The organism is Piscinibacter defluvii (genome assembly GCF_004011805.1).
GTDB lineage: Bacteria > Pseudomonadota > Gammaproteobacteria > Burkholderiales > Burkholderiaceae_C > Piscinibacter > Piscinibacter defluvii.
This window is the reverse complement of sequence record NZ_ML137198.1, coordinates 111413-165045: the sequence shown is the minus strand read 5'-3', so window position 1 is coordinate 165045 and position 53633 is coordinate 111413. Positions and strand designations below refer to the sequence as shown.

59 protein-coding genes (2 of these 59 running past the window's edge) are annotated in these 53633 nt (G+C 72.2%); 36 read left to right on the top strand and 23 right to left on the bottom strand.

The window, feature by feature from the left end; all coding sequences use genetic code 11:
* Positions 1–839: the 3' portion of a triphosphoribosyl-dephospho-CoA synthase gene (locus D9C15_RS06275; protein ID WP_127996581.1), read on the top strand. Its footprint begins 19 nt before the window's first position; 839 of the gene's 858 nt are visible here — the last part of the coding sequence; its start codon lies beyond the left edge, outside the window; the stop codon is at positions 837–839.
* Positions 840–945: 106 nt separating this feature from the next.
* Positions 946–1455: a formaldehyde-activating enzyme gene (gene fae, locus D9C15_RS06270; RefSeq protein WP_127996580.1), complete on the top strand. Its 510-nt coding sequence runs from the start codon at positions 946–948 to the stop codon at positions 1453–1455.
* A 119-nt stretch (positions 1456–1574) separates the two neighbouring features.
* On the opposite strand, the gene D9C15_RS06265 is transcribed toward fae (D9C15_RS06270), so the two are convergent.
* Entirely contained in the window at positions 1575–2051 is a 477-nt protein-coding gene (locus D9C15_RS06265; RefSeq protein ID WP_205854736.1) for a dihydroneopterin aldolase, read from the bottom strand.
* Positions 2052–2220: 169 nt separating this feature from the next.
* Between D9C15_RS06265 and D9C15_RS06260 the strand changes: the two genes are divergently transcribed.
* The 5 genes from D9C15_RS06260 to D9C15_RS06240 are packed head-to-tail and all read left to right on the top strand — an operon-like array spanning position 2221 to position 7537.
* A complete protein-coding gene (locus D9C15_RS06260; RefSeq protein WP_127996579.1) occupies positions 2221–4263 on the top strand; it encodes a sigma-54-dependent Fis family transcriptional regulator in 2043 nt (680 codons plus the stop codon).
* A complete protein-coding gene (locus D9C15_RS06255; RefSeq protein ID WP_127996578.1) occupies positions 4196–4864 on the top strand; it encodes a flavoprotein in 669 nt (222 codons plus the stop codon). The genes D9C15_RS06260 and D9C15_RS06255 overlap by 68 nt, the downstream gene beginning before the upstream one ends.
* Positions 4843–6219, top strand: coding sequence for a DUF6513 domain-containing protein (locus D9C15_RS06250; RefSeq protein ID WP_127996577.1), 1377 nt, complete (start codon positions 4843–4845; stop codon positions 6217–6219). The genes D9C15_RS06255 and D9C15_RS06250 overlap by 22 nt, the downstream gene beginning before the upstream one ends.
* On the top strand, positions 6216–6797 hold the full coding sequence (locus D9C15_RS06245; protein WP_127996576.1) for a DUF447 domain-containing protein: 582 nt from the start codon (positions 6216–6218) through the stop codon (positions 6795–6797). Before D9C15_RS06250 ends, D9C15_RS06245 begins: the two co-directional genes overlap by 4 nt.
* Positions 6794–7537 (top strand): (5-formylfuran-3-yl)methyl phosphate synthase, encoded by a 744-nt coding sequence (locus tag D9C15_RS06240; protein WP_127996575.1) that lies wholly within the window; start codon positions 6794–6796, stop codon positions 7535–7537. Before D9C15_RS06245 ends, D9C15_RS06240 begins: the two co-directional genes overlap by 4 nt.
* Here D9C15_RS06240 and D9C15_RS06235 read toward each other — a convergent pair.
* Genes D9C15_RS06235 through D9C15_RS06225 form a run of 3 tightly spaced genes read right to left on the bottom strand, consistent with a single transcriptional unit; the run spans position 7471 to position 10113 of the window.
* Positions 7471–8070: an amino acid kinase family protein gene (locus tag D9C15_RS06235; protein ID WP_127996574.1), complete on the bottom strand. Its 600-nt coding sequence runs from the start codon at positions 8068–8070 to the stop codon at positions 7471–7473. The two genes, D9C15_RS06240 and D9C15_RS06235, sit on opposite strands and share 67 nt — an antisense overlap.
* On the bottom strand, positions 8070–9128 hold the full coding sequence (locus D9C15_RS06230; RefSeq protein ID WP_127996573.1) for a hydantoinase/oxoprolinase family protein: 1059 nt from the start codon (positions 9126–9128) through the stop codon (positions 8070–8072). The genes D9C15_RS06235 and D9C15_RS06230 overlap by 1 nt, the downstream gene beginning before the upstream one ends.
* Entirely contained in the window at positions 9121–10113 is a 993-nt protein-coding gene (locus D9C15_RS06225; RefSeq protein ID WP_240668303.1) for an ATP-grasp domain-containing protein, read from the bottom strand. The genes D9C15_RS06230 and D9C15_RS06225 overlap by 8 nt, the downstream gene beginning before the upstream one ends.
* Before the next feature lie 12 nt (positions 10114–10125).
* On the opposite strand from D9C15_RS06225, the gene D9C15_RS06220 reads away from it, so the two are divergent.
* From D9C15_RS06220 to D9C15_RS06180, 9 genes are all read left to right on the top strand, one after another.
* Entirely contained in the window at positions 10126–10821 is a 696-nt protein-coding gene (locus D9C15_RS06220; RefSeq protein WP_127996572.1) for a HisA/HisF-related TIM barrel protein, read from the top strand.
* Between the two features lie 157 nt (positions 10822–10978).
* Entirely contained in the window at positions 10979–12184 is a 1206-nt protein-coding gene (locus tag D9C15_RS06215; protein WP_127996571.1) for a molybdopterin-binding domain-containing protein, read from the top strand.
* The gene (locus tag D9C15_RS06210) at positions 12181–13872 is read left to right on the top strand and encodes a formylmethanofuran dehydrogenase subunit A (protein ID WP_127996570.1); all 1692 of its coding nucleotides are present in this window, start codon (positions 12181–12183) and stop codon (positions 13870–13872) included. The genes D9C15_RS06215 and D9C15_RS06210 overlap by 4 nt, the downstream gene beginning before the upstream one ends.
* Complete coding sequence (gene fhcD / locus D9C15_RS06205; RefSeq protein WP_127996569.1) at positions 13869–14777, top strand: formylmethanofuran--tetrahydromethanopterin N-formyltransferase; 909 nt, start codon at positions 13869–13871, stop codon at positions 14775–14777. The genes D9C15_RS06210 and fhcD overlap by 4 nt, the downstream gene beginning before the upstream one ends.
* The gene (locus D9C15_RS06200; protein WP_127996568.1) at positions 14774–15565 is read left to right on the top strand and encodes a formylmethanofuran dehydrogenase subunit C; all 792 of its coding nucleotides are present in this window, start codon (positions 14774–14776) and stop codon (positions 15563–15565) included. Before fhcD ends, D9C15_RS06200 begins: the two co-directional genes overlap by 4 nt.
* A 41-nt stretch (positions 15566–15606) precedes the next feature.
* Entirely contained in the window at positions 15607–16137 is a 531-nt protein-coding gene (gene fae, locus D9C15_RS06195; RefSeq protein WP_127996567.1) for a formaldehyde-activating enzyme, read from the top strand.
* Positions 16138–16235: 98 nt separating this feature from the next.
* Positions 16236–18068 (top strand): aminodeoxychorismate synthase component I, encoded by a 1833-nt coding sequence (gene pabB / locus D9C15_RS06190; RefSeq protein WP_127996566.1) that lies wholly within the window; start codon positions 16236–16238, stop codon positions 18066–18068.
* Positions 18065–18727: an HAD family hydrolase gene (locus D9C15_RS06185; protein WP_127996565.1), complete on the top strand. Its 663-nt coding sequence runs from the start codon at positions 18065–18067 to the stop codon at positions 18725–18727. The genes pabB and D9C15_RS06185 overlap by 4 nt, the downstream gene beginning before the upstream one ends.
* Before the next feature lie 99 nt (positions 18728–18826).
* Positions 18827–19936 carry a methyl-accepting chemotaxis protein gene (locus tag D9C15_RS06180; RefSeq protein WP_127996564.1) on the top strand — a complete coding sequence of 370 codons (1110 nt, stop codon included), beginning with the start codon at positions 18827–18829 and terminating at the stop codon, positions 19934–19936.
* On the opposite strand, the gene D9C15_RS06175 is transcribed toward D9C15_RS06180, so the two are convergent.
* The 4 genes from D9C15_RS06175 to D9C15_RS06160 form a co-directional block, all read right to left on the bottom strand.
* The gene (locus D9C15_RS06175) at positions 19937–20569 is read right to left on the bottom strand and encodes a M48 family metalloprotease (protein ID WP_127996563.1); all 633 of its coding nucleotides are present in this window, start codon (positions 20567–20569) and stop codon (positions 19937–19939) included.
* A 115-nt stretch (positions 20570–20684) separates the two neighbouring features.
* The gene (locus D9C15_RS06170; protein ID WP_127996562.1) at positions 20685–21317 is read right to left on the bottom strand and encodes a response regulator; all 633 of its coding nucleotides are present in this window, start codon (positions 21315–21317) and stop codon (positions 20685–20687) included.
* Positions 21314–22681 (bottom strand): HAMP domain-containing protein, encoded by a 1368-nt coding sequence (locus D9C15_RS06165; protein ID WP_127996561.1) that lies wholly within the window; start codon positions 22679–22681, stop codon positions 21314–21316. The genes D9C15_RS06170 and D9C15_RS06165 overlap by 4 nt, the downstream gene beginning before the upstream one ends.
* Positions 22678–23580 (bottom strand): alpha/beta fold hydrolase, encoded by a 903-nt coding sequence (locus D9C15_RS06160; RefSeq protein ID WP_127996560.1) that lies wholly within the window; start codon positions 23578–23580, stop codon positions 22678–22680. The genes D9C15_RS06165 and D9C15_RS06160 overlap by 4 nt, the downstream gene beginning before the upstream one ends.
* 170 nt (positions 23581–23750) lie before the next feature.
* Here D9C15_RS06160 and pqqA point away from each other — a divergent pair, with 170 nt between their 5' ends.
* From pqqA to pqqE, 5 genes are all read left to right on the top strand, one after another.
* A complete protein-coding gene (gene pqqA, locus D9C15_RS06155) occupies positions 23751–23825 on the top strand; it encodes a pyrroloquinoline quinone precursor peptide PqqA (RefSeq protein WP_112187913.1) in 75 nt (24 codons plus the stop codon).
* 65 nt (positions 23826–23890) lie between these two features.
* The gene (gene pqqB, locus D9C15_RS06150) at positions 23891–24811 is read left to right on the top strand and encodes a pyrroloquinoline quinone biosynthesis protein PqqB (protein WP_127996559.1); all 921 of its coding nucleotides are present in this window, start codon (positions 23891–23893) and stop codon (positions 24809–24811) included.
* A gap of 1 nt (position 24812) precedes the next feature.
* Positions 24813–25520 carry a pyrroloquinoline-quinone synthase PqqC gene (gene pqqC, locus D9C15_RS06145; RefSeq protein ID WP_127996558.1) on the top strand — a complete coding sequence of 236 codons (708 nt, stop codon included), beginning with the start codon at positions 24813–24815 and terminating at the stop codon, positions 25518–25520.
* The gene (gene pqqD / locus D9C15_RS06140) at positions 25520–25792 is read left to right on the top strand and encodes a pyrroloquinoline quinone biosynthesis peptide chaperone PqqD (protein WP_127996557.1); all 273 of its coding nucleotides are present in this window, start codon (positions 25520–25522) and stop codon (positions 25790–25792) included. Before pqqC ends, pqqD begins: the two co-directional genes overlap by 1 nt.
* A gap of 4 nt (positions 25793–25796) precedes the next feature.
* A complete protein-coding gene (gene pqqE, locus D9C15_RS06135; protein ID WP_127996556.1) occupies positions 25797–26924 on the top strand; it encodes a pyrroloquinoline quinone biosynthesis protein PqqE in 1128 nt (375 codons plus the stop codon).
* A gap of 4 nt (positions 26925–26928) precedes the next feature.
* Here pqqE and D9C15_RS06130 read toward each other — a convergent pair whose 3' ends face one another.
* From D9C15_RS06130 to xoxF, 13 genes are all read right to left on the bottom strand, one after another.
* The gene (locus D9C15_RS06130) at positions 26929–27540 is read right to left on the bottom strand and encodes a c-type cytochrome (RefSeq protein WP_127996555.1); all 612 of its coding nucleotides are present in this window, start codon (positions 27538–27540) and stop codon (positions 26929–26931) included.
* A gap of 73 nt (positions 27541–27613) precedes the next feature.
* Positions 27614–28138: a thioredoxin fold domain-containing protein gene (locus tag D9C15_RS06125; protein WP_127996554.1), complete on the bottom strand. Its 525-nt coding sequence runs from the start codon at positions 28136–28138 to the stop codon at positions 27614–27616.
* Entirely contained in the window at positions 28135–28962 is an 828-nt protein-coding gene (locus D9C15_RS06120) for a quinoprotein dehydrogenase-associated SoxYZ-like carrier (protein WP_127996553.1), read from the bottom strand. The genes D9C15_RS06125 and D9C15_RS06120 overlap by 4 nt, the downstream gene beginning before the upstream one ends.
* Positions 28959–29930, bottom strand: a complete 972-nt coding sequence (locus tag D9C15_RS06115; RefSeq protein WP_127996552.1) for an MBL fold metallo-hydrolase — start codon at positions 29928–29930, stop codon at positions 28959–28961. Before D9C15_RS06115 ends, D9C15_RS06120 begins: the two co-directional genes overlap by 4 nt.
* A 7-nt stretch (positions 29931–29937) precedes the next feature.
* Positions 29938–30468: an SRPBCC family protein gene (locus D9C15_RS06110; protein WP_240668302.1), complete on the bottom strand. Its 531-nt coding sequence runs from the start codon at positions 30466–30468 to the stop codon at positions 29938–29940.
* Positions 30469–30496: 28 nt separating this feature from the next.
* Positions 30497–31444 carry a YVTN family beta-propeller repeat protein gene (locus D9C15_RS06105; RefSeq protein ID WP_127996551.1) on the bottom strand — a complete coding sequence of 316 codons (948 nt, stop codon included), beginning with the start codon at positions 31442–31444 and terminating at the stop codon, positions 30497–30499.
* Complete coding sequence (locus D9C15_RS06100; RefSeq protein ID WP_127996550.1) at positions 31441–32274, bottom strand: quinoprotein dehydrogenase-associated SoxYZ-like carrier; 834 nt, start codon at positions 32272–32274, stop codon at positions 31441–31443. The genes D9C15_RS06105 and D9C15_RS06100 overlap by 4 nt, the downstream gene beginning before the upstream one ends.
* An 8-nt stretch (positions 32275–32282) precedes the next feature.
* Complete coding sequence (locus D9C15_RS06095) at positions 32283–32642, bottom strand: hypothetical protein (protein WP_127996549.1); 360 nt, start codon at positions 32640–32642, stop codon at positions 32283–32285.
* A 16-nt stretch (positions 32643–32658) separates the two neighbouring features.
* Complete coding sequence (locus D9C15_RS06090) at positions 32659–33330, bottom strand: hypothetical protein (RefSeq protein ID WP_164886664.1); 672 nt, start codon at positions 33328–33330, stop codon at positions 32659–32661.
* A gap of 16 nt (positions 33331–33346) precedes the next feature.
* Positions 33347–34318, bottom strand: a complete 972-nt coding sequence (locus D9C15_RS06085) for a S1 family peptidase (RefSeq protein ID WP_164886663.1) — start codon at positions 34316–34318, stop codon at positions 33347–33349.
* A 20-nt stretch (positions 34319–34338) separates the two neighbouring features.
* The gene (locus tag D9C15_RS06080) at positions 34339–35190 is read right to left on the bottom strand and encodes a substrate-binding domain-containing protein (protein ID WP_127996546.1); all 852 of its coding nucleotides are present in this window, start codon (positions 35188–35190) and stop codon (positions 34339–34341) included.
* The gene (locus D9C15_RS06075; protein ID WP_127996545.1) at positions 35187–35570 is read right to left on the bottom strand and encodes a c-type cytochrome; all 384 of its coding nucleotides are present in this window, start codon (positions 35568–35570) and stop codon (positions 35187–35189) included. Before D9C15_RS06075 ends, D9C15_RS06080 begins: the two co-directional genes overlap by 4 nt.
* A 103-nt stretch (positions 35571–35673) precedes the next feature.
* Positions 35674–37497, bottom strand: a complete 1824-nt coding sequence (xoxF, locus tag D9C15_RS06070; RefSeq protein ID WP_127996544.1) for a PQQ-dependent ethylene glycol dehydrogenase XoxF — start codon at positions 37495–37497, stop codon at positions 35674–35676.
* Positions 37498–38076: 579 nt separating this feature from the next.
* Here xoxF and pedB point away from each other — a divergent pair.
* From pedB to D9C15_RS06000, 15 genes are all read left to right on the top strand, one after another.
* A complete protein-coding gene (gene pedB / locus D9C15_RS06065; protein WP_127996713.1) occupies positions 38077–38790 on the top strand; it encodes a lanthanide ABC transporter ATP-binding protein PedB/LutE in 714 nt (237 codons plus the stop codon).
* 23 nt (positions 38791–38813) lie between these two features.
* Positions 38814–39779, top strand: coding sequence for a PQQ-dependent catabolism-associated beta-propeller protein (locus tag D9C15_RS06060; RefSeq protein WP_205854735.1), 966 nt, complete (start codon positions 38814–38816; stop codon positions 39777–39779).
* Positions 39776–40933 (top strand): ABC transporter substrate-binding protein, encoded by a 1158-nt coding sequence (locus D9C15_RS06055; protein ID WP_127996543.1) that lies wholly within the window; start codon positions 39776–39778, stop codon positions 40931–40933. The genes D9C15_RS06060 and D9C15_RS06055 overlap by 4 nt, the downstream gene beginning before the upstream one ends.
* A complete protein-coding gene (pedC, locus tag D9C15_RS06050; RefSeq protein WP_127996542.1) occupies positions 40915–41772 on the top strand; it encodes a lanthanide ABC transporter permease protein PedC in 858 nt (285 codons plus the stop codon). The genes D9C15_RS06055 and pedC overlap by 19 nt, the downstream gene beginning before the upstream one ends.
* Before the next feature lie 4 nt (positions 41773–41776).
* Positions 41777–42745 (top strand): tripartite tricarboxylate transporter substrate binding protein, encoded by a 969-nt coding sequence (locus tag D9C15_RS06045; RefSeq protein WP_127996541.1) that lies wholly within the window; start codon positions 41777–41779, stop codon positions 42743–42745.
* Entirely contained in the window at positions 42732–43685 is a 954-nt protein-coding gene (locus D9C15_RS06040; protein ID WP_127996540.1) for an ATP-binding protein, read from the top strand. Before D9C15_RS06045 ends, D9C15_RS06040 begins: the two co-directional genes overlap by 14 nt.
* Positions 43682–44311 carry a response regulator gene (locus D9C15_RS06035; protein ID WP_127996539.1) on the top strand — a complete coding sequence of 210 codons (630 nt, stop codon included), beginning with the start codon at positions 43682–43684 and terminating at the stop codon, positions 44309–44311. The genes D9C15_RS06040 and D9C15_RS06035 overlap by 4 nt, the downstream gene beginning before the upstream one ends.
* A 99-nt stretch (positions 44312–44410) precedes the next feature.
* Positions 44411–46678: a TonB-dependent receptor gene (locus D9C15_RS06030; RefSeq protein ID WP_127996538.1), complete on the top strand. Its 2268-nt coding sequence runs from the start codon at positions 44411–44413 to the stop codon at positions 46676–46678.
* 124 nt (positions 46679–46802) lie between these two features.
* On the top strand, positions 46803–47825 hold the full coding sequence (locus D9C15_RS06025; RefSeq protein WP_127996537.1) for an AAA family ATPase: 1023 nt from the start codon (positions 46803–46805) through the stop codon (positions 47823–47825).
* A 4-nt stretch (positions 47826–47829) separates the two neighbouring features.
* Positions 47830–48681, top strand: coding sequence for a DUF58 domain-containing protein (locus tag D9C15_RS06020; RefSeq protein WP_205854734.1), 852 nt, complete (start codon positions 47830–47832; stop codon positions 48679–48681).
* Complete coding sequence (locus tag D9C15_RS33335; RefSeq protein ID WP_164886662.1) at positions 48678–49568, top strand: hypothetical protein; 891 nt, start codon at positions 48678–48680, stop codon at positions 49566–49568. Before D9C15_RS06020 ends, D9C15_RS33335 begins: the two co-directional genes overlap by 4 nt.
* The gene (locus D9C15_RS06015; RefSeq protein ID WP_240668317.1) at positions 49568–50614 is read left to right on the top strand and encodes a vWA domain-containing protein; all 1047 of its coding nucleotides are present in this window, start codon (positions 49568–49570) and stop codon (positions 50612–50614) included. The genes D9C15_RS33335 and D9C15_RS06015 overlap by 1 nt, the downstream gene beginning before the upstream one ends.
* Positions 50605–51150, top strand: coding sequence for an MxaK protein (locus D9C15_RS06010; protein WP_127996535.1), 546 nt, complete (start codon positions 50605–50607; stop codon positions 51148–51150). The genes D9C15_RS06015 and D9C15_RS06010 overlap by 10 nt, the downstream gene beginning before the upstream one ends.
* Positions 51147–52100 (top strand): vWA domain-containing protein, encoded by a 954-nt coding sequence (locus D9C15_RS06005; RefSeq protein ID WP_127996534.1) that lies wholly within the window; start codon positions 51147–51149, stop codon positions 52098–52100. Before D9C15_RS06010 ends, D9C15_RS06005 begins: the two co-directional genes overlap by 4 nt.
* A gap of 91 nt (positions 52101–52191) precedes the next feature.
* Positions 52192–53034: a hypothetical protein gene (locus tag D9C15_RS06000; RefSeq protein ID WP_127996533.1), complete on the top strand. Its 843-nt coding sequence runs from the start codon at positions 52192–52194 to the stop codon at positions 53032–53034.
* Positions 53035–53037: 3 nt separating this feature from the next.
* On the opposite strand, the gene D9C15_RS05995 is transcribed toward D9C15_RS06000, so the two are convergent.
* Together D9C15_RS05995 and D9C15_RS05990 are read right to left on the bottom strand one after the other, a co-directional pair.
* Positions 53038–53553 (bottom strand): acyl-CoA thioesterase, encoded by a 516-nt coding sequence (locus tag D9C15_RS05995; RefSeq protein WP_127996532.1) that lies wholly within the window; start codon positions 53551–53553, stop codon positions 53038–53040.
* A 46-nt stretch (positions 53554–53599) separates the two neighbouring features.
* A protein-coding gene (locus tag D9C15_RS05990) for a LysR family transcriptional regulator (protein WP_127996531.1) crosses the window boundary here: on the bottom strand, positions 53600–53633 show its 3' portion. 944 nt of this gene lie beyond the right edge of the window; the window shows 34 of its 978 coding nt (coding positions 945–978); its start codon lies off the right edge, out of view; the stop codon is at positions 53600–53602.

The following is a 53633-nucleotide window of genomic DNA, read 5'->3' as shown; positions in this document are numbered from 1 at the left end:
TCGAGCGCGCACGCGCGGCCTTCCTCGCCGCCTGCACGCTGGACGTGGCGGTGCGCAAGCCCGGCAACGTGAGCCTGGCCTCGGCCGGCCACGGCATGCAGGCGCGGCAGTTCATCGCCAGTGCCCAGGCGGCGGCGGTGCCGCTGTTCGAGCGCGGCGCCGCGGTCGGGGCGCGCATCGAGCGCGCGGTGCAGGCCAGCTGGGCGAGCGCCGGCTGCAACACCAACCTCGGCATCGTGCTGCTGTGCGCGCCGATCGCCCGGGCCGCGGAGCTACGCGCGCCGCAGACGCCCTGGGCCGAGGCCCTCGAGGCCGTGCTGGCCGGCCTGGCGCTGGACGACGCCGCGGCGGCCTACCGCGCGATCGCGCAGGCGAACCCCGGCGGCCTCGGGACGGCGCCGGCGCAGGACGTGCACGCGGCGCCCAGCGTCGGCCTGCGCGAGGCGATGGCGCTGGCAGCCGGGCGCGACCTGATCGCGCGACAGTACGCCGGCGGCTACCGCGAGCTGCTGGCGGCCGCCGAAGCGCTTGCCGCCTCCGGGTTTGTACTCATGCCGCCGATGCCGCCGGCGCCCGTCGACGCGGCTGCCGCCGCGCCGGTGCAGCAGGTGTTCCTGCATTGGCTGGCGCGTTTCCCCGATTCACACATTGTTCGAAAACACGGCGAGGCCGTGGCACAGACTGTCATGCACGCGGCGCACGGCTGGCTCGGGGTGGCGCAGCCGCAGCGCGATCCGGCCTTCGCCGCCTGGGACGAGGCGCTCAAGGCGCAGGGCATCAACCCGGGCACAAGCGCCGACCTGACCGTCGCGACGCTGCTGCTCGCCGCGCTCGCCTGACACGCGGCTGACGCGTGGCATGGATCGTGATAGGGTCTTCGTCGCGCTGGTGCATGGCCAGTGTGTCGACACCCCGCAGAACCACACCACAGGAGATTGCAAAGCCATGGCAAAGATTGATCGCATGATGGTCGGTGAGTCGCTCGTCGGCGACGGCAACGAGGTTGCCCACATCGACCTGATCATCGGGCCGCGCGGCTCGGCTGCCGAGTCCGCCTTCGCCAACGCGCTGACCAACAACAAGGACGGCTTCACCTCGCTGCTCGCGGTGGTGGCGCCGAACCTGCTGACCAAGCCGGCGACCGTGATGTTCAACAAGGTCACCATCAAGGGCGCCAAGCAGGCGGTGCAGATGTTCGGCCCGGCGCAGCGCGCCGTCGCGATGGCGGTGGCCGACAGCGTCGAGGACGGCACCATCCCGGCCGCGGAGGCCGACAACCTGTTCGTCTGCGTCGGCGTGTTCATCCACTGGCTTGCCGAAGACGACAAGAAGATCCAGGACTACAACTACCGTGCCGTCCGCGAGTCGATCCAGCGCGCCGTCGCCGGCTCGCCGACCGCGGCCGAGGTCGTCGCCAAGAAGGGCACCGTCGCCCACCCGTTCCAGGCGAAATGAGTTCGACGCGCAGCCCTCGGGCTGCGCTGCTTCGGACAGAGGGTTGAGAGGGATCACCGACCGGCTCGTCCGGTCGGTTTTTTGTTTCTACCGGCTGGTCCGGTCGGTTCTTGTTGGCCCTAGCGCCCGCCGGGCACCATGCCGCTGCCGATCAGGTGCAGCACCGCCGCGGCCGAACGCGGCTTCTCCGGCGCCCAGCGTTCGATTTGCACGCCCACCGCCTGCACGTCGTCGAACTTGCGCGGCTTGACGACCTTCACGCGCACCCAGCGCGCACCGAACTCGTCGAGCAGGATCGTCGCCACCGCCTCGGCGAAGGCCTCGAGCAGCTGCAGCCGGTGTTCGCGCAGCAGGCGCTGCAGGCGCTCGCGCACCACGCCGTAGTCGATCGTGTCGCCGATGCGGTCGGTGTCGCAGGCGCGTGGCCGAGGCACGCCGGCATGCACGTCGATCACCAGCGGCTGCGCCTGGTGCAGCTCGCTGGTGTGGATGCCGATCACCGTCGCGCCGGTGAAGCCCTCGATGAAGATCAGGTCCAGCGCGGCATCGTCGAGCGTGCGCGGGGCCGGAGCCAGGGGTTGCGGACTGATGGACATCAATGCGACTCTCGTGCGTGGGGTGGGTCCGGGCGGGTCACGCCCTGCTGCAAAATGCGCGCCCGTGCCCTTGGACCATCGGTGTTTCCCGGGGGGGTCCACCGCCCCCGGAGGCACACAATCCCCGGGCGAGCGCCGCAGCAGACGGCCGACTGTACCGGAGACCCTGATGACCCTGTCCATGCGCCACGCCGACCGCCACGCCGACCGCATCCTCGAGCTGGTGCGCAGCGGCCGGCCCGAGATCGGCAGCGACATCGTGGCGCAGTCCTGGGGCCGCTGCATCAACGAGTACCGGCTGCACCCGGCCAAGCCGCACGACCCGGTGTTCATCAGCCGCGTCGAGCTCGAGGAGCGCCGCGCCCGGCAGGCCGACATCATCGCCTGCGCGCGCTACGAGATGACCACGCTGTACCAGCAGCTGGCCGACGTCGAGAGCGCGGTCGTGCTGACCGACACCGACGGCGTGATCATCCACATGGTGTCCTCGCCCGAGTTCGCCGCCGAGGTCGGCCCGCTGGGCCTGCGCGTGGGCGGCAAGTGGAGCGAGCACGACGCCGGCACCAACGGCATGGGCACCTGCCTGGCCGCCGGCGGGCCGGTGTCGGTGCGTCGCGAGGACCATTTCTACACCCAGTTCACGCAGCTCACCTGCTCGGCCGTGCCGGTGTACGACCCGTCGGGCGAGATCGCCGCGGTGCTCGACGTCACCAGCCGTTCCAGCCTGATGCAGCAGCACCTGCTGGTGCTGCTGGGCATGACGGCGCGCATGGTCGAGAACCGCCTGATCGACGCGCGCTACCGCAACGCGCACCCGCTGCACTTCCACAGCCGGCCGGAGTTCGTCTACACGCTGCACGAGGGCAAGCTGGCGGTGGGCGATGACGGCCGCATCCTCGCGGCCAACCGCAGCGCGCTGTTCCAGCTCGGCATGCAGTCGATGGAGGACATCCGCACGCGCAAGATCGAGGACCTGTTCCAGACCTCGCTGGAAGACATGCTGCAGCGGAGCATGTCCTCCTCGTTCCACCCGGTGGTGACCTACCGCGCCAACGCCGCGCTGCGCTTCTTCGCGGTGGCGCGCCGGCCGGCCACCGATGCCAAGGGCGCCCCGCTGGCGCTCGCCGCGGGTGCCGTGGCGGCGGAAAGCGCCAGCGTCGTCGCCCCGACGCCGCAGCGCGTGCCGCCGCGGCCGGCCGTGCCGCGCCCGGCCGGTGCGCCCGGCTCGATCTTCAAGGACCCACGCCTGACCGCCCACCTCGACACCGCGCGCCGCGTGATCGCGCGCCAGACGCCGGTGCTGCTGTGCGGCGAAACCGGCTCGGGCAAGGAGGTGTTCGCACGCGCGGTGCACGAGGCCAGCCCGCATGCCGGCGGCGCCTTCGTCGCCGTCAACTGCGCCAGCCTGCCCGAGACCCTGATCGAGTCCGAGCTGTTCGGCTACCGGGCCGGCGCCTTCACCGGAGCGCAGCGCACCGGCCGGCGCGGCAAGATCCTGCAGGCCGATGGCGGCACGCTGTTCCTCGACGAGATCGCCGACATGCCGCTCGAACTGCAGGCGCGCCTGCTGCGGGTGCTCGACGAACGCCAGGTCACGCCGCTGGGCACCGAGGAGACGCACCCGGTCGACTTCCAGTTGATCAGCGCCAGCCACCAGCACCTGCCGCAGCGGGTGCGCGAGGGCCGCTTCCGCGAGGACCTGTACTACCGCCTGGCCGGCATCGAACTGCTGCTGCCGCCGCTGCGCGAGCGCAGCGATCGGCGCGACCTGATCGCCCATGTGCTGGCCACCGAGTCCGGCGGCGTCGGCGCGCTGTCGGCCGAGGCCGAGCGGCTGCTGCTCGAGCACCCCTGGCCGGGCAACCTGCGCCAGCTGCGCCATGTGTTGCGCACCGCGGCCGCGCTGGCCGACGGCCGGCCGATCACGCGCGAGCACCTGCCCTCGCTCACGCAGGCGGCTGCGCCCGCCGCGCTGCCGACGGCCGTGGCGCAGGCACGCCCCGCCGCGCCAGCGGCCGAGCCGGCGGCGGCCGACACCGCGCTGCCGGTCAAGCTCAACCCCATCCAGGCCAACGAGCGCCAGGTTCTGCTCCAATTGCTCGAACAGCACCGCTGGAACGTGAGCAATGTCGCCAAGGCGCTCGATGTCAGCCGAAACACCCTCTACCGCAAGCTCCACAAGCTCCACATCGAGGTCTCCCACCCCGACTGACCACGGCGCGCTCGACAACGCGTCGGTGCCGACGCGTTCGCGCTTCGCCTGGTGCATCACCGGCTCCGGGCATTTCCTCGACGAGGCGATGGCGCTGGCGCAGCGCCTGCCCGGGCTCGACCTGTTCCTCTCCGATGCCGGCGAGGAGGTGCTGGGCATCTACGGCATCCGGCTCGAGGACCTGCGCTCGCGCTTCGCGCCCGGCTTCCGTCTGGTGCGCGACAAGACCGCCAGCGCCGTGCCCGTGGGCATGCTGTACGAGGACATCTACCACACGGTGGTGATCGCCCCGGCCACGAGCAACACCGTGGCCAAGTGCGCCTTCGGCATCAGCGACACGCTGCCGACCAACATGTTCGCGCAGGCCGGCAAGCTGCGCATCCCGGGCATCGTGTTCGCCTGCGACACCGAGCCGGTGGTGGTGACGAAGTCGCCGCACGACTGGGTCACGCTGCGGCCGCGCCGCATCGAGCTCGACAACGTGGACCGCCTGCGCGAGATCGACTTCTGCCGCGTGGTGGCCTCGCCGGCAGAACTGGAAGCCGCTCTCGAGAAGCGCCTTCATGAGTTGTCGCTGACGTGGAACACATCCTCTTCCTGACCGGCCGCCTCGCGCAGCCGCAACTCGAGAAGGTGCTGGGCTCGATCGACGACGCGCCCTTCACCTGGGAGGTGCGCGAGATCGGCCTGCAGGTGGCCGCGCTGATGACCGCCGAGATGATCCGGCGCCGCGTCGCCGCGCCGGTGCAGGCGAACCGCATCGTCGTGCCGGGGCGCTGCCGCGGTGATCTCGATGCGCTCGCGGCGCACTACGGCATCCCGGTGCAGCGCGGCCCAGAGGAGCTGAAGGACCTGCCGCGCTTCTTCGACCGCGCCGCGCGACCGGTGGACCTGAGCGAGTACGAGGTGGCGATCTTTGCCGAGATCGTCGATGCGCCGCGGCTCACGGTCGAGCAGATCGTCGCGCGTGCCCGCGTGCTGAAGCGCGACGGCGCCGACGTGATCGACCTCGGCGGCCTGCCCGAGACGCCGTTCCCGCAGGTCGAGGACGCGGTGCGCGCGCTCAAGGCCGAGGGCCTGGCGGTCAGCATCGACTCGATGGACCCGCAGGAACTGCTGCGCGGCGGCCGCGCGGGGGCCGACTACCTGCTCAGCCTGCACGAAGGCACGCTGTGGATCGCCGACGAGGTGGCCGCCACGCCGGTGCTGATCCCGCGCGTGCCGCACGACGAGGCCTCGCTGTTCGCCGCCGTCGAGGCCCTGCAGGCCCGCGGCTGCGCCTTCCTGGCCGACCCCATCCTCGACCCCATCCCCTTCGGCCTGACCGCCTCGATCGTGCGCTACCACCGGCTGCGCGAGCGCTTCCCCGAGGCGCCGATCATGATGGGCATCGGCAACCTCACCGAGCTGACCGAGGCGGACACCTCGGGCATCAACGCGATCCTGTTCGGCCTCGCCGCCGAGCTGAACGTGGCCGCGGTGCTGACCACGCAGGTCAGCGCACATGCGCGGCGTGCGGTGCGCGAGGCCGACTGGGCGCGCCGCATCATGCATGCCGCGGCGCGCCAGCGTTCGCTGCCCAAGGGGCTGTCGGACCAGCTGATGACGGTGCACGCGAAGCATCCGTTCCCCGACTCGCCGGAGGAGATCGCGGCAACGGCCTCGCAAGTGCGCGACCCGAACTTCCGCGTGCAGGTCTCCGAGGCCGGCGTGCACGTCTACAACCGCGACGGCCTGCGCACGGGGCAGGGTGCCTTCGAGCTGTGGCCGCAGCTGCACCTGGAAAACGATGCCTCGCACGCCTTCTACATGGGCGTGGAACTTGCACATGCAGAGCTCGCCTGGCGGCTCGGCAAGCGTTACGTGCAGGACCAGCCGCTGGACTGGGGCTGCGCCGTCGAGCGCGATGCCGAGGACCTGAACGCCTGGTGTGCACCGGGCACGACGAGACGATGAACGACCAGATCTTCGAGGCGGTGGTGACCACGGTCTCCGCCGAAGGCGCGAGCCATGTCGCGCCGATGGGTGTGCGCTACCAGGCCGGGCAGGTGGTGCTGATGCCGTTCAAGCCGTCGACGACCCTGGCCAACATCCTCGCCACCGGCCACGCGGTGCTGAACATCGTGGTCGACGGGCGGGTGTTCGCCGGCTGCGTCACCGGGCGCCGCGCCTGGCCCACGCTGCCGGCCGAGACGATCCGCGGCGTGCGCCTGGCGGCGGCGCTCAGCCATGTCGAGCTGCGCCTGGCCGAGCAGGTGGACGACCCGCAGCGACCCGTGCTGCGCATGCAGCGTGTGCACGAGGTCGTGCACGCGGTCTTCCCGGGGCTGAACCGGGCGCAGGCGGCAGTGGTGGAGGGCGCGGTGCTGGTCAGTCGTCTGCACATGCTGCCGGCGCAGAAGGTCGACGCCGAGATGGCCTACCTGCAGATCGCGATCGACAAGACCGCCGGCGCGGGAGAGCACGAAGCCTGGGGCTGGCTGCGCGAGGCGGTCGCTGCGCACCGCGCGAAGGCCGCGGAGGTACCGCGATGATCCGCCTGCTGGTCAGCGTGCGCGATGCCGAGGAGGCGCTGCTCGCGGCGCGCGGCGGGGCCGACTTCATCGACCTGAAGGAGCCGGGGCAGGGCGCGCTCGGCGGCCTGCCGGTCGGTGCCATCGGCACGATCGTCGCGGCCCTGCGCGGCGCGGGCTGCCGGCTGCCGGTCAGCGCGACCATCGGCGACATCGCCCTGGGCGAGGGCGACGAGATCCTGCGCCGCGTCGCGGCCGTCGCGGCCTGCGGCGTGAACGTCGTGAAGGTGGGCATCCCGCGCGAGGACGGCGCGGCCGCGCTGCTCGAGCGCCTGGCCGCCTGCGGCCACCCGGTCATCCCGGTCTTCATCGCCGACCGCGGCCTCGACCCGGCCACGCTCGCGCATGCGCTCGGGCTGGGCTTCCCCGGCGTGATGGCCGACACGGCCGACAAGTCGGCCGGCTGCCTGTTCGACGCGGTGTCGGTGCTGGCGCTGTCGCGCTTCGTCACGCGTGCCCGCACGGCCGGCACGATGGTCGGGCTGGCCGGCGCGCTGCGCCTGAAGCACCTGCCGCGGCTGGCCGGCCTGGCGCCGGACTTCGCCGGTTTCCGCAGCGCGTTGTGCGCCGGCGCGCGCGACGGCCGGCTCGAGCCGGCCCTGCTGGCCGGCCTGGTGCAGGCGCTGCGCGAGGTTCAGGCGCCTAGCGAGCGTGCCTCGCCGAGCAGCAGCGAGCGCATGCGCGCCAGCTCCCCCTTGTGAACCACGTCGATCGGGAACGCCGCGCCGCGCGCGATGCCGGCGAAGCGCCGGTCGAGCACGCCCGCTTCCTCCAGCTCCGCCAGGCTGGCCTGCGGGTCGATGGCGCAGGACTTCACCACCACCATGTGCTCGGCATTGAGTTGGCGCGCCAGGTCGAGCGCGATGCTGTCGCCGGTGAGCTCCCAGTTGGCCTGCGGGTCCGGCCCGTCGCGCATCCAGTCGTAGGGCAGCCACAGCGCCGTGTGGCCGGCATGCAGCACCTGGCGGATCTCCTCCATGCTGCGCGCCAGGCGCAGCGCCGGGTTGATGCCATGGGCCAGGTAGGCGGTCTGCGCCATCGCGAGCACCGCCATGTTGTGGGCCGGCAGATCGTCGAACTGCCAATGCGCCTGCGCCTGGCGCACCTCGTCGGCGAATCGGCCCCCGCCGCAGACCACGGTGACGCGTCCGCCGCCCAGCCGCGCCAGCAGGTCCAGCCATTGCGGCAGGACCGGATCGCCGTTCAGGCTTCCGCCGAGCTTCACGACCCACATCAGCGCAGGTCCTCCGCCAGCAGGGCCGCCACCGCGACGGCCGGCGCGCAGACCCCGGCCCAGCGCGCCGCGCCGGGCGCGGCCGCGGGATGGAGCGGCGCGACGTCGCGCCCGTAGTCGAGCGCCGTCGCGCCGGCGCTCAGCAGCTCCGGCACCAGGAAGGCGCCGCAGCCCGCGCCCACCAGCAGCAGCGCGGCCTCGCGCGGCTGTGCCGCGAGCACGTGGTCGAGCTGGCTGCGCAGCTCGGCCAGCTGCAGGCTGCGCCAGGCGCGCGCGAAGTCGAGCCATTCGGCGTCGTCGGCGTCGCGTGCGTCGAGCCCGATCATGCGCGCCAGGCGGGCGCGCGAGCCGGCGGCGTCCTTGGCCGCATGGTCGGCGCTGGGCTGTTGGTCGTGTGCCGGGTCGAGCTCGCCCGTGAGCCGGTAGACGTCGGCCGTGGTGGCGAAGAACTCGTTCATCACGTTCAGCCGTTCGCCGCGCCAGGGCACGCGGCGCGCGACGCCGCACAGCGGGGTGCGCACCACGCCCTGGTAGACCAGCTCGCTGCGCGCCAGGCGCTGCACGTCGCTGCGGCTGGTGGTGGGCACCCGGCCGAACGCGAACGCGATCAGGTCGGTGGTCGTGCTGCCGATGTCGACCAGCACGCCGGCCGACTGCGGCATCGCACGCGCGACGTGGCGCGCGGTCGCGAGCCAGTTGGCCGAGGCGATCTGCATCCAGTGGCGCCCGGCCTGCGCGGCCTCGCACCAGCCGGCGTCGCCGGCGAAGAAGCGCGGCGCGTGCAGCGCGCCGGCCAGCAAGGCGGCGATGCGCTGCACGCCGTGCTCGCGGTGCTCGAACAGGTCGACCATTTCGCCGGTCATCGTCACTGCATGCGGCGCATGCGCCAGCCCGGGCCAGCGCGCCGCGGCCTGCGCGAGCACATGTTCCAGGTGCTCGGTGCCCTGCCACAGCGGGCAGGGCCATTGCGCCACATCGAGCACCCGCGCGCCGACCAGGCGGCAGGCTTTGACGTGCGCGCCGCCGACGTCCCAGCCGAACAGCTGCGGCTCAGCCATGGCCGGCCTCCCCGGCGCAGCCGTCGAGCAGCTCGGCGGCGATGTTGCGCCCGAGCGAGGCCGACAGGCCGACGTACGCACTCGTCACGCGCGGATTGACCTCGATGAGCACCGGGCCGCGCGGCACATGCCAGACGACGTCGATGCCGACGAAGCCGCGCAGCCCCGGCAGCGCCTGTGCGACCTGCAGCGCCAGCGCCGCCAGGGCCGGGCGGCGTGCATCGTCGGCTGGGACCACGTTGACGTCGACGCCGCGGAAATGCAGCGCGCCCTCGGCGTCCACGGCGATGTGCTGCCGGTTCACGCTCAGCAGGTCCGCGCTGCCGTCGTGGCACAGCATCGACACGCTGAGCGCCTCGCCCTCGACCCAGGGCTCCAGCCAGCCGCTGCCGGCCGGGCGTGCCGCGAGGTCGCGCTCCGCGGCGCTGCGCTCGAGGTGCACACGCGAGTCGATCGCGCCCGTGCCGTCGTCGGGCTTGACGACCCAGCGTCGCACTGCCGGATCGTCGCGCCAGCCCAGCGGCGTGGCGACGCCCCGCGCGTGCAGCTGCTCCACGGTGGCGCGCTTGCTCGAGGCCACCGCGATGGCCGCCGGCGTGCAGCCGAGCCAGCGCGCAGGCTCGACCACCGCGGCCAGCCGGCCCAGCAGCCCACCGGTCTCCGGCGCCACCAGCCAGACCGCGTCGTGCTGGCGGGCCTGCCGGCCCACGAAATCCGCCGGTGTCTCGCCCGGGCGCGCGCTGGTGCAGGCCGCGCCGGGCGGGTTCGTGCCGGCCTCGGCGCAGGTGGCCACGGTGACGGCACAATCGGGCGCGCACAGCATGTCGAGCACCATCGCATCGCGCATCGCGACGCCCATCGGCATCAGCTCCGCGGCGGCCTGCGGGTCGTCGTCGAGGCGGCCGCCGCCGCTGAGATACTCGTAGACGAACACGCGCCGCATCGCCCCGGCCCGCCCGCCGCCTCCAACGCCCTTCCGGCTCACGCCCGCCCCTTCATGCTGCTCGTTCCGGTGATCGACCTGATGCACGGCCAGGTGGTGCGTGCCGTGCGCGGCGAGCGCAGCACATACCGGCCGATCGTCTCGCGCCTGGCTGCCGGCAGCGACCCGCTGACGCTGGCGCGTGCGCTGCTCGAGCGCTGCAGCGCGAGGCAACTGTATGTGGCCGACCTCGACGCGCTGCTCGGCGGCGCCCCCCAGACCGCGGTGTTGCGCACGCTGCTGGCCGACCAGCCGGGCCTCGAGCTCTGGCTCGACGCCGGCTTCGCCACCCCGGCGCAGGCGCAGCGGCTGCGCGACGAACTGGGCGCCGACGGCGCGCGCGTGGTGCCGGTGTTCGGCAGCGAGTCGCTGCAGTCGGCGGCCGGCCTGCCGGCCGACGCCATCCTGTCGCTCGACCGCCGCGGCGCCGAACGCCTCGATCCGGCGGGCTGCTGGGATGCACCGCAGCATTGGCCGCGACGCGTGATCGTCATGACGCTGGAGCGTGTCGGCGCCGACAGCGGGCCGGACCTGGACACGCTTGCTGCAGTGCAGCGGCGCGCCGGTGACCGCTGGCTGATCGGTGCGGGCGGCATCCGCCACGCCGAGGACCTGCAACGCGCCGCGGCGGCCGGGGCGGGTGCGTGGCTGGTGGCCAGCGCGCTGCACGACGGTCGGATCGACGGCTCCATGGCCGACCACAGATCATGATTCGTGCCATCGCCCCGGGCCGTCCGCGGGCGCCTTCGCGGGCCGAAATCGCCACACTGTGTGGCACTTTTGGCCGGCGCGATGCGGCCACGCCCGGCGTCGTCGGCTCGGCGCCGACGGCGCCGCAATGGCACATGGATTGCGTCCCCCAGTCCCCATGACCGCCTCCGCCGCCTGGACCTGCCCGTTCTGCCCGCTCGCCTGCGACCACCTGCGGGTGCGCACCGGCGCCGCCACGCTCGAACTCGACGGCGGTGACTGCCCGCGTGCTTCGCGTGGCCTGGCGCAGTTCGGCGCCGAACCGGACGACGCGGCGCCGGAGATCGACGGACGCCCGGTCACGCTCGGGCAGGCGGCGGCCGGCGCCGCGGCGCTGCTTGCTGCAGCGCAGCAGCCCTTGTTCGGCGGACTCGGCACCGACGTGGCCGGCGCCCGTTCGCTCTATCCGCTCGCCTGTGCGACCGGTGCGATCAGCGATCCGGCCGGCGGCGCCGCGCTGATGCAGGGCCTGCGCGCGCTGCAGGACCGCGGTCAGTTCACCACCACGCTGGCGGAGGTGCGCACGCGCGCCGACCTGATCGTCTTCGTCGGGGCGGTGCCGCAGGACGTGGCGCCGCTGGTGCGCGAGCGCTGCGGCATCGGCGATGCGCAGGTGCCGCAGCGGCAGGTGGTCGTGCTCGGGGCCGACGTGCCGCTGCACGGCGACCTGTTCGACACGCTGGGCCTGCTGGCCGCGCTGGTGGCGGGCCGCCGCGTGGCCGCGCCGGAGCCGCTGCAGGCGCTTGCGCAGCGGCTGCACGCGGCGCGGTACGCGGTGCTGGTCGGCGCGCCGCCGGCGCTGCCGCCGCAGGGCGCGCTGCTCATCGAGGCGGTGCACCGCATCGTCAACGACCTGAACGCGAGCACACGCGCGGCCGCCCTGTGGATCGGCGGCGGCAACGGCAGCGCCACGGTGAACCAGGTGTACGCCTGGCTGTCCGGCCTGCCGCTGCGCAGCCGCGCCGGACCACGCGGACTGGAGCACGAGCCGATGGCCTTCGATGCCGCGCGCCTGCTGGCCGACGGCGAGGTTGACGCGCTGCTGTGGGTGGCGAGCTTCGACGCCGCAGCGCAACCGCCGGACACCGATGCGCCGCTGATCCTGCTCGGCCATCCCGCGCTTGCGCCGAGTGCGCGGCGCGCAGGCCGGCGCAGCGTGTTCATCCCGGTCTCGACCCCGGGCATCGGCAGCGACGGCCACCTGTTCCGCACCGACGGCACGGTGCTGATGCCGCTGCGCGCGGCGCGGCGCGACGCGCTGCCGAGCGTGGCCACGGCAGCCGGCGCGATCCTGCAGGCGCTGCGCGCCGGGAGGCCGGCATGAGCAGCGTGATCCTGCGCGGCGGCACGGTGGTCGATCCGATCGGCGGCAGCGGCGTGCGCGACCTCGCCGTGCGCGACGGCCGCATCGTCGCGCCGCGGGCCGGCGAACGGTACGACCGCGAGATCGACGCCGCCGGCTGCGTCGTGATGGCCGGCGGCATCGACCTGCACACCCACATCGGCGGCGGCAAGGTCAACCTCGCGCGCCTGCTGATGGCCGAGGACCACCGGCAGGGCGTCGAACCGATCGTGCTGCCGGGCAATGCGCTCGAGCTGGCCTCCTGCGGCACCTGCGCGCCCGGAACGCTGGCCACCGGCTACCGCTATGTCGAGATGGGCTACACGGCCGCCTTCGAGCCGGCCATGGTGCCGAGCAACGCGCGCCATGCCCACATGGAGATGGGCGACGTGCCGGTGCTCGACCATGGCGCCTACGTCATGCTCGGCAGCGACGAGCTGTTCCTCGAACTGCTCGCCCAGGGCGGGCCGGACCTGAAGAACTTCGACCAGATCCGCGACTACACCGCCTGGACCATCAACGCCTCCAAGGCGATGGGCGTGAAGGTGGTGAACCCGGGCGGCATCTCGGCCTTCAAGTTCAACCAGCGCAAGCTCGACGTCAACGAGCCGCACGTGCACTGGCAGGTCACGCCGCGCCAGGTGGTGCATGCCCTGGCCCGCGCGCTGAAGGAACTCGGTGTGCCGCACCCGCTGCACATCCACGGCAGCAACCTCGGCGTGCCGGGCAACATCCGCTCGACGCTCGAGACCATCGAGGCACTCGAAGGCCTGCCGGCGCACCTGACGCACATCCAGTTCCACGCCTACGGCACCGAGGGGCCGAAGAAGTTCTCCTCGGCCGCGTTGCAGCTCGCCGAGGCCGTCAATGCCAACCCGCAGATCAGCATCGACGTCGGCCAGATCATGTTCGGCCAGACCGTCACCGCCTCGGGCGACACGATGCGCCAGTTCGCGCAGAGCGGCCTCGCGAACCCGCGCAAGTGGGTCGGCGCGGACATCGAGCTGATGGCCGGCTGCGGCGTGGTGCCGTTCCGCTACCGCGAGCAGAGCTTCGTCAACGCGCTGCAGTGGGTGATCGGCCTCGAGATCTTCCTGCTCGTGAAGAACCCCTGGCAGGTGGTGCTGACCACCGACCACCCGAACGGCGGCCCGTTCACCAGCTACCCGCACCTGATCCGCCTGCTGATGGACCGCCCCTTCCGCGAGGAGCAGCTCGCGAAGCTGCATCCCGAGGTGGCGGCGAACTGTGCGCTGAAGTCGATCACGCGCGAGCTGACGCTGGAGGAGATCGCGATCCTCACCCGTGCCGCGCCGGCGAAACTCCTTGGCCTGCCGGACCGCGGCCAGCTCGGCGTGGGCGCCGCGGCCGACATCGCGGTCTACCGCGAGAAGGCCGACCGCGAGTCGATGTTCCGCACACCCGAGTGGGTGTTCAAGGACGGCGTGCTGGTCGCGCAGGCCGGTCGTGTCACCGCCACGCCGGTGGGCGGCACGCATTTCGTCGAACCCGGCTACGACCCGATCATCGAGAAGACCTTGCGCAGGCACTGGCAGGACCGTGCCGCGATCGCCTTCGACAACGTCGCGATCACGCACGACGAGCTCTGTTCGTGCTGCAACGGCGGCCGGCTGCTGCCCGCGGCCTGCTTCAGCGGAGACGCCGCATGATCCGCAACGGCGTTGCCATCGACGACACCTTCGCCGAAGCCTTTCCGATGAAGGGCACGCGGCTCGTGATCACCGCGCACAACCCCACCTGGGCGCGCCATGCGGCGGTGGCGGCCACCGGCTTCGCGACCTCGGTGATCGCCTGCGGCTGCGAGGCCGGCATCGAGCGCGAGCTCGCCCCCGACGAGACACCCGACGGGCGGCCCGGCATCGCGGTGCTGATCTTCGCGATGTCGGGCAAGGAACTGGCCAAGCAGATCGAGCGGCGCGTCGGGCAATGCGTGCTGACCTGCCCGACCACGGCGGTCTACGCCGGCATCGCGGACGGCGAGGCCGTGGCGCTGGGCAAGAACCTGCGCTTCTTCGGCGACGGCTGGCAGATCAGCAAGGTGATCGGCGGCATCCGCTACTGGCGCGTGCCGGTGATGGACGGCGAGTTCGTCGCGCAGGAGACCACCGCGGTGGTCAAGGGCGTGGGCGGCGGCAACCTGCTGCTGCTGGCGCGCGACACCGATGCGGCGCTGGCCGCGGCCGAGGCCGCGGTGGCGGCGATGCAGGCGCTGCCCAACGTGATCATGCCCTTCCCGGGTGGGGTGGTGCGCTCGGGCTCGAAGGTGGGCAGCAAGTACCCGGCCCTCGGTGCCTCCACCAACGATGCGTTCTGCCCCAGCCTGGTCGGCCTCGTGGCGAAGTCCGAACTGACCGCGGAGACCCGCTGCGTGATGGAGATCGTGATCGACGGCCTGACCGAGGCCGACGTGGCCGCGGCGATGCGTGCCGGGCTGGACGCCGGCATCGCGCTCGGCGCGGCCGGCGGTCTGCTGCGCATCTCGGCCGGCAACTATGGCGGCAAGCTCGGGCCGTTCCACTTCCACCTGCGCAAGCTGATGGGGGAAGGCGCATGAGCGGCTGGACCCTCACGCTGAAGCGCCCGCTCGCGCTGCGACTGGATCTGCGCGGTGTGCTGCCCGGGCTCGACGACCCCGCGGCCACGCTGGTCGGGTACGGCAACACGCTCGTGCCGCTGGCCGAGTTCTTCACCGCGTCCCGGCGCGACGACGACGCGCTCGTGCTCGAAGGCGATCTCGCCAAGGCCGACCGCATCGGCTGGCAGATGGCGGGCGGCACGCTGATCGTCGACGGCAACGCCGGCGACTGCGCCGGCGGCGCGATGCGCGGCGGCACCTTGCGCATCGGCGGCAGTGCGCGCGACCTGGCCGGCTGCGAGATGTCCGGCGGCCTGGTCGAGATCGGCGGCAACGTCGGCGACTTCGCCGCCGGCACGCTGCCCGGCAGCATGGACGGCATGCGCGGCGGCACGCTGATCGTGCGCGGCCGCGCCGGCGCACGCTTCGGCGACCGCATGCGCCGCGGCACGGCGCTGCTGTTCGGCGACGCGGGAGACTTCCTCGGCTCGCGCATGGTGGCCGGCACCATCGCCCTGGCCGGCCGCTGCGGCGCGCATGCGGGCTACGGCATGCGGCGCGGCAGCCTGGTGTTCGCCGGTGCGGCGCCGGCCGACTCGCCGACCTTCGTGCCGGCGGTGGCCGACGCGCCGGTGTTCTGGCAGCTGCTCGCGCGCGACCTGGCCCGACATGGCGGCGCCTTCGCCGAACTGCCGCGCCGCGCCATCCGGCGCCGCCTGGGCGATCTCGCCGCCGGCGGCAAGGGCGAGCTGATCACGCTCGCCTGAGAATCGCCGCCTCCTCCTTTCCATCCACTGCAGACGACGACATGAACGACTACCTGTTCCACGCCGGCGAGGCGACCGTGCTCGCGGCCGAAGGCCAGTTCACCGATGCGATGCCGGAGATCCTGATCGGCCGCACCAGCGGCCCGGTGGGCCAGGCCTTCGCCAACATGATGGCGCAGACCAAGGGCCACACCGCGATGTTCGCGATCCGCGCCTGCAACCAGCTGGTGCGCCCGGCGACCATCATCGTGCCGAAGGTGACGCTCAAGGACGTGGCCAACATCGACCTGTTCGGCGGCGTGGTGCAGAGCGCCACCGCCGACGCGGTGGTCGACTGCCTGATCGAGGGCACCATCCCCAAGGCGCTGGCCAACGAGCTGTGCATCATCAGCCTGGTGTGGATCGACCCGCGCTGCGCGAAGGACCCGAACCTCGACAAGAAGGACATGTACCGCACCAACTACGAGGCCACCAAGCTGGCGATCAGGCGCGCGCTGAACAACGAGCCCTCGGTCGAAGAACTGATCGCCAACCGCCACAGCATCAAGCACGACATGGACGACTGGTCGTGAACGGGCCCCCCCCCGGAAGCGCCTGCGGCGCCTCCCCCCCGGGGGGGCGCCGCCAGCGGACCGGCGAAGCCGGATCCGCGGCGACTGCTTGACGCGTCGTGGACTCGCCGTTCGTCCTCCTGGACGACCGCGATTCGAGCGCGGAACACCCGACCAGCCGGCTCTACACCGGCTTCGTGCGCGAGCACCGCTGCAGCGACCCGGCCACGCTCGAGGCGGTGTGCGCGGCGCTCGAGGCCGACCAGCGCGCCGGCCTGCACGCCGTGCTGCTGGCCGACTACGAATGGGGTGCGAAGCTGCTGGGCGCCGGCGTGCGCGAGCGCGACCGCGACGCCAGCCTGCGCGTGCTGATGTTCGAGTGCCTCGAGCGGCTCGCGCGCGCGCAGGTCGACGAGCGCCTGGCCACGCTGGCCGACGAACCCTGCGGCACGCTGGACCTGCATGCGAGCGTCACGGGCGAGGAGTTCGGTGCGGCGATCGCACGCATCCATGCCGCCATCGCCGACGGCGAGACCTACCAGGTCAACTACACCTACCGCCTCACCGGCCGCGCCTACGGCGAGCCGCTGGTGCTCTACCGTGCGCTGCGCACGCGCCAGCCGGTGGCCTACGGTGCCTTCGTCGCGCTGCCCGAGGGCGCCTGCGTGCTCTCGCTCTCGCCCGAGCTGTTCGTGCGGCATGCCGGCGGCCTCGCCACCGCGCGGCCGATGAAGGGCACGGCCGGGCGCATCACTGCGCCCGAAGGCGACAGCGAGACGGCGCGCCTGCTGTCGCTGGACGTCAAGAACCGCGCCGAGAACCTGATGATCGTCGACCTGCTGCGCAACGATCTCGGGCGCATCGCGGAGACCGGTTCTGTCGCGGTGCCCGAGCTGTTCGCGATCGAGCCCTACGCCACCGTGTTCCAGATGACCTCCACGGTGCAGGCGCGGCTCAGGCCCGAGGTCGACCTCGCCGCGCTGCTGCGCGCCGTGTTCCCCTGCGGCTCGATCACCGGCGCGCCCAAGCACCACACGATGGGCCTGATCGCCGCGATCGAGAGCACGCCGCGCGGCCTGTACTGCGGCGCGATCGGCTGGCTCGAAGCCGCGCCGCCGGGGCGGCGGCTGGGCGACCTGTGCCTGTCCGTGGCCATCCGCACGCTGGTGCTCGGTGCGCCGCAGGCCGACGGCACGCGGCCGCTGCGGCTGGGCATCGGCGCCGGCATCGTGAAGGACAGCGTCGCCGCCGACGAGTACGAGGAATGCCGCCTCAAGGCGCGTTTCCTGACCGGGCTGGATCCGGGCTTCGAGCTGTTCGAGACCGTACTCGCCCGGGGCGACGGCAGCCTGCCGTACCTGGAACGCCATCTGGCGCGGCTGCAGCGCAGCGCCGCCGCGCTCGGCTTCGAGTTCGACCGCGACGCGGCGCGCGAGGCGCTGCACGACGCGGCGGGGCAGGGCGACGGCCGGCCCCAGCGCCTGCGCCTGGCCCTGGCGAAGAACGGGCGCCTCGGGCTGAGCCGTGCGCCGCTGGCGCCGCTGGCCGAGGCCGTGGTGGACCTGCTGATCGCGCCGCAGCGCCTGCCCGACGCCGACCCGCTGGCCGCGCACAAGACCACCCGGCGCGCGCATTACGACGCCGGCGTGCGTGCCGCCGAGGCGGCCGGTGCCTTCGACAGCCTGTTCCTCGGCGCCGACGACCGGCTCGTCGAGGGCGGGCGCAGCTCGGTCTTCGTGCGCCTGGACGGCCGCTGGTGGACGCCGCCGCTGGCCGATGGTGCGCTGCCCGGCGTGATGCGCTCCGTGCTGCTCGACGACCCGGCCTGGCAGGCCGCCGAGCGCCGCCTGGACCTGCGCGACCTGGCGCGCGCCGAGGCCCTGGTGGTCTGCAACGCGCTGCGCGGCGTGCTGCCCGCGCGCCTGCGGCAGCCGGCGGGCGCGCTGCCGTGAACCTGGCCCTGTTCGACCTCGACCACACGCTGATCCCGTTCGACAGCGGCATGGCCTGGACGCGCTTCCTGATCGCGCGCGGCGCGCTGCCGCCCGAGGTGGAGACGCGCTACCTGGACTGCTGCCACCAGTACGTGGCCGGCGCGCTGGACATCCATGCGCTGCACCGTGCCGCCGTCGGCCCGCTGGCAGCCTTCGAGCCGGCCCGGCTCGCCGCCTGGCGTGCCGAGTTCGGGTCGGCCATGCAGCCGCGCCTGCCCGAGGCCACCCGTGCGCTGGTGCGGCGCCACCTGGCGGCCGGCGACCTGTGTGCGCTGGTCACCGCGACCAGCCGGCTGATCGCCGAGCCGCTGGCGCGTGGCTTCGGGCTGGACCAGGTGCTGGCCACCGAGCCCGAACTCGGCGCCGACGGCCGGCCGACCGGTGCCATCGCCGGCCTGCCTTGTCACCGCGAGCACAAGACCCGCCATGTGGCGGACTGGCTGGCCCGCCGGGGCCACCCCGGGCTCGCCGCATTCACCCGCTCCTGGTTCTACTCGGATTCCGCCAGCGACCTGCCCTTGCTGTGCGCCGTCACCGACCCGGTGGCGGTTAGGCCCGATGCGCGGCTACGCGAGCATGCACAACGGCACGGTTGGACCGTGATCGACGTCGAATAAGTCACTGCCTGCTCAAGTGCCGGCGTCGATCGACCGATAGCCGCGGCAGGAACCGGCGCAGGGCAGCATGCCGGTCGCGGCATCGATGGAGGCATCCACATGGAATGGGTTCGGCGCTTTAGCCTGGTGAAGCGGGTGGTATTCGGGTTCACGGCCATGGGGGCGGCGACGGTGTCGCTCGGCGCGGTCGGCGCGTGGGCGGCCTCACACGGCAACACCGGCCTGGCCGCACCGCTGGCCGTGGCCACCGGCGCGGTCGCCCTGTTCGGCGCCGTGGCGACCTGGGCCATCGTCGCCAGCATCAAGTCCAGTGTCGAGCCCACGGTGCAGGCGGTCATCCGCATCGCCGGCGGCGACCTGGAGACCAAGATCGAGTCGCCCGGCAAGGACGAGATCTCCTGGCTGCGCTACGAGCTCAACGCGATGCGCAAGAAGCTGCGCGGCATGGTGCAGGAGGTGCGCCAGACGGCCGATGGCGTGGGGGTCGCGTCCGCCGAGATCGCCACCGGCAACACCGACCTGTCCTCGCGCACCGAGAGCCAGGCCAGCGCGCTGCAGCAGACCGCCAGTTCGATGCAGCACCTGTCGCAGTCGGTGCAGGAGACGGCGCGCACCGCGCAGCAGGCCCGCGAGGTGGTGCAGCAGTCGCACCGCGTCGCCGAGCAGGGCGCGCAGACCATGCAGCAGGTGGTGCAGCGCATGGGCGAGATCAATGCCAGCGCGTCGCGCATCGGCGAGATCATCGGCGTGATCGACGGCATCGCGTTCCAGACCAACATCCTCGCGCTGAACGCGGCCGTCGAGGCGGCGCGCGCCGGCGAGCACGGCCGCGGCTTCGCGGTGGTGGCCTCCGAGGTGCGCGCGCTGGCGCAGCGCAGCTCGACCGCGGCGCGCGAGATCAAGACGCTGATCGGCGATTCGTCGGGCCGCGTCGAGGCCGGCTCGAAGCTGGTCGACGAAGCCGGCGGCCGGATGCGCGAGATCGTGGCCAGCGTGCAGAAGGTCTCGGCGCTGATCGGCGAGATCGCCGAAGCCGGTCAGTCGCAGGGCGAGGGCCTGGTGCAGATCAACCAGGCGGTGGCGCACATCGACACCGTCACGCAGCAGAACGCCGCGCTGGTGGAGCAGCTCGCCGCGGCAGCCCAGTCGCTGCAGGACCAGTCCGGCCGGCTCAACCAGTCGATGGGCTCGTTCCGCATCGCCGCCTGATCACTCGCTGCCGGCCAGCGCCGCGCGCAGCGAGGCGACGCGCTTGCGCGTGCCGGGGTGGGTGGCGGTGTCGGGGGTCGGGCCCAGGCGCATGAAGGCGCGGATGGCCAGCGCCGGGTCCTGCCCGGTGCGCTGCAGCAACTGCAGCGCGAAGGCGTCGGCCTCGAACTCCTGGCGGTGCGCCAGCGCGGAGGCGTCGCGGCCGAGCCGGTCGGCCACCGCGTCGGCGAGTTCCGGGCTCACCTCGCCGGGGATCCACTTCTGGTAGACCAGCGCCATCTGCAGCCAGTGGTGCTGCATCACGTGGCCGAGTTCGTGCGCCAGCACGAAGAAGCGCTCGCCCTCCGGCAGATCGGCCAGGGATTCGTTGGCCAGCACGATGTGGCCGTGCACCGTCTCGGCCAGCACCGGCCCGCGGATCACGTGCAGGTCCACCGGCGGCAGGCCGGGTGCCGCGGCCACCAGCGCCGTGAAGGTGCGCCGCACCGTCTCGGCGCGCGGGCCGTCCGGGTCGGCGGTGCTCTGCTGCTCCAGGCGCAGCTGCTGCGAACGCCGCAGCACGTCGACGATGTCCTCGGCGCGCGCCGTGCCGACCAGGGGAAGGAACAGGAGAAGACACCGGAGCCACTGCATGCCGCACCTCGCTGGGGCGCCGCAAACGGCGACGCGCCTTGACGGTGGGCAACGCAACCGCCGTGCCTGACCGAGGGTTAACCCTTGATGTGCGGGGCGTGGCGCGTCAGGTGCCTCAGATCTGGATCAGACCCCACTGCAGCGCCACCAGTGTCAGCTCGGACTGGTTGCTGGCGCCGAGCTTCTGCTTGACGTGGTACAGGTGGGTGCCGACGGTGCTGGGCGAGAGCTTCAGGTTCTCGGCGATCTGCGCCACGCTCTGGCCGCGTGCGAGCTGGATGAAGACCGAGAACTCGCGCTCCGACAGCGCCTCGGCCGGGCTGGTCTCGCCCTTGACCTGGGCCATCGCCAGCGAGCGGGCGGTCTGCGCGTCCACGTACGCCTCGCCGGCGGCCACCGCGCTCACCGCGGCGATCAGCGCGTCGGGCGCGCTGCGCTTGGTCAGGTAGCCAAGCGCGCCGGCGCGCAGCACGCGGCGCGGGTGGGCCGTGTCCTCGTGCGCCGAGAGCACCAGGATGCGCGCCTTGGCGTCCTGCGCCAGGATGCGCCGCACCGCCTCCAGCCCGCCCATGCCGGGCATCGAGATGTCCATCACCACCACGTCGGGCTTGACGCGGCCGTACTCGGCGCAGGCCTGCTCGCCGCTGTCGAGCTCGGCCACCACCTCGACGGCGGCATCGGCCAGCAGCATGCGGAAGCCCATGCGCACCAGCGCATGGTCGTCGACCAGCATCACGCGGATCGTCATCGGGTCTCCAGGGAATCGGGCACGGGCAGGGGCACCTGCACGGCGAGCAGCACGCCGTGCGGCTGGGCCGGCTCGATGCGCAGGCTGCCGCGCAGGGTCTCCACCCGCTCGGCCAGCCAGCGCAGGCCGTAGTGGCCGGGGCGTTGCCAGCCCTGCGGCGGCAGGCCGCGGCCGTTGTCGCGCAGCTCGAGCTGCACGCCCTGCGCGTCGGCCGCCAGATGCACCTGCACCTGCGTGGCCTCGCCATGGCGTAGCGCATTGGTCAGACCCTCCTGCACGGCGCGGTAGAGCGTCAGCGCGAGCTCGGGCGCCAGCGGCACCTCGCCCAGCCTCACCCGCGTGTCGATCGTCACGCCGGGCTGGCTGCGCCGGGTGCGCTCGACCAGGTCGTCGAGCGCCTCGGCCAGGCCGAAGTTGTCCAGCACCAGCGGCGCCAGGCGCGGGATGATGCCGTGCATCGCGTCGTACAGCCGCGAGGATTCGTCGGCAATCACGCGCGCCGCCTGCTCCGAGGCCGGGTCGCGCGAGCCGACGCGCTGCGCGATCGACAACGCCATGCTGCGCATCGCGGTGACCGACTGGCCCAGCTCGTCGTGCAGCTCGCGCGCGATCATGCGGCGCTCCTGCTCGACATGCTGGTCGATCCAGCGCGTCAGCTCGCGGTTGTCGGACAGCTGCGCCTCGGCCCGTGCGGCACGCCGCTCGGTCTCGATGTGGGTCTGCAGCTCGCCGACCATGCGGTTGAAGGCCGCACCGATGGCCGCCGCCTCGCGGCCCGGCAGCGGCGGCAGTGCGACGTCGAAGCGCCCGCCCTGCAGCTGGTTGAGCGCGTCGACGATCTGCCCGAACGGCCGCACCGTGCGGCCGACCAGCCAGAACACCGCCGCATTGACGAGCACCAGCATGGCCAGCGCGCCGACCACCAGCCAGAACAGGTAGTCCCAGGCATCGACCGCGGCGCGCGAGGCGTTCGAGCGCACCTCGAGCCGGCCGTCCGGGAATTCGATCGACTGCGTCGACGGCGGCGGGGCGATCAGCGCCTCGAACCAGGCCGGGGCATCGCGCCCGGCCTTGTAGGTCGACGGCGGCGAGCGGTAGAGCACGGTGCCGGCGCCGTCCAGCAGCGTGATGTCGTTCGAGCGCACCCGGCCGATGCCCTGCAGGAAGGCCAGCATCGCCGGCGTGCCCTGCGCCGCGTAGCGCCAGACGGTGCGGTTGAGCAGCTGTGCGGCGACCCGGTTGGCCGCCACCACCTCCTCGTGCACCGAGTCGCGCATGCTGCGCAGCTGCAGCCCCATCACGACCAGCGTGAACAGCACCGTCAGCGCGCCGACGATCAGGTTGATCTTCAGGCGCAGCGTCATGCAGCGGGCTCGTCGAAACGGCCGTCGGCGGCGAAGCGCTCCAGCGCGCGCACCATCGCCGCGACCATCGCGGGGTGGGTGGGGTCGTGGCCGGCGCCCTCGACCCAGCGCAGCCGCGCGTGCGGCAGCGCAGCCGCCACCAGGCGCGCCCCGGCCGGCGGGCAGATGCGGTCGGCGCTGCCGTGCAGCAGCAGCGTGGGCACCTGCGGCAGCGCGGCGCAGCGCGCCAGCAGCGGCGACTCGGCCAGAAAGCAGTCGGCGCGCAGGTAGTGGCTCTGCACGCGGTAGCGGTCGACCAGGGCGTCGAGCTGGGCCGCGTCGGGCTCGCCCGGTGCCGTGCCGGCCAGCTGCTGCTCGGCGCGCCACCAGCGGCGCGCCGCCTGGCGCGCGGCGGACCGGTCGGTGCCGTGCAGCGCGTGGGCGAGGGCGGCCAGGTCCAGATCGGCCGCGGCGGCGAAGGCCTCGATGTCCTCGCGCCGGGCCAGGAAGGTGGCGCGCAGCAGCAGGCCGTCGATAGCCGAGGGTTCGGCCGCGGCATGGGCGATCGCAAGCGTCGCACCCCAGGAGCCGCCGACCACCAGCCAGCGCTCGATGCCGAGCGCCTCGCGCACGCGGCGCAGGTCGTCCAGCAGCTCGGCCATGGTGTTGTGGTCGGTCGCGCCGCGCGGTGTGCTGCGCCCGGCGCCGCGCTGGTCGGGGCAGACGATGCGCCAGCGCCGCGGGTCGAAGAAGCGCCGCAGCAGCGGCGTGCCGCCCGAGCCCGGCCCGCCGTGCAGCACGAGCGCCGGGAGGCCGTCGGCCACGCCGTGCTCGGCCACGTGCAGCACGTGGCCGTGGCCGACCGGCAGCGCATGCGTGGCCAGCGGCGGCGTGTCCTCGTGCAGGGCGGATCCGGGCATGGGCACGATGGTATCGGGAGCACCCGCGCCCCCAATCATGAAAATCATGAGGCCCGATTCATGGTCCGGGGACTGTGCGGCGGCGCTGCGCGCGGCGAGGATACGGCACGGGAAACAACCTCCCCGCACCCGCCATCCGGTGGGGCGACCACCGCCACAGGAGAACCTGCATGACCTGGACCACCCCGACCGCCACCGACTTCCGCTTCGGCTTCGAAATCACGATGTACGTCGCGGCCCGCTGAGCGGCTGACCGACCGACCGCCGCCGGGCTCACGCTCGCGCGGCGGTTTTTCTTCTCCGGACCTCCATGCGCATCACGATCCTCGGCGCCGCGGCCGGCGGCGGCTTCCCGCAGTGGAACTGCAACTGCCGCAACTGTGCCGGCGTGCGCAGCGGCGCCGTGCGCGCGCGGCCACGCACCCAGTCGTCGATCTTCGTGCGCGACGACCAGGCGGCCGACGGCGTGCTGTTCAACGCTTCGCCCGACATCCTCGAGCAGATCCGCGCCAACCCGGCGCTGCAGCCGAACCGCCGGGTGCGCGACAGCGCGATCGCCGGCGTGGTGCTGATGGACGGCCAGATCGACCACGCGACCGGGCTCTTCATGCTGCGCGAGCGCGGCAGCCCGCTGCCGCTGTGGTGCACCGACCCGGTCGAGCAGGACCTGACCCAGGGCAACCCGATCCTGCGCGTGCTGGGCCACTACTGCGGCGTGCAGCGCGAGCGCATCGTGCCCGACGGCACGCCGTTCACGATCCCCGGCGCGCCGGGCCTCGCCTTCCGCGCCTTCGCGCTGGCCAGCAAGGCCGCGCCGTACTCGCCGCACCGCGACGCGCCGGTGCCCGGCGACAACATCGGCATGCTGATCACCGACCGCACGAGCGGCCGCAGCGCCTTCTACGCGCCGGGCCTCGGCGAGATCACGCCGCCGCTCTTCGACGTGATGAGCGGCGCCGACGCGGTGTTCGTCGACGGCACCTTCTGGACCGACGACGAGATGATCGCGCTCGGCCTGTCGAAGAAGACCGCGCGCGACATCGGCCACCTGCCGCAGTCCGGCGCCGGCGGCATGATCGAGTGGCTCGACCAAATGCCGGCGAACGCGCGCCGCTTCCTCATCCACATCAACAACACCAACCCCATCCTCGACGAGGACTCGCCGCAGCGCGCCGAACTGGCGCGCCACCGCATCGAGGTCTGCGAGGACGGTGTCACCCTCGAGATCTGAGATGACTGCTGCCTGGTCCCGCGAAGAGTTCGAAGCCAAGCTGCGCGAGCGCGGCCGTTCGTACCACATCCACCATCCGTTCAACGTGATGCTGAACACGGGCAAGGCCACGCCCGAGCAGATCCGCGGCTGGGTGGCGAACCGCTTCTACTACCAGATCGCGATCCCGATCAAGGACGCGGCGGTGATGTCCAACTGCACCGACCGCGAGGTGCGGCGTGGCTGGATCCAGCGCATCCTCGACCACGACGGCTTCGAGATCGGCGGCGTGAAGGACCCGGGCGGCATCGAGGCCTGGTTGCGCCTGGGCGAGGCGGTGGGGCTGACGCGCGAGGAGATCGAGGACCAGCGCCACCTGATCCCGGCGGTGCGGTTCGCGGTCGACGCCTACGTCAACTTCGCGCGCCGCGCGCCCTGGCAGGAGGCGGTGTGCTCGTCGCTGACCGAGCTGTTCGCGCCGGAGATCCACAAGCAGCGCCTGGCCACCTGGCCCGAGCATTACGCCTGGATCGAGCCGCAGGGCCTGAGCTATTTCCGCAACCGCGTCAGCCAGGCGCGGCGCGACGTGGAGCAGGGCCTGGCCATCACGCTGGACCACTTCAACACCCGCGCGCTGCAGGAGCGCGCGCTCGATATCCTGCAGTTCAAGCTCGACATCCTGTGGGCGATGAACGACGCGATGGCGCTGAAGTACGGCGTGAACGCGTGATGGAACTGGTCGCCGACAGCCGCCCGCGCCTCGGCGCGGGCTTCCGGCTCCAGTGGGAGCCGGCGCAGCAGTGCCACGTGCTGCTCTACCCCGAGGGCATGGTCAAGCTCAACGGCAGCGCCGGCGAGATCATGAAGCGCTGCGACGGGCAGGCCACGCTGGCCGCGATCGTCGCCGACCTGGAGAAGACCTTCGGTGCCAGCAACCTGGAAGGCGACGTGCGCGGCTTCATCGACGTGGCCGCGAAGCAGCGCTGGCTGACCTGGGATTGAAGCCATGAGCCAAGTCGTTGGACCGCCCCTGTGGCTGTTGGCGGAGCTGACCTACCGCTGCCCGCTGCACTGCGTCTTTTGCTACAACCCGGTGGACTACGCGACGCAGCCCGCCGAGCTCTCCACCGACGACTGGTTGCGCGTGCTGCGCGAGGGCCGCGAGATGGGTGCCGTGCAGCTCGGCCTGTCCGGCGGCGAGCCGCTGCTGCGCGACGACCTCGAGCTCATCGTCGCCGAGGCGCATCGCCTGGGCTACTACACCAACCTGCTGACCTCGGGCGTGGGCCTGACCGAGGCACGCGCCAGGGCGCTGAAGGAGGCGGGGCTGGACCACGTGCAGCTCTCGTTCCAGGATTCGACGCGCGAGATGAACGACTTCCTCTCGCACACCAAGACCTTCGAGCTGAAGAACAAGGTCGCGAGGATCATCAAGGACCAGGGCTGGCCGATGGTGATGAACGTCGTGATCCACCGGCTCAACATCGACCACATCGACCGCATCATCGGCATGGCCGCGGAGTTCGGCGCCGAGTACATCGAGCTGGCGAACACGCAGTACTACTCGTGGGCCTTCGTCAACCGCGCGCAGCTGCTGCCCACGCGCGAGCAACTGATCCGCGCCGAGGCCGTCACCGACGAGTGGCGGCGCAAGCTGGGCGAGAAGATGCGCATCTTCTTCGTCGCGCCCGACTACCACGAGGGCCGGGCCAAGAAGTGCGTCAACGGCTGGGGCAGCATGTTCATCACGGTGACACCCACCGGCGACGTGCTGCCCTGCCACACCGCGAAGATGCTGCCCGGGCTGACGTTCCCGAACGTGCGCGAGGCGAGCCTGCGCCACGCCTGGTTCGAGTCCGAGGGCTTCAACCGCTACCGCGGCACGGGCTGGATGAAGGAGCCCTGCGCGAGCTGCGAGCGCAAGGAGGAGGACCTCGGCGGCTGCCGCTGCCAGGCCTACCTGATCGCGAACGACCCCGAGGCGGCCGACCCGGTGTGCAGCAAGAGCCCGCACCACGCCAAGGTGCTCGAGGCCGTGGCTCAGGCCGAACGCGGCGCGCCGGCGGTCACCGAGCACCCGCTGGTGTTCCGCGACCCGGCGAACTCGCGCCGGCTCGCGAAGGTAGCGACCTAGCCCGCTAGAGCGACTGCAGGTAGGCGGCCACCGCCTTCATCTGCGCCTCGTTCATGGCGCGCACCTCGTTCTTCATGATCACGCCGTGCGGACGCAGCGGCGTCTTGAACACCTTGAGCTGGCGCACGATGTAGTCGGCATGCTGGCCCGCCAGGCGCGGGAAGCCGGTCTGGCCCTCGGCCCTGTCGCCGTGGCAGGACGCGCAGGCGCGCACGCCCAGCGCCGGCAGGCCCTTCTCGAAGATGGCCTTGCCCTGGCTCATCAGCGCGGCACTGCCGGCCCGGCCGGGACGCGGCTCCTGCTTCGCGTAGTAGTCGGCCAGGCCTTCGATCGCGCCGTCGGTCAGCAGCGCCGAGATGCCGTACATGTAGGCCTGCACGTCGGTTTCGGCGCGCGACTTGTCGCGGAAGTCCTTCAGCTGCCGGATGGTGTACTCGCGTGCCTGGCCGGCCAGCGCCGGGAAGCGCGAGTCGCTGCTGCGCCCGAAGTCGCCGTGGCAGGTGGCGCAGACATGCACCGCACGCTGCACGAGCTCGTCGTCCGCGCTGCCGGCCGCCTGCGCCGCCGGTGCCCCCAGGGCCGCGATCAGCAGGCTGCCCAGAACCGTCTTCTTCATGCTGTCCCCTCGATGGTTGCAGGGGCATTCTGTGCAGCGCCGGCGTGGCCGCGGTTGCGGTGCGTCAAGCGCCTCAGTTCTCGAGGCGCAGGATCTCGAGTTGCTCGGGCACCGTCTCGAAGGTGCCGGTGCCGGCCGGCATCTGCATCAGGTTCCTTCCCTCGCCGTCGAGCAGCCAGACGCTCGGGTAGACCAGCTGGCGCACGCGCTCGTCGCCGAGCTTCTTCATGAACTCGGTGTAGCCCCAGCTCTGCGCGCCGATGCGAAAGCGCAGCCGGTCGGCCTGCACCTTCAGACTGCTGCGCAGGTCGTACAGCAGCCAGTCCTTCTGGAAGTGCGGCAGCAGGGCGTCGGCGTTCTTGTCGAGGAAGGCCTCGTACTTGCGGCAGAACGGGCAGTCGTTGGCGCCGAGGTAGACGTACAGCCGCTTGTTCTCGGCGCGGGCACGGGCCAGCGCCGGGCCGAGGTCGAACTCGTACTGCTCGGGCAGCCCCTGCGGCTGCACGATGGTCGCGCCATAGCGCGGCGGCAGGCCGATGGCGCGGGCCGCGCCGGCCGCCAGCAGCAGCGGCAGGGCGAGCGCGGCGCGGCGCCTCATGAGGTGGTCGAGACCATCAGCGAGCCGACGTAGTGGCCATCCTTCGAGTCGGTCACCTCGGCGCGCAGCTCGCCGTCGCCGTGCGGCACGAAGTTGAAGCGCAGCGTGGGGTTCTCGCTCACCGAGAAGTCCAGCTCGGCATCGAAGATCTTGCGCTTGTCGTAGCTGACCTTGATCGAGCGCACGAAATGCGGCGGGATGTACATCACCGTCTGCTGGTTCAGCTCGAAGCCGGTGTCGTTCGGATGCACGACGGTCACGTCGGCCGGCGTGGGCTGCTCGAGCCGCACGCCGGCCGGCAGCTTGAACATCGTGCGGCCGATCAGGTGCAGCGCCTCGCGGTTGGGCGGAGCGGAGCAGCCGCCCGAGGTCTTCACGTAGCGCGAGTCGAGGTGCAGCGAGCCGTCGGACAGCTCGCTGACCACGCGCACGTGGCTGTATTCGTCCACGCGCAGCCGGGTCTCGAAATCGGCCTGGCCGATCTCGGTGCTCAGGTCGAGCACCGCCGCCACCGGCGACGGGTTCTTGTCGACCACCAGCCACAGGCGGCGCACGTGGCGCTCGGGCCGCTGCGGCAGCATCGAGCTGACCTTGACCGGCACCGAGGCGCCGTAGGCGGCGCGCAGCGGCACCGTGAGCTGCACCACCTCGCGCCCGGCGCGCAGCGGGCGGCCCGCGAACAGGCGGGCCGACAGCTTGTCCCACTCGGGCGAGGAATCCTCGTGGCGCGCCGACGGCAGCCCGCCCTCGGCGGCCCAGGCCGGCCAGGCGGCGGCGGCGAGGCTGGCGAGGGCGTGGCGACGGCGCAGGCGCGGCGTGTTCATCGGGGCGGCTCCGGCTTGAAGATCAGCTCGCGCTCGTACCGCAGGAAGGCGACCGAGGCGTTGCGACGGTGGATGATCTCGTACTGGTCCCAGGCTTCATAGTCGGGCATCTCCGCAACGTCGGCCACGTTGATCAGCGAGGCGCCCGATTCGACCAGCGCGCGGGTCTTCTTCTCCAGGGCCGCGAGGTAGGTCTCGACGGCGTCGATGGCGGCGCCGGGTTCGGCCGCCGGGCCGTGCCCGGGCACGACGCGGCGCGCGCCGAGCTCGCGCAGCGCGGCCAGCGCGCGGTGCCAGCCGGGCAGGTCGCTGTCCTGGATGTCGGGCACGCGCCGCACGTCCAGCAGGCCGCCGGCGAACAGCACGCCGCTTTGTTCGTCGAGCACCGCGATGTCGCCCGGGCCGCTCGAGTGGCCGAAGTACAGCACCCGCACCGGGCGCCCGATCAGGTCCAGGGTCTGCGCGGCGTCGAGGGTGCGGTCGGGCTGGTAGACGTGGCTGCCGTGCATGGCCGGCTCGCCGGCGACCTGGCGCAGCGTCTTCAGGCAGGTCTCGCAGCGCGAGGCCATCAGGCGGGCGCTGCGCTCGTGCATCGCCACCGGGATGCCGCGTGCCTGGAAGGCCGTGCCGCCGAACAGGAACTCGGGCCGCACGTGGGTCACCAGCGCGAGCCGCACCGGCCGGTCGGTCACCGTGGCGATCGCCTCGAGCAGCGCCTGGCCGTGGACATGCGAGGTGCCGGTGTCGACCACGATCACGCCCTGCGGGCCGACGATGAAGCCGCTGTTGCCGATGCGCCCGAGGTTGGCCGCATCGGCCGCGCCCGCGCTGCCGGCGAACATGTAGACGCCGGGCGCGAGCGCGACCGGCCGCGGCCCGCGCGGCGCCACGCTCGCGCAGCCGCCCAGCACGGCCAGCAGGCCGAGGCCGAGCAGTGCCGTCCAGACGCGCCACCAGGTGCTGACCACGGCGCGCCTACTTGCCTTCGACGAGCTTCTTCAGGTTCGCCAGGCCCGCCTGGTAGACGCCGGTGACGGCAGCCACCGCGGCCTCGTCGTTCTGGTCCGGCGGCGGGTCGTTGTTCGGGTAGCCGCGGTAGAAGGCTCCGCGCCACTCGACGACCGCCTTGTTGCCGTCGGCCTTGACGCTGATCGTCGAGGTGTAGTTGGTCACCGGCAGGGCGCCGCCGTCCTTGGCGCGGTAGCTGTAGCGCATCTTCGCGTCGTCGTAAGCTTCCAGCGTCTCGGTCAGCCTGCCGCCGTTCTTCAGCTCGAGCTGGCGCACCGAGCCTTCCTCGTTGCCCTTGTCGGCCGGGCTCTTGGCGACGGCGGGGTGCCAGTCCTTCAGCGCGTCGAAGTTGCGGATCTTCGCCCACACGGCGGCGGCGGGCGCATCGATGGTCACGGTCTCGGTCACCTTCTGGCGTGTCGGGCCGTGGGCCAGCGCGCCGGCAGCGGCCAGTCCCAGCGCAGCGGCCAGCAGCGTGCGGCGGGTGGAAAGCATCATCGGGAGTCTCCGGAGTGGTTGTTGGGATTCATTCGGGCGCGCCGATGAAGGCGCCGAAGCCGCGGCTGTTGCGGCCGGTCGGAATGCGCTCGAGCGCCCTGCCGCTGGCGGCGTCGAGCACGCTGACCTCGTCGTCCATCCAGTTGACGACGTAGACACGCTCGCCGTGCGCCGCGATGCCCTCGGGGTAGCCGAAGCCGGGCAGCGTCTTGAGCACGCGCAGGCTGTCCGCGTCGAGCACGCTCACGCTGTCGGCATGCTGGTTGGTGACGTACAGCAGCCGGCCGCCGTCGGCCAGTGCGGCACCGTAGGGTGCCTTGCCGACCTTGACGGTGTGCGTCACGCGCAGGGTCTGAAGGTCGATGGCGCTCAGGTCGTCGCTCTGCACGTTCAGCGCATAGAGGCGCCGACGCGGCGCATCCAGCAGCAGCGCGAACGGGTGCGTGCCCACCGCGACACGCGCGCGCACGCGGCGCTCGACCAGGTCGACCAGCGCGACGCTGTCGTCGTCGCGCTCGGCCACGTAGACGGTGCGGCCATCGGGATCGGCGGCCACGCCGGCCGGGGCGCGGCCCACCGCGATCTCCAGCGGCGTTCCGGGCGGCCGGCTCGCATCGATCGCGAGCAGGCGGTTGCGGTACCAGTCGGCCACGAACACGGTGCGGCCGTCGGCCGACGCATCGATGCCCACCGGCCCGGCGCCGGCCGGCAGCGTATCGACGACGCGCTGCGTGCGCATGTCGATCACCGACACGGTCTTGTCGTCCGGGTTCGAGACGTACACCCGGCCGGCCCGGCTGGCCGCCACCACGCCGGCCGGCGAGCGCCCGACCGGCACCGTGGCCACGACGGCCTCGCGTGCCAGGTCGATCACCGACACGTCGTGGCTGCCCTGGTTGGTGATGTAGGCGAACGGCGCCGCCTGCGCCGCCGCCGCGCCGAGCAGCAGCGCGAGCACCGCGGCGCGCCGGCTCATCGCGGGTTGTCGCGCAGCGCCTGGGCGGCGACGAAGCGCAGGTCCTTGGAGTCGACCACCGTGGCGCGCAGCTCGCCGCCGCCGCCCTGCGGCACGAAGTAGAAGCGGAAGTTCGGGTTCTCGCTCATCGAGAAGTCCACGTCGGCCGAGAGCACCGGTCGGCCGGCGTAGCTCACGTCGATCTTGCGCACGTAGTGGGCCGGCGTGTACTGGCGTGTCGCCTGGTCCATCGCCAGGCCGGAATGGTTCGGGTGCTCGATGGCGAGTTGCGCCAGCACCGGCTCCTTGCCCTTCAGGTCGCCCTCGACGCGGAAGCGCATCTGCCCGAGCGAGGCCTGCGCGGCCGCGGCGTCCGCGCCGGCCGGCGCCGAGCAGCCGCCCGAGGCCTTGACGAAACGCGTCACCATGTGGAGCTTGCCGTCGCTCGTCTCGGCGATCGCGCGCACGTGCGAATAGGCGTCGACGCGCACGCGCGTCTCGATGTCGGCGCGCCCGCTGTCGGGCGTGAACGAGAAGATGCCGGAGATCGGCGACGGGTTGGCGTCGATGATCAGGAACAGCTTGCTGATGTGCCAGGACGAGCCGGCCGGCACGCGGGTGCGGATCGCGATCGGCACCACGGCCGCGTCCACGGCGCGTGCGGGCGCCTCGAGCTTGAGCAGCTCGGGCGCGGCCGGCTGGATCGGTCGGTTCTCGAACAGGCTGGCGCGCACTTTCTGCCACACCGGACTGGCGGCCGGATCGTCGTCGGGCTGCAGCGTGGCGGCCGACGCGGCAGCAGCCAGCAGGGCGGCCGGCAGGGCGAGCAGGAGGCGGCGCAGCGTGTCCATCGTGGGCCCTACTGCGCAGCGCCGATGAAGCAGGCCTTCTTCACCTTGGCCTGCAGGTTGCGCCAGCGGCTGAGCTGGGGCTTGACCGTCTCGTTGTCGCGCAACTCGCTGCCGCGCTCGCCGCCGATCGAGATCGCCTTGACCACCGTGGTCATCTCGACATAGTCGTCGAACTTGACCTCCGCGGCGAGGCGGTCGGCCGCGCAGGAGCACTTGTTGACCATCTCGAAGTTCGGGCCGGGGTGCTCGCGCATGCACTCCTGCACGTAGAGCACGCGGTCGACGGTCGGGAAGTCGTTGGCCCGCGCGAGGGCGGACAGCGCCAGCAGGGCGCCGGCGGCAACGGCAAGGCGCGGAGCGTGTTTCATGAGGCTCTTCTCGAGGTCAGGGATTGCGGTGGGCGCCGTCGATCAGCAGTTCCTCGACGAGCAGCGGCTGGGCCGGGTTCGGGCCGTCGACGCGGGTGCGGATCGAGTAGACACCGCCGGGCACGGCGTCGGACAGCGTGAACTCGTAGGTCTTGCCGGACAGATTCTCGAAGCGCGCCTTGAGCGGGTCGTCGACATAGGGCGCGACGATGAACTGGCGCGCCGCCACCGGCTTGCCGCCGTACAGCACGGTGGCGCTCATCTCCTTGGCGCCTTGGTAGATCGCCATGCGGATGCGCTTCTGGAAGTAGGTCGACTGGCCCTTGGTCAGGCGCTTCATCTCGCGCACGTCACGCTCGAGGAAATAGAGGATCACCGGGTTGCCGGTGGCCGCCTCGATCTCGGGCAGGTTGACGCGGTGTTCACCTTCCAGGAAGTCGGCCGACACGGCGCAGCACGAGCCGTCGGCGGCCGGCTTCAGGTTCACGGACACCGGCTCGGCGTAACCCGACTCCAGGCTGCCGGACTTGCGGAAGCCGTAGCGCAGCGTGGTCGGCGGCTTCATGGCCGCCAGGTGGTTGGTCATGAACAGGGCGCGTTCGGCGCTGGAGAAGTCGTCCGCCGCACGAACGGCGAGGGCGGCCGAGGCCAGGAGCAGGAGCGCGGCGAGCCGCGTCGGCAGGGACATGCGCAAGATGGGCCTTCTAGTGGTGGTCGGGCCGGCAGTCGGCCGGCGGATCGGGTTGGTCGCTGCGCGCGCGCAGCGCCTCGAGCTGCGCGCGCACCGTGGCATGGGCCGGGGCGAGGCGCAGCGAGCATTCGAGCGCCATGCGCGCCTCCGTGGGCCGCTCGAGCCGCTCGAGCGCGGTGCCCAGCAGGTGCCAGGGCTCGGCGTCCTCGGCGTCGGCGCGCAGCCAGTCGTACGACAGCAGCGCCAGCTCGCCCCAGCGCTGGTCGCGCTGCATGACCTGGGCGCGCAGGAATCGAGGCTGGGTGGACGCGGGGGCCTGCCAGTAGGGCACGCGTCGCGTGTCCAGCGGCATCACGCGGCGGAACTGGTCGCGCCGGCGTTCATCGAGCAACTGGCGCACCCATTCCACCGGCGCGGCGAAGTAGTGCGCCGCGCCGCCGCGCAGCCGGAAGGTCAGGATGCCCACCAGCGCGCCGTTGCCGTCGAACAGGCCGCCGCCGCTCGCGCCCGAGGTGAACCAGTTGGTCGACTGGATCACCCGGCCGCCGTCGAAGCGGTGCAGTTCGACCACCTCGCCGGGGCTGTTCTGCAGGCCCACGCCGCCGGTGTAGCCCAGCGCCGCCACGTGCTGGCCGATCGCCAGCGCGCCGGTGTGGCCGAGCGGCACCGGAGAGGCCTGCAGGCCCGGCACCTCGAGCAGGCACAGGTCGCGGTCGACGTCGGCGGCCTGCGCGCTGGCGCTCCAGCGCACCCCGCCGCGCACCACCTGGATGTCGAGTGCCTCGCGTGTCACGTGGCAGTTGGTGATCACGAGGTCGGGCCCGACGGCCACGCCCGAGCCGACCGCCAGGCCACCTCGCTCGCGCGGGGCCTCGATGCGCAGCACGCTGCCGGCCAGCGACACCAGGCGAGCCGGGTCCGGCACCGAGGCTGCCGCCGGCCATGCGGCGGCAGCGGCAAGCAGCAGGCAGAGCGCGGACTTCATGGTGGCAGCATGCCACGCCTTCAGTTGTTCTTGGCGGCGAAGGATTCGTCGACCAGCGGCACGCCGAACTCGCGCAGGATGGCCTGGATCTCCGGCGCCTTGGATTCGATCAGCCCCTCGATCTGCTGTTTCCATTCGCGCTCGCCATAGCGCACGCCCATCGCCATCTGGTAGTCGAACTTGACGCCCGGCTCCGACTTGAGCGGCACCACCCGCAGCGCCGGCGACGCAACGCGCTTGGCGAAGTAACCCGCGATCGGGCCCCAGACGATGGCCGCGTCGAGCTTGCCGGACGCCAGGTCCTTCTCGACGATCTCGCCCGGGTACTGGTCCGGGTCGGCGTTCATGATCTTGTAGGGCACGCCGCGCTCGACCAGCCCGTGCTTTGACAGCCAGTCGGAGGCGGGCGACCGGTCGTAGATGCCGATGCGCAGCGCGTCGAGCTTGGCGCGCTCGAGCTTGAGGAAGTCCTCGCCGCTGCGCACGCCGTCCAGGCCCTTGCCTTCGGGGAACACCAGCGCGTAGGTGGAGCGGTAGTAGGGCTTGGTGACCGACACCTGGTCGAAGCCGGTGGGCACGCCCATCACGATGTCGCAGGGGTAGTCCTGGCCCGGCAGCTTGTAGCGCAGCGTGTTGCGGATGAAGGCCAGGCGCTGCGGGAACGAGTAGTAGGTGACGGGCAGGTTGAGCGCCTTGCCGAACAGCTCGGCGATGCGGTTCTCGATGCCCTCGCCCTTCACGTTGGAGAAGGGCAGGTTGTTCGGGTCCTGGCAGACGCGCAGCGCCTGGCGCGGCGCGCTCTGCTCCTGGGCGCCGGCGGCACCGGCCAGCAGCGCCAGCGCCGCCAGCCAGGCGTGTGCGAGTTGCTTCATTGCGAGATCGGTTCGACCTTGGCGCGGGTGATCGCGCCGTCGGAGCGGCCCTTGAGGTAGGCGTAGAGCTGGTTGATGTTGTCCATCACCACCTGGCTGGTGCCGAAGCTCTGCATGCCCTTGTCGAGCCGGCCGTCGCGCACGGTCTTGATGAACTCTTCCTTGCTCAGCGTCTTCAGGCTGGTGATCAGCGACGGGCCGACCATGCCTTCCTGGTTGGCGCCGTGGCAGCGGTCGCAGGCCGCCTGGCGCCAGGCGCGGAAGCCCTTCATGGTCTCCGGGTCGACCTTGTAGCCGTCCACGACGGTGTAGAGCTTTTCTTGCCCGAAGGCCGTGGTGGCGACGAGGAGCGACAGGGCCAGGAGCGTCTTCCGAAACATGTCTCGATCTTCCGTAGTGAAAACGGGGGACGGTGCCGTCGGGCGCCATCCCCCGCGAGTCAGGCGGGCAGGGGCCCATCCCCTGCCGTCGCTTGCAGCCGCCTCAGTTCGGCAGTGCGAACACCGTCAGCGAACCGCCCAGGTCGGTGTACTGGTTCAGCTCGCGGTAGCCGCCCACGGCACCCAGACCGTCGGTGTCCTTCTCGAGGCCCGCCGCCATGCCGATGCCGGCCCAGCCGCCGATGCCCGAGAACACGCCGATGTACTGCTTGCCCTTGTGCTCGTAGGTGAACACGTTGCCGATGATCCCTGAGGGCGTCTTGAACTTGAAAAGTTCCTTGTTGATGTTCTTCTTGTCGACGCACTTCAGGTAGCCCTCGAGCGTGCCGTAGCAGCTCAGTCCGCCCGCGGTGTTGAGCGAGCCGCTCCACACCGAGAACTTCTCGGGCTTGCTCTGGACGATCTTGCCGGTGCCGGCGTCCCAGGTGATGAAGTTGCCCATTCCGCCATGGCTGCCCGGGGCCGGGAACATCGACAGCGTGGCGCCGACGTACGGCTGGCCGGCGGTGTACTCGACCTTGAACGGCTCGTAGTCCATGCAGACGTGGTTGGTCGGCACGTAGAAGAGCTTGGTCTCGGGGTCGAACGAGGCCGGCTGCTGGTCCTTCGAGCCGAGCGCCGCCGGGCAGATGCCCTTGGTGTTGACGTCAGGACCGTTCTGCGCCGTCGAGTACTTCGCGACCACCTGCGGGCGGCCGGTCTTCATGTCGACGTGCGTGGCCCAGTTCACCTTCGGGTCGTACTTCTCGGCCACGAGCAGGGCGCCGCTCTCGCGGTCCATCGTGTACGCGAAGCCGTTGCGGTCGAAGTGCACCAGCGCCTTGGTCGGCTTGCCCTTGACGTTGATGTCGGCCAGGATCATCTCGTTGATGCCGTCGAAGTCCCACTCGTCGAACGGCGTCATCTGGTAGACCCACTTGGCCATGCCGGTGTCGACGTCACGCGCGAAGATGGTCATGGACCACTTGTTGTCGCCGGGGCGCTGCGACGGGTTCCAGGTCGACGGGTTGCCGGTGCCGTAGTAGAGCAGGTTCAGCGCCTTGTCGTAGCTGTACCAGCCCCAGGTCGTGCCGCCGCCGATCTTCCACTGGTCGCCCTTCCAGGTCTTGAGCGACGAGTCCGGGCCCACCGGCGCCATCTTGCCGTCGGTCCAGGTCATGGTCTTGGCCGGATCGATCAGCATTTCGGCGTCGGGGCCGGTGCTGTAGCCCTTCCAGGCCAGCTTGCCGTCGGACAGGTTGTAGGCCGCGATGAAGCCGCGCACGCCCCACTCGCCGCCGGAGATGCCGGTGATGACCTTGTCCTTGAAGACGTGCGGCGCATTGGTGTTCACCGCGCCGAGCTTCGGGTCGCCGTTCTTGGTCTGCCACACCGGCTTGCCGGTCTTGGCATCCAGCGCCACGAGCATCGAGTCGGCCTGCTGCAGGATGACCTTGCCCTCGGCGTAGGCCAGGCCACGGTTCACCGTGTCGCAGCACATCTGCGGGATCACGGCCGGGTCCTGCTTGGGCTCGTACTTCCACTTGATCTTCTGCGTGTCGAGGTCGATCGCGAAGACCTTGTTCGGGAACGGCGAGTGCAGGTACATCGTGCCGTCGATCACCAGCGGCGAGCCCTCGTGGCCGCGCAGCACGCCGGTGGAGAAGGTCCACGCCACCTGCATCTTGCCGACGTTGCCGGTGTTGATCTGCTTCAGCGTGCTGTAGCGCTGGTTGAACATGTCGCCAGCCTGCATCGCCCAGTTCTTGTTGTTGGCGATGTTCTTCTCGACGTCCGCGTTGGCCATGGCCAAACCCGGCGCCGCGAGAAGAGCTGCCAGCCCCAGCCGAGACCAGGCGTGCCGACGGGATTGCCCTGAAATTCGCATCGATGTCTCCTTGTTGACGTGACCGGAGCCCGGCCGCTGCGCATCGTCGACTGACGAACCCGACACGCGGCTTCGAGTACTCGGCGGGGCCGCAACCGCAAATTCCGCGCCCACCCCGCCAACCCCTTTGACGCGACCGACCGGCGCCGGATGCGTCCGCCCAGGCCAACGCCCGAACGGGCTGCGCCGACGACCGCGGCGACTCAGGTTTACCCGCAATGCAGCCGGCCGGAACACGTGCGGAAGGCGGACTCTAGGGAAGCCACTGATAGGGTAAGCACGGAGGGTTGCCCGGTCCACGAAACCGCCGCCGGCGCGCGGCGGCGGGCGCGGAAACAGGCTGCGCCAAAAGCGTTGCATCCACATCGGCACAGAGTGTTTCATCACCGCGGCGCGTGTCAGCCGCTGTCCCGGGCCGTGTCACGCGGCGCGGGAATCCACCGGCTTGCCGTGGCACAGCCGGCGCGTCTCCAATGCGCGCCGCGGCCGGCCTGGGCCTTGCTCGGGCCCCGCGTATCCTCACGCCCCTTGCCGACGCCCGACCCCGACACGATGACCGATCCCGATGCCGCCCCGCCGATGCTGCGCCTGACGGGGCTGACCAAGCGCTACGGCAAGCACGAGGCCCTGCGCAGCCTGTCGCTGGCGATCGGCGCGGGCCGCTTCGTCGCGCTGCTCGGCCCCAACGGCGCCGGCAAGTCGACGCTGTTCCAGGTGCTGACCGGGCTGTTCGCCGCCGACGAGGGCGAGGTCGAGGTGGCCGGCCAGTCGCTGCGCCATGCGAGCGCGGCGGCGCTGCGCCACATCGGCGTCGTGTTTCAGCAGATCTCGCTCGACCTGGACCTGAGCATCCGCCGCAACCTGCAGTTCCAGGCCGACCTGCACGGCTTGCCGGCGGCCGTGGCGAATGAACGCATCGAGGCCGGCTGTGCCCGCTTCGGGCTGGCCGACCAGCTCGGGCGCAAGGTGCGCGAGTTGTCCGGCGGCAACCGGCGCAAGGTGGAACTGATCCGGGCCCAGCTGCATCAACCGGCGGTGCTGCTGATGGACGAGGCCACGGTCGGCCTGGACCCCAAGTCGCGCCAGGACCTGCTGGCCGCCCTGCATGCTGACGTGCGCGAGCGTGGCGTCACCGTGTTGTGGGCGACCCACTGGGTCGAGGAGGCGGCCGGGGCCGACCGCGTGCTGGTGCTGCACAAGGGGCAGCTGCTGGCCGACGGCACGCCGGGCGAGGTCACGGCCGCGCTCGGCGGCGCCACGCTCGAGGCCGGCTTCATCGCGCGCACCGCCTGAACCCAATCACCCGGGAGACCGACTTGAGCCTGCTTCGATGCACTGCCGCACTCGCCGCCACGCTGGGCTGCACCTTCGCCGCCGCCCAGGGCACCGCCTGGGTCAGCAGCGAGAAGGACGACGCGCTGACCCTGATCGACACCCAGACCCTGGCCGTCAAGGGCACCGTGCCGACCTGCAAGCGCGGCCGCCACATCCAGCGCCTGCCCGACGGCAAGCTGATGGTGGCCTGCACCGACTCCAACGCCGCGGACGTGATCGACCCGGCCACGCAGAAGTCGGTCCGCCGCGTGCCGCTGGGCGATGAGCCCGAGGCCTTCGACCTCTCGCCCGACGGCAGGACCATCTACGTCTCCAACGAGGACGAGGCCGAGGCCAGCTTCGTCGACGCGGCCACCGGCAAGGTGTTGAAGTCCGTCAAGGTCGGCCAGGAGCCCGAGGGCGTGAAGGTCAGCGCCGACGGCAAGACGCTGTACGTCACCTCCGAGGTGGCGAGCCTGGTGCACGTGATCGACGTGGCGCAGGCCAAGGTGGTCAAGAACATCAAGGTCGGCAAGCGTCCGCGCCGCATGGCCATCACCGCCGACGGCAAGGAGCTGTGGGTCACCAACGAACTGGACACCAGCGTCAGCATCGTCTCCACCGCGACCCACGAGGTGATCGACACCATCAAGTTCGCCGTCAAGGGCGCACGCGCCGAGGACATCACGCCGGTGGGCATCACGATGACGAAGGACGGCAAGCGTGCCTTCGTCTCGCTGGGCAAGGCCAACCACGTGGCCTTCGTCGACGTGCCCGGGCGCAAGGTGACCGACCTGGTGCTGGTGGGCAAGCGCGCCTGGAACGTGACGCTCGACAAGGCCGAGGCGCGGCTGTGGGTGGTCAACGGGCTGTCCGACGACGTGACGGTGGTCGACGTGGCCGGCGCCAAGGCGATCAAGAGCATCCCGGTCGGGCGCGTGCCCTACGGCCTGGTGGTGGTCGAATGACGCGAGCCCTGTTCGCCGCAGCGCTGCTCGCGCTGGCCGGCGGCGCGGCCCCGGCCGCGACGCTCAAGGCCACGCTGCTGGTGCCCGACGACGACGCGCGGCTGGAGCGCACGCGCGTCGAGCGTGCCTACCTCGGCCAGACCGGCGGGCCGGCCGAACAGGGCCTGCAGCAGGCGCTGGAGGACGGCAAGTTCGAACTCGACGCCGCCGGCGCCGACGTGGCCCTCGCCACCCAGGCGGCGGCCTCGCTGGAGGCCGCGCGCAGCGCCGCCCAGGCGGCGGAGAAGGGCGGCGCGGCCGTGCTGCTGGCCGACCTGCCGGCCGACTGGCTGCTGGCGGTGGCCGACGCCGTGAAGATCCCGGTGCTGAACCTGTCGGAGGCGGCGGACCGCCTGCGCGGCGCCGACTGCCGGGCGCGCCTGTTCCACGTGATGCCGAGCGAGCGCATGCGCAGCGACGCGCTGGCGCAGTACCTAGTGTCACGAAAATGGAGCAAGCTGTTGCTGCTGACCGGTCCGAGTGCCACGGACCAGGCCCGCAGCGCCACCGTGCAGGCCTCGCTGAAGCGCTACGGCCTGCAGGTGGTGGCGAGCAAGCCCTTCAAGGTCTCGGCCGACCCGCGCGAGCGCGACCTCGCCAACCCGCTGCTGCTGACCGGCGGCGCCAGCTACGACGCGGTCTGGGTGGTCGACAGCGACGGCGAGTTCGGCCGCCTGCTGCCCTACCGCACCGCGCTGCCGCGCCCGGTGGTCGGCGATGCCGGGCTGGTGTCGCTGGCCTGGCACGCGCAGTTCGAGCGCTTCGGCGCGCCGCAGGTCTCGCGCCGCTTCGCCAAGTCGTTCAAGCGCCCGATGGTCGGGCAGGACTGGGCCGCCTGGCTGGCCGGCAAGGCGCTGGTCACCGCCGCGGTCGCTGCACCCAAGGGCCCGGCCACCGCCTGGGCCCAGGCGCTGGCAAAGAACCCGCTGGACGGCTACAAGGGGGTCACCCTGAGCTTCCGCGCCTGGGACGGCCAGCTGCGCCAGCCCCTCATGCTGAGCGACGGCCAGGGCGTGATCGCGCTCGCGCCGGTCGAAGGCATCCTGCACCCGAGCAACGTGCTCGACACCCTGGGCGCCGATGCGCCGGAGAAGTCATGCAAGCAGCCGCGCTGAACGGCGTCGATTCCGGGGCCCGCCGCGGGCCGCTGCATGCCTTGCAGGCCCTCAGGGCCATCGTGCTGCGCGAGATCCTGAAGTTCTCGCAGCAGACCGGCCGGCTGGTCTCGGCGCTGGTGCGCCCCTTGCTCTGGCTGGCGGTGTTCGCCGCCGGCTTCCGCAACGTCTTCGGCGTGGCGATCGTCGAGCCGTACGACACCTACATCCCCTACGACGTCTACATCGCCCCCGGGCTGGTCGGCATGGTGCTGCTGTTCAACGGCATGCAGTCCTCGCTCGCGATGGTCTACGACCGCGAGATGGGGCTGATGCGCCTGCTGCTGACCGCGCCGCTGCCGAGGTGGTGGCTGCTGTTCAGCAAGCTCTGCGCGACGGCGCTGCTGTCGATGCTGCAGGCACTCGCCTTCGTCGTCGTCGCGCTGGCGCTCGGCACCTCGCTGCCGATGCTGGGCTGGGACGCGCTGCACGCGCTCGTCGCGCTGGCCGCCGGCGCGCTGATGCTGGGCGCGCTCGGGCTGCTGCTGTCGGTGCACATCAAGCAGCTCGAGAACTTCGCCGGCACGATGAACTTCGTCATCTTCCCGATGTACTTCCTGTCCACGGCGCTGTACCCGCTGTGGAAGCTGGAGGAGTCGGGCGCCGGCTGGGTCTACCAGATCGCCCGCTTCAACCCGTTCACGCACGCGGTGGAGTGGATCCGCTTCGCGCTCTACGGCAAGGACCCGGGGCTCGCGCCCTGGGTGGTGCTGGGCTGCCTGGTGGTGTTCTTCGGCGTCGCCTGCTGGGGCTACGACCCGCAGCGCGGCTTCGGCGGGCTGACCAAGCGCGGAGGCTGATGCCGTGAACCTGCCCCGTCGCCACCTGCTCGCCGCGGCCGCCGCCGCCCTCGCGGCGCCGCGCCACGCGCTGGCGCAGCCCTTTCCGAGCAAGCCCATCACGCTGTGGGTGCCCTGGGCCGCCGGGGGCGCCACCGACGTCTCGATCCGCCTGCTGGCCGAGCTGGCGTCGCCGCTGCTGGGCCAGCGTGTGATCGTCGAGAACCGCGGCGGCGCCGGCGGCACGCTGGCGATGCCGATCCTGCAGAACGCCGAACCCGACGGCCACACGATCGCGCAGATCCCGCAGCCGGTGCTGCGCGTGCCCTACACCCAGAAGGTGCTGTGGGACCCGGTGCGCGACGTCACGCCGATCATCCAGATCTCGGGGGTCACCTTCGGCGTGCTGGTGCCGGCGGCGAGTGCCTTCCAGAGCCTCGAGGACCTGTTCGCCTTCGCGCGCAGCCGGCCGGGCCAGCTCAGCATCGCCACCAACGGCGTCGGCACCACGCCGCACCTGGTGCTGGAGGAGCTGTTCACCCAGCGCGGCCTGAAGTACATCCACGTGCCCTACAAGGGCACCTCGGAGCTGACGCTGGCGGTCGAGTCGGCGCAGGTGATGGTGGGTGTCAATTCCACCGGCTTCGCGCCGCTGGTGGACGGCGGGCAGCTGCGCCTGCTGGCCACCTTCGCCGCGCAGCGCTCGAAGCGCTGGCCGAAGGTGCCGACGCTGAAGGAACTCGGCTTCCCGATCGTCGCGATGTCGCCCTGGGGCCTGGGCGGGCCGCGCGGCATGGCGCCGTCGGTCGTCGCGACGCTGCACGACGCCTTCCACAAGGCGATGCTCGAGCCGGCCTTCGTCGCCGAGCTGGCCAAGTACGACCAGGAGCTCGACTACCGCGGCCCGGCCGAGTACGGCCGCTGGCTGCGCGAGCAGTACGCGCGCGAGAAGATCAACGTCGAGCGCATGGGGCTGACACGTGCGGGCGGCTGACCTGGCGGCGCGCCGCGACCTGCTGCTCGTGGCGCTGGCGACGCTGGCGACCTGGGTCGTCTCGGTCGTCTTCGAGCTGCACGAACGTTACTTCGGCTGGCTGGCGCGCTGGGAGCGCTGGCAGGCCGACGAGATCCCGCTCGCGCTGCTGGTGTTCTCGTCGGGGCTGGCGTGGTATGCGTTCCGGCGCCGCCGCGAGGCGCGCCGCGCGCTCGCCGAGCGCGAGCAGGCGCGCGCCCAGGCCGACACGCTGCTGGCGCGCAACCGCGAGCTGGCGCAGGGGCTGATCACGCTGCAGGAGTCCGAACGGGCGGCGCTGGCGCGCGAGCTGCACGACGAGATGGGCCAGCGCTGCACCGCGCTGCGCATCGAGACCGCGCTGCTGCGCCAGTGCGCCGCGGACGACCGCGCCGGCGCACTGGCCGCCGCCGCGCGCGCCGACGCCTCGGCGCAGGCGCTGTACCAGTCGGTGCGCGAGCTGCTGCAGCGGCTGCGCCCGGCGCAGCTCGACGAGCTCGGCCTGGTGGCCGCGCTGCAGGCGCTGTGCGAGGGCTGGGAGCTGCGCAGCGGGCTGGCCTGCATTTTTCTCCACGAGGGCCTGCACGAGGGGCTGGACGAGCCGCTGCCCGAGGCCGTGGAGGTGGCGGTCTACCGCGTCGCGCAGGAGGCGCTGACCAACGCCGTTCGGCATGCGCAGGCGAGCACGCTGCGACTGCGTGTGGTGCGCCAGGGCGGGCGGCTGCGGCTGGAGGCGCACGACGACGGCCGCGGCATGGACCTGGCCGCGCCGCGCCGCGGCCTCGGCCTGCTCGGCGCCTCGGAGCGCGCCGCTGCCATGGGTGGCCAGCTGCGGCTGGACAGCGCGCCGGGCCGCGGCCTGCGCCTGCTGCTCGAACTGCCGGTGGCGGTGCGCCAGCCGGTGACGGAGGCGCAGCCGTGATCCGCGTGCTGCTGGCCGACGACCACCCGGTGGTGCGCACCGGCTACCGCCGCCTGCTCGAGCAGGCGCACGACATCGTGGTCGTGCACGAGGCGGCCGATGCCGACGGCGCCTTCGCGGCCCTCGTCGCCCACGCGCCCGAGGTGCTGGTCACCGACCTGGCGATGCCCGGCGGCGGGCTCGAGCTGATCCGCCGCGCGCGGGCGCACGACCCGGCGCTGCGCATCCTGGTCTTCAGCATGCACGAGAGCGAGGCCATGGTGCAGCGCGCGCTGGAGGCCGGCGCGACGGGCTACCTGAGCAAGGCCAGCGAACCGGGCCAGCTGGTCGATGCGGTGCATGCGCTGCACGCCGGCCGGCGCTACCTGGGCGAGGGGCTGGAGCGTGCGCTGCGCGGGCGCGACCCGCTCGGCGAGAGCGCCCGGCTGGCCTCGCTGAGCGAGCGCGAGCGCGAGGTGTTCCGGCTGCTCGCGCAGGGCTGCTCGCCGGCCGAGTGCGCCAGCGAACTCGGGCTGAGCGCCAAGACCGTCTCGAACCACCAGACGGTGATCAAGGAGAAGCTCGGCGTCGCCACCTCGGCGGCGCTGGCGCACCTGGCGATCCGGCACGGGCTCGTGTCGGTGTAGCGCGGGAAGTTTTCCCTGTCCGCGCGGCGAGCGGCTTGTTAGCGTCGGCGTCCGAGCGCGCCGCCGCGGCGCCCCACCACAACGAACCGAGGAGACCCCATGACCCGCACGACGCCGCCGCGGCGCCTGCAACCGGTGGCCCTGGCCGCCCTGGCGCTGCTGGCGGGCCTGGCCCAGGCGCAATCGAACCTGCCCACGGTGCAGGTGGTCGGCGCCACGCCGGTGCCCGGCACCAACGTGCCCAAGGACCAGATCCCGGCCAACGTGCAGACCGCCGACGACAGGGATCTGCGGCGCCGCCAGAGCCTGAACCTGCCCGACTTCATGGGCAGCAGCTTGCCTTCGGTGAACGTGAACGAGATCCAGGGCAACCCGTACCAGATGGACGTCAACTACCGCGGCTTCTCGGCCAGCCCGCTGCTGGGCACGCCGCAGGGCCTGTCGGTGTTCATGGACGGGGTGCGCGTGAACGAACCCTTCGGCGACGTGGTCAACTGGGACCTGATCCCGCGCGCCGCGCTGGCCAGCCTGACCTTGATGCCCGGCTCCAACCCGGTGTTCGGCCTGAACACGCTGGGCGGCGCGCTGTCTCTGCAGACCAAGAGCGGCGACACCCACCCGGGCACCGAGATCGAGTTGCAGGCCGGCTCGTTCAAGCGCCTCTCGCTCGAGCTCTCGCACGGCCGCAAGCTGGGCGAGAGCGGCCACCTGTTCGTGGCGGCCAGCGGCTTCGACGAGGACGGCTGGCGCGACTTCTCGCCCTCCGAGGTGCGCCAGCTGTTCGTCAAGGGCGGGCAGCACCGCGACGGCTGGTCCTGGGACCTGAGCCTGACGCATGCCGAGAACAGCCTGATCGGCAACGGGCTGCTGCCCGAATCGCTGCTGGCGGTCGACCGCACGCAGGTCTACACCCGGCCCGACCGCACCGACAACCGGCTCAGCATGCTGACCTTCAATGGCAGCCTCGACCTCTCCGCGTCGCACACGCTCTCGGCCACGGCCTACCTGCGCCGCACCCGCTCGTCGACGCTGAACGGCGACCTGAACGACGACTACGATCCGCCCGCCGTCGAGGAGACCGGCGTCGAGAACCGCACCCGCTCGCGCCAGAGCGCCGCCGGGCTGGCGCTGCAGTCCGAGCAGCGCCTGGGCAGCCACCAGCTGACCGTCGGCCTCTCCTACGACCGCGCCCGCACGCGCTTCAAGCAGAGCGAGGCCGAGGGCATGCTCGACGCCACGCGCGGCGTGGTGCCGGAGGAGTCGCCCGAGATCGACGCACTGATCTCCGGCCGCAGCCAGACGACCAGCCTGTACGTGCACGACCTGATCGCGCTGCAGCCGACCCTGCAGCTCACGCTGGCCGGGCGCTGGAACCGCACCCACGTGACGACGATCGACCGCGGCCGGGCCGAGCTCGGCCTCCCCACCAACCTCGACGCCGACGCGCGCTACACCAAGTTCAACCCGGCCGCCGGCCTGACCTGGCAGGTCAGCCCGAGCCTGACCGCCTATGGCGGCTTCAGCCAGGGCAACCGCGCGCCCAGCCCGATCGAGCTGGGCTGCTCCGATCCGGACAACGCCTGCGTGCTGCCCAACGCGCTGCAGTCCGACCCGCCGCTCGAGCAGGTGGTCTCGCGCACGCTCGAGGCCGGCCTGCGCGGCACGCTGCCGCTGGGCTGGGCCTGGAACGCCTCCGCCTTCCGCACCGTCAACCGCGACGACCTGCTGTTCATCAGCAACGGCCGCGCCGCCGGCTACTTCACCAACTTCGGCCGCACCCGGCGCGAAGGCCTGGAGCTGGGGCTGGAGCAGCGCCAGGGCGCGCTCACCTGGGCGGCCAACTACAGCTGGCTGCGCGCCACCTTCCAGTCCTCGGCCTGCGTCGTCGCCGAGCCCAACAGCACGGCCGAGACCAGCCCGGCCTGCCCGGGCGAGGGCGAGATCGAGGTGCGCCCGGGTGACCAGCTGCCCGGCCTGCCGCGCCACAGCCTGAAGCTCTCGCTCGACTGGCAGGCCACGCCCGCCTGGGGCCTGGGCGCGCAGCTGCGTGCCTGGTCGAGCCAGTACGTGCGCGGCAACGAGAACAACCGCCACCAACCCGACGGCGAGGAGTACTTCGGCAGCGGCAAGGTGGGCGGCTTCGCGGTGGTCGACGTCTCGGCGCGCTGGAAGATCGCCGAATCGGTCGAGCTGTTCGGCCGCGTCAGCAACCTGTTCGACCGGACGTACGCCAGCGCCGGCGCGCTGGGCGAGAACGCCTTCGACACCAACGGCACGCTGCTCGCGCCGGACGACTGGCGCGACGAGCAGTTCGTCGGCCCGGGTGCGCCGCGTGCCGCCTGGGTGGGGGTGCGCTTCCGCTTCTGACCCCGCCCACCGAGGCTTGCTCCTTGCTTGGCCGTGCCCGGGCGCGGCCGGCTGTGCCGTGCCCGGCGCGCTGTGTCACGTCGTGGCACCATCGCGCGCACAACGACATGAGCAAGGAGACGGCATGGACGGCGACGACGCGCAGCTGGCCGACTGGCGCGCGCGGGCCCTGGCGCTGGAGGCGGAGGTCGGCAAGGCGGTGATCGGCCAGGCGCGCGTCCTGCGGCGCGTGCTGACGGCGGTGTTCGCGCGCGGCCACGTGCTGCTGCAGGGCGATGTCGGCGTCGGCAAGACGACGCTGCTGCGCGCCTTCGCGCAGGTGCTCGGCGGCGCCTACGCGCGCACCGAGGGCACCATCGACCTGATGCCGGCCGACCTCGTCTACTACACCTACATCAGCGAGGCCGGCCGCCCGGCGGTCGAGCCCGGCCCGCTGATCCGCCACGGCGAGGACCTGGCGATCTTCTTCTTCAACGAGATCAACCGCGCCCGCCCGCAGGTGCATGCGCTGCTGCTGCGCGTGATGGCCGAGCGCAGCGCGCAGGCCTTCAACCGCGAGGTCCGCTTCCCGCACCTGCTGGTGTTTGCCGACCGCAACCGCGTCGAGCGCGAGGAGACCTTCGAGATCTCGGCGGCCGCGCGCGACCGCTTCATGATGGAGATCGCGATCGATGCACCGGCCGACGAGGCCATGCGCCGCGCGCTGATGTTCGACCCGCGCTACCACGACACCGACGCGCTGGTCGGTTCGCTGCAGGCGGCGATGGTGCCGCACACCGAGCTGAACGGGCTGGCCGCGTGCATCCAGCGCCACGTGCGCGCCTCCGACGCGCTGCAGCAGTACGCGTTGCGCCTGTGGCAGGCCACCGCGCGGCCGCAGGACGTCGGCGTGCGCCTGCCGGACCTGGAGGTGGCCGAGCTGATGCTGGCCGGCGCCAGCCCGCGCGGCATGAGCCTGCTGCTGCGCGCCGCGCGCGTGGCCGCCTGGCTGGAGGGCCGCGACCATGTCACGCCCGAGGACGTGCAGGCCGTGTTCCCCGAGACGATCGCGCACCGGCTGGTGTTCCAGCCGGTCTACGAGATGCGCCGGCACGAGATCGCCCCGGCGCTGATGGACGCGATCCTGGCGCACGTGCCGGCGCCCTGAAGCGATGGCGCCGAACCGCATTCCCGAGGTCCACTACCGCATCCCCGGCCTGGCCGGTGGTGGCTTCCCGGGCCACCACCGCAGCCGCAGCGGGGAGGGCGGCTTCGAGTTCCGCCGCCACGCCGCGCTGGCCGACGCGCCGGACGCGCGCCGGCTCGACCTGCACGCCAGCCTGCGCGACCCGTTCGGCCAGTGGCTGGTGCGCATCAACAGCCTGCGCCAGGCCGTGCCGGTGGCGGTGGTGGCCGACCTGTCGGCCTCGATGGGCTTTGCCGGCGTGCAGCGCAAGCTCGACGTGCTGGCCGACTTCACGCGCAGCATCGCCTGGTCGGCCTGGCGCACCGGCGACAGCTTCGCCTTCGTCGGCGCCGACCAGACGCTGCGGCGCGACTGGCTGCTGCCGGCCACGCGCCAGCGCGGCGCCGGCCTCGCGTTGGCCGAGCGCCTGCGCGGCTTCGAGCCCACCGGGCGCTCGGCGCGCGGGCTGCGCGAGGCGGCGGTGGCGCTGCCGCACCGGCGCGCGCTGGTCTTCCTGGTGTCCGACTTCCACCTGCCCCTGCCCGAGCTGCGCGAGGTGCTGGACGCGCTGTCGCACCACGCGCTCGTGCCGGTGCTGCTGTGGCAGCCCGAGGAGTTCGAGCCCGCGGCGGCGCATGGCCTGGTGCAGGTGGTCGATCCGGAGAGCGGCCGGCGCCGCTGGCTGTGGTGGCGCCCGGCCCTGCGCGAGCGCTGGCGCGTGGCGCGCGAGCAGCGCCGCGCCGAACTGCTGAACCTGTTCGCACAGCGCCGGCTCGCGCCGCTCATCATCGACGGCGCGTTCGACGCGGACGCGGTGACGCGACATTTCCTCGCATGAGAACCGTCGCCGCCGCCGCGCTGCTCGCCGCCGGCCTGGCCGGCGCGCAGGGCGTCCCGCGGCTCGAGGCCGACGAGCCGCGCGCCTTCGGCTACCAGGTCGGCGACCGGGTGCAGCGCGAGCTGGTGCTGCACCTGCCCGAGGGCTGGTCGCTGGATGAGGCCTCGCTGCCGCGCCCCGGCGCGCGCGGCCAGCCGCTGGAGCTGCGCCGCATCGACCGCGACGCGCAGCGCGAGGGCGGTGGCATGCGGCTGCACCTGACCTTGCACTACCAGGTGTTCCTCGCACCGACCGCGGTGCGCACGCTCGAGATGCCGCCGTTCCGGCTCGCGCTCGCCGGCCCGATGCGCGCCGAGGAACTGCGGGTGGAGGCCTGGCCGGTGACGGTGGCGCCGCTGGTGCCCGAGGAGGTGTCGCCGCGCTCCGGCCTGGGCGAGCTGCGGCCCGACCGCGCCGCGCCGCGCATCGACAGCACGCCGCTGCTGCGCCGGCTGCAGTGGTGGGGGGTGCTCGCGGGGCTGTGCGGCGCCGGGCTGGCGCTGATCCATCTCGGGCTGCCCTGGTGGGCGCGCCGGCACCGGCCCTTCGGCCGCGCGTGGAACATGTTGCGCCGGCTCGCGCCGGAGGCGGACGACGCGCAATGGCGCGCCGCCTGCCGGCAGCTGCACGCGGCGCTGGACGCGACCGCCGGCGAGGTGGTGTTCGAGCACACGCTGGTGCGCTTCGTCGCCGCGCGGCCGGCCTACGCGCCGCTGCGCGAGGAACTGCGCCGCTTCCTGCAGCTCTCGCAGCGCGAGTTCTTCGCCGCCGCGCCGCGCGAGCCCGGCGACGCGCAGTGGCTGGCCGGCCTGGCGCGGCGCTGCCGCGATGCGGAGCTCGCCACGTGATGCTCCGCTTCGACCAGCCCTGGCTGCTGCTGCTGTTGCCGCTGCTCGTGCTGCCGCTGCTGGCGCGCGACGGCCGGCCGCTGGCCAACGCCTGGATCGCCTTCGCGCCGCGCGACCGTGCCTCCGACGCCGTCGGCTGGCTGCTGCGCGTGCTGGCCGCGCTGGCGATCGGCGCGCTGGTGCTGGCGCTGGCCGACCCGTACCGGCCGGAGTACACGGTCGAGCGCACCGGGCGCGGCGCCGAGGTGGTGCTGGTGCTCGACCGCAGCCGCAGCATGGACCAGGGCTTCGCGCCGGGCACGAAGCTGCCCAAGGGCATCAACCCCACCGGCCCGGAGGCGCTCAACCACTACTTCAGCCAGGCCCCGGCGCGGCTGCGCGAGTCCAAGGGCAAGGTGGCGCGCCAGCTGCTGGCCGACTTCACCGCCCAGCGGCCTCAGGACCGCTTCGCGCTGGTGGTGTTCAGCACCCTGCCGATGACCGTGCTCGACTTCACCAGCCGGCAGGAGATGATCCAGGCGGCCATCACCGCCGGCAACATCGGCCGCGGCCTGTCGGAAACGCACATCGGGCGCGCCATCGAGGCCGCGCTGTCGCTCTGGGAGGACCGGCCCTACACCGGCTCGCGCATCCTGCTGCTGGTCTCCGACGGCGGCGACCGGCTCGACCCGGACAGCCGCGAGCACCTCGCGCACCTGCTGCGCAAGCAGCGCGTGGCGATCTACTGGCTCTACCTGCGCTCGGCCAACAGCCCCGGGCTGACCTTCGCCGAGGGCGACTCGACCGCCGCCGCCGAGAGCGTGCCGGAGAAGCTGCTGCACCAGTTCTTCGAGTCGCTCGAGACGCCGTACAAGGCCTACGAGGCCGGTACGTCCGAGGCGCTCGAGCAGGCGATCGCCGACGTGAACCGGCTCGAGAACCTGCCGATCACCACCCACGAGCTGGTGCCGCGCCGCGAGCTCGCGCCCTGGGCCGAGGCCGTGGCGCTGGCCTGCGTGCTCCTGCTGCTCGGCGCACGTGCCCTGGAGATGCGCCGATGGCACTGAACCCGCGCCGCGCCAGCCGCGTGCTGCTCGCCGCCCTGGCCGTGCTGGCCGTGCTGGCCGCGGTCGACGTGCTGCGCCTGCAGCGCGCGCGTGCGCTCGACGCGCGCATCGCCGCCGGCGGCCCGGGCGGCGATGCGGCCGACGCGCCGCCCGCGTTGCGCTTCGCGTGGGCCGCCGCACAGGCGGCCAGCGGCACGGCCGACTCGGCGCTGGCGCGCTACGGCAGCCTGCACGACGACCCCGTGCTCGGCAGCGCGGCGCGCTACAACAGCGCCAACCTGCTGCTGCGCCAGGCCGTCGAGCTGCGCGCCAACAAACATCCGGGCCAGGCGCTGGCGCTGATCGAGCTGGCCAAGGAGCACTACCGCGAGCTGCTGCGGCACGACCCGGGCGACTGGGACGCACGCTACAACCTCGAGCGCGCCCAGCGCCTGCAGCCCGACCCGGAGGGCGAGGACGAGGCGCTGCCCGACAACCGGCGCGACGCCGAGCGGGCCGCCACCACGATGCGTGGCCATTCGCCGGGCTTGCCATGAAGGCCGACGACCGCTGGTGGCTGGCCTGCGCCGCGCTGGCGCTGCTGGCCGGCCTGTTCGAGCCGCGGGTCGAGCTGCCGCGCCGCCTGTTCGAGCATGTGGTGGTGTTCGACATCACCCAGAGCATGAACGTGACCGACACGCTGCTGGACGGCCGGCCCGCGGCGCGGCTGGACTTCGCGCGACGTGCGCTGCGCGACGCGTTGCCCGAGCTGCCCTGCGGCGCGCGGCTCGGCCTGGGCATCTTCACCGAGTACCGCAGCTACCTGCTGTTCGCCCCGGTCGAGGTGTGTGCCAACCGGGCCGAGCTGCGCGCCGCGCTCGACCACCTCGACGGCTCGATGGCCTGGTCCGGCAACAGCGAGGTGGCCAAGGGCCTGCACAGCGCCGTCTCGATCGCCAAGGCGCTGCCCGGCGTGCCCTCGCTGCTGTTCGTCAGCGACGGCCACGAGGCGCCGCCGCTGAACCCGCGGCACCGCCCGCGCTTCGACGACAAGCCGGGCGAGGTGGCCGGGGTGATCCTCGGCGTGGGCGACATGCGGCCGGCGGCGATACCGAAGTTCGATCCGTCCGGCCGGCCGCTGGGCGTGTGGAAGGCCGACGAGGTGCTGCAGACCGACCCGCGCAGCCAAGGCCGCGGCGGCAGCGTGGGCGGCGAGGCGATGGTCGAGCAGGAGCCGGTGCCGGCCGACGTGGGCCTGGGCGCCACCCCCGGTGCCGAGCATCTCTCGGCCCTGCGCGAGCCCTACCTGCGCCTGCTGGCCAGCGAGGGCGGCTTCGGCTACCGCCGCCTGAGCGGCACCGCGGCCCTGCTCGACGCGCTGCGCGATCCGGCGTTGGCACGGCCGGTGACGGTGCGGGCCGACGCCCGGCCGGCACTTGCGGCGCTGGCGCTGGCGCTGCTGCTGGTGCCGCCGCTGCGTGCGGCCTGGCGCGCCCTGCGACGCTGAGCACGCCCCACGAACAGGGGAGATCGCCTGCGGCCGCCGGTCGTACATGTCCGGCATGCGGGCCCGTCCGGGTACGCACCGGAGGCCGACCATGACGACGACACGCGGGCTGCTGCAGACCCTGGGCCTCGGGCCGCGTCCCGGGCCCGGCCCCACCGGGCCGCTGAAGAAGCCCGGGGACCGGCCGCGCGAGGAACTGCCGGCGCCGAAGAAGACGACGATCAGCGATGCCGAGATCGCCGATGCGCTGAAGAAGCTGCCTGCCGACCCGCGCAAGCAGGGCGAGGCACTGGCCGACCTGGTCACGCGCATCGGCGACGCGGCACGCCGCGACCCCATCGTGCGCATGCTGCGCGACTTGATCGTCAAGGTGCAGCCGGTGCTGCCGGATGCGGAGGCGAGGAAGAAGATCGACAAGGCGATCGACGACCTGGTCGAGAAGGGGATCAAGGAAGGCATCAAGGCGCTGCTGACCGTGGTCGTCGGCAAGGCCCCCACCGAGGTGAACCGCGAGCAGCCCAAGCCCCAGGGCCCGAGCATGGAGGAGCGCGACCTGAAGGAGCGCATCCTCAAGTCGCCCGAACTGCCGCTGCCCTTCGACAAGCCGCCCAAGCTGCGCCGCAACGCCTTCGAGTTCCTCGGCCTGGCGCGCAGCTACAAGGCCTCGAAGTACTTCGACTTCAAGCTGCGCACGCCGGACTGGTTCCAGCCGGGCGGCAAGCTGGGCGCGGGCTGGGTGGTGATCGGCGCCAAGGACGAGTTCGACAAGACCGGCGGCCGGCCGAGCCGGCTGCGCGACAAGCGCATCGATTCGCGCGGCGAGCTGCCGATGAGCCTGGCCGCCCCGGACGAGCCCGGGCGCTACGTGGTCTTCGTCGTCGTCGGCTCCGGCCCGGAGAACCATCCGGTGCACGAGTTCGAGGTGACGACGTGAGGCTCAGCCGGGGCGGGCCAGCAACGCACGCAAGGCCTCGGCAGGCGCCGGGGATACGAGTTCGCGCCCGGACAGTTCGCGGGCCACCACGGGCGCGGCGACCGGCCCCTCGCGGCCGATGAAGACCGTCTTGACATGCCCGGTGCAGACGGGCTTCGGATCGCCGGCGCGGAAGAACTCCTGGCGGAAGTAGAACCAGCGTTCGTCCCAGCCGAGCAGGCGGGTGTGCAGTTCGTAGCGCTGCAGCGGCTTGAGCGCACGCCGGAACTGCAGGTGCGCGCCGCCCACCGGCACGCTCCAGCGCCGGCGCAGCACGCCGCGGAACAGGGCGCATTGGCGCAGGAAGTCGATCCGCCCCAGGTCCATGATGGCCAGGTAGCGGCTGTTGTTCATGTGGCCGAAGGCGTCCACGTCGTTGGGCAGCACGCGCCAGCGGGTGACCAGGGTCTCGGTGGTGTCGCGGGTCGGCGCGCCGGTGCGCGCCAGCAGGGTCTGCAGCAGGCGGAACAGGGTCAGCATGCCCGGTTCCACGCAGCGCTGCGGCTGCGCCGGACAGCAGCGCGCCTCAGGCCGCCGCCTTGCGCCGCGGGCGCGCGCGG

Bases quoted from the DNA above. Each gene is read 5' to 3' on its own strand.
- D9C15_RS06210 (WP_127996570.1), top strand. From the start codon at position 12,181: ATGAGCAGCGTGATCCTGCGCGGCGGCACGGTGGTCGATCCGATCGGC.
- pqqD (WP_127996557.1), top strand. From the start codon at position 25,520: ATGGAACTGGTCGCCGACAGCCGCCCGCGCCTCGGCGCGGGCTTCCGG.
- D9C15_RS06255 (WP_127996578.1), top strand. From the start codon at position 4,196: ATGTCAGCCGAAACACCCTCTACCGCAAGCTCCACAAGCTCCACATCG.
- D9C15_RS06260 (WP_127996579.1), top strand. From the start codon at position 2,221: ATGACCCTGTCCATGCGCCACGCCGACCGCCACGCCGACCGCATCCTC.
- D9C15_RS06165 (WP_127996561.1), bottom strand. From the start codon at position 22,681: ATGACGCTGCGCCTGAAGATCAACCTGATCGTCGGCGCGCTGACGGTG.
- pedB (WP_127996713.1), top strand. From the start codon at position 38,077: ATGCTGCGCCTGACGGGGCTGACCAAGCGCTACGGCAAGCACGAGGCC.
- D9C15_RS06130 (WP_127996555.1), bottom strand. From the start codon at position 27,540: ATGAAGAAGACGGTTCTGGGCAGCCTGCTGATCGCGGCCCTGGGGGCA.
- pqqE (WP_127996556.1), top strand. From the start codon at position 25,797: ATGAGCCAAGTCGTTGGACCGCCCCTGTGGCTGTTGGCGGAGCTGACC.
- D9C15_RS06120 (WP_127996553.1), bottom strand. From the start codon at position 28,962: ATGAACACGCCGCGCCTGCGCCGTCGCCACGCCCTCGCCAGCCTCGCC.
- fae (WP_127996580.1), top strand. From the start codon at position 946: ATGGCAAAGATTGATCGCATGATGGTCGGTGAGTCGCTCGTCGGCGAC.
- D9C15_RS06090 (WP_164886664.1), bottom strand. From the start codon at position 33,330: ATGTCCCTGCCGACGCGGCTCGCCGCGCTCCTGCTCCTGGCCTCGGCC.
- D9C15_RS06160 (WP_127996560.1), bottom strand. From the start codon at position 23,580: ATGCCCGGATCCGCCCTGCACGAGGACACGCCGCCGCTGGCCACGCAT.
- D9C15_RS06170 (WP_127996562.1), bottom strand. From the start codon at position 21,317: ATGACGATCCGCGTGATGCTGGTCGACGACCATGCGCTGGTGCGCATG.
- D9C15_RS06245 (WP_127996576.1), top strand. From the start codon at position 6,216: ATGAACGACCAGATCTTCGAGGCGGTGGTGACCACGGTCTCCGCCGAA.
- pedC (WP_127996542.1), top strand. From the start codon at position 40,915: ATGCAAGCAGCCGCGCTGAACGGCGTCGATTCCGGGGCCCGCCGCGGG.
- D9C15_RS06265 (WP_205854736.1), bottom strand. From the start codon at position 2,051: ATGTCCATCAGTCCGCAACCCCTGGCTCCGGCCCCGCGCACGCTCGAC.
- D9C15_RS06175 (WP_127996563.1), bottom strand. From the start codon at position 20,569: ATGCAGTGGCTCCGGTGTCTTCTCCTGTTCCTTCCCCTGGTCGGCACG.
- D9C15_RS06020 (WP_205854734.1), top strand. From the start codon at position 47,830: ATGGCGCCGAACCGCATTCCCGAGGTCCACTACCGCATCCCCGGCCTG.
- D9C15_RS06025 (WP_127996537.1), top strand. From the start codon at position 46,803: ATGGACGGCGACGACGCGCAGCTGGCCGACTGGCGCGCGCGGGCCCTG.
- D9C15_RS06030 (WP_127996538.1), top strand. From the start codon at position 44,411: ATGACCCGCACGACGCCGCCGCGGCGCCTGCAACCGGTGGCCCTGGCC.
- D9C15_RS06075 (WP_127996545.1), bottom strand. From the start codon at position 35,570: ATGTTTCGGAAGACGCTCCTGGCCCTGTCGCTCCTCGTCGCCACCACG.
- pqqC (WP_127996558.1), top strand. From the start codon at position 24,813: ATGACTGCTGCCTGGTCCCGCGAAGAGTTCGAAGCCAAGCTGCGCGAG.
- D9C15_RS06010 (WP_127996535.1), top strand. From the start codon at position 50,605: ATGGCACTGAACCCGCGCCGCGCCAGCCGCGTGCTGCTCGCCGCCCTG.
- D9C15_RS06240 (WP_127996575.1), top strand. From the start codon at position 6,794: ATGATCCGCCTGCTGGTCAGCGTGCGCGATGCCGAGGAGGCGCTGCTC.
- D9C15_RS06085 (WP_164886663.1), bottom strand. From the start codon at position 34,318: ATGAAGTCCGCGCTCTGCCTGCTGCTTGCCGCTGCCGCCGCATGGCCG.
- D9C15_RS06100 (WP_127996550.1), bottom strand. From the start codon at position 32,274: ATGGACACGCTGCGCCGCCTCCTGCTCGCCCTGCCGGCCGCCCTGCTG.
- D9C15_RS06220 (WP_127996572.1), top strand. From the start codon at position 10,126: ATGCTGCTCGTTCCGGTGATCGACCTGATGCACGGCCAGGTGGTGCGT.
- D9C15_RS06180 (WP_127996564.1), top strand. From the start codon at position 18,827: ATGGAATGGGTTCGGCGCTTTAGCCTGGTGAAGCGGGTGGTATTCGGG.
- D9C15_RS06080 (WP_127996546.1), bottom strand. From the start codon at position 35,190: ATGAAGCAACTCGCACACGCCTGGCTGGCGGCGCTGGCGCTGCTGGCC.
- fae (WP_127996567.1), top strand. From the start codon at position 15,607: ATGAACGACTACCTGTTCCACGCCGGCGAGGCGACCGTGCTCGCGGCC.
- D9C15_RS06110 (WP_240668302.1), bottom strand. From the start codon at position 30,468: ATGATGCTTTCCACCCGCCGCACGCTGCTGGCCGCTGCGCTGGGACTG.
- D9C15_RS06125 (WP_127996554.1), bottom strand. From the start codon at position 28,138: ATGAGGCGCCGCGCCGCGCTCGCCCTGCCGCTGCTGCTGGCGGCCGGC.
- D9C15_RS06000 (WP_127996533.1), top strand. From the start codon at position 52,192: ATGACGACGACACGCGGGCTGCTGCAGACCCTGGGCCTCGGGCCGCGT.
- D9C15_RS06200 (WP_127996568.1), top strand. From the start codon at position 14,774: ATGAGCGGCTGGACCCTCACGCTGAAGCGCCCGCTCGCGCTGCGACTG.
- D9C15_RS06235 (WP_127996574.1), bottom strand. From the start codon at position 8,070: ATGTGGGTCGTGAAGCTCGGCGGAAGCCTGAACGGCGATCCGGTCCTG.
- D9C15_RS06230 (WP_127996573.1), bottom strand. From the start codon at position 9,128: ATGGCTGAGCCGCAGCTGTTCGGCTGGGACGTCGGCGGCGCGCACGTC.
- D9C15_RS06015 (WP_240668317.1), top strand. From the start codon at position 49,568: ATGCTCCGCTTCGACCAGCCCTGGCTGCTGCTGCTGTTGCCGCTGCTC.
- fhcD (WP_127996569.1), top strand. From the start codon at position 13,869: ATGATCCGCAACGGCGTTGCCATCGACGACACCTTCGCCGAAGCCTTT.
- D9C15_RS06215 (WP_127996571.1), top strand. From the start codon at position 10,979: ATGACCGCCTCCGCCGCCTGGACCTGCCCGTTCTGCCCGCTCGCCTGC.
- D9C15_RS06005 (WP_127996534.1), top strand. From the start codon at position 51,147: ATGAAGGCCGACGACCGCTGGTGGCTGGCCTGCGCCGCGCTGGCGCTG.
- D9C15_RS06055 (WP_127996543.1), top strand. From the start codon at position 39,776: ATGACGCGAGCCCTGTTCGCCGCAGCGCTGCTCGCGCTGGCCGGCGGC.
- xoxF (WP_127996544.1), bottom strand. From the start codon at position 37,497: ATGCGAATTTCAGGGCAATCCCGTCGGCACGCCTGGTCTCGGCTGGGG.
- D9C15_RS05995 (WP_127996532.1), bottom strand. From the start codon at position 53,553: ATGCTGACCCTGTTCCGCCTGCTGCAGACCCTGCTGGCGCGCACCGGC.
- pqqB (WP_127996559.1), top strand. From the start codon at position 23,891: ATGCGCATCACGATCCTCGGCGCCGCGGCCGGCGGCGGCTTCCCGCAG.
- D9C15_RS33335 (WP_164886662.1), top strand. From the start codon at position 48,678: ATGAGAACCGTCGCCGCCGCCGCGCTGCTCGCCGCCGGCCTGGCCGGC.
- D9C15_RS06105 (WP_127996551.1), bottom strand. From the start codon at position 31,444: ATGAGCCGGCGCGCCGCGGTGCTCGCGCTGCTGCTCGGCGCGGCGGCG.
- D9C15_RS06095 (WP_127996549.1), bottom strand. From the start codon at position 32,642: ATGAAACACGCTCCGCGCCTTGCCGTTGCCGCCGGCGCCCTGCTGGCG.